General features: G+C 53.2%; 44 protein-coding genes and 2 tRNA genes (1 of these 46 running past the window's edge). 17 read left to right on the plus strand and 29 right to left on the minus strand.

Translation table 11 applies throughout. From position 1 onward, the window contains the following. The 3 genes from flgA to AADB16_RS11980 all read left to right on the plus strand — a co-directional run. Positions 1-647: flagellar basal body P-ring formation chaperone FlgA (gene flgA / locus AADB16_RS11970; RefSeq protein WP_410803658.1), on the plus strand; the 647-nt coding region annotated here is incomplete at its 5' end. A 197-nt stretch (positions 648-844) separates the two neighbouring features. Further along, on the plus strand, positions 845-1,171 hold the full coding sequence (gene flgM / locus AADB16_RS11975; RefSeq protein WP_410803659.1) for a flagellar biosynthesis anti-sigma factor FlgM: 327 nt from the start codon (positions 845-847) through the stop codon (positions 1,169-1,171). A 7-nt stretch (positions 1,172-1,178) separates the two neighbouring features. After that, entirely contained in the window at positions 1,179-1,649 is a 471-nt protein-coding gene (locus AADB16_RS11980) for a flagella synthesis protein FlgN (protein ID WP_410803661.1), read from the plus strand. Here the strand turns inward: AADB16_RS11980 and AADB16_RS11985 are convergent, their stop codons facing one another. Then, positions 1,650-2,393 (minus strand): pilus assembly protein PilB, encoded by a 744-nt coding sequence (locus AADB16_RS11985; RefSeq protein ID WP_309044396.1) that lies wholly within the window; start codon positions 2,391-2,393, stop codon positions 1,650-1,652. 264 nt (positions 2,394-2,657) lie between these two features. Between AADB16_RS11985 and AADB16_RS11990 the strand changes: the two genes are divergently transcribed. The 3 genes from AADB16_RS11990 (at position 2,658) to AADB16_RS12000 (ending at position 5,827) form a co-directional block, all read left to right on the plus strand. Then, positions 2,658-3,221 carry a peptidylprolyl isomerase gene (locus AADB16_RS11990; protein ID WP_309044576.1) on the plus strand — a complete coding sequence of 188 codons (564 nt, stop codon included), beginning with the start codon at positions 2,658-2,660 and terminating at the stop codon, positions 3,219-3,221. 22 nt (positions 3,222-3,243) lie between these two features. Then, positions 3,244-5,118, plus strand: a complete 1,875-nt coding sequence (mnmC, locus tag AADB16_RS11995) for an FAD-dependent 5-carboxymethylaminomethyl-2-thiouridine(34) oxidoreductase MnmC (RefSeq protein ID WP_410803662.1) — start codon at positions 3,244-3,246, stop codon at positions 5,116-5,118. Positions 5,119-5,194: 76 nt separating this feature from the next. Beyond that, the gene (locus AADB16_RS12000; RefSeq protein WP_309044394.1) at positions 5,195-5,827 is read left to right on the plus strand and encodes a CBS domain-containing protein; all 633 of its coding nucleotides are present in this window, start codon (positions 5,195-5,197) and stop codon (positions 5,825-5,827) included. Between the two features lie 27 nt (positions 5,828-5,854). On the opposite strand, the gene AADB16_RS12005 is transcribed toward AADB16_RS12000, so the two are convergent. The 5 genes from AADB16_RS12005 to AADB16_RS12025 all read right to left on the minus strand — a co-directional run bounded on the left by AADB16_RS12005 (position 5,855) and on the right by AADB16_RS12025 (position 16,235). Beyond that, positions 5,855-8,581 (minus strand): hypothetical protein, encoded by a 2,727-nt coding sequence (locus tag AADB16_RS12005; RefSeq protein ID WP_410803663.1) that lies wholly within the window; start codon positions 8,579-8,581, stop codon positions 5,855-5,857. Between the two features lie 191 nt (positions 8,582-8,772). Next, entirely contained in the window at positions 8,773-10,803 is a 2,031-nt protein-coding gene (ligA, locus tag AADB16_RS12010) for an NAD-dependent DNA ligase LigA (protein ID WP_410803665.1), read from the minus strand. Positions 10,804-10,880: 77 nt separating this feature from the next. Then, entirely contained in the window at positions 10,881-11,906 is a 1,026-nt protein-coding gene (gene zipA, locus AADB16_RS12015) for a cell division protein ZipA (protein WP_410803667.1), read from the minus strand. Between the two features lie 146 nt (positions 11,907-12,052). Continuing rightward, positions 12,053-15,547: a chromosome segregation protein SMC gene (gene smc, locus AADB16_RS12020; protein ID WP_410803669.1), complete on the minus strand. Its 3,495-nt coding sequence runs from the start codon at positions 15,545-15,547 to the stop codon at positions 12,053-12,055. Between the two features lies 1 nt (position 15,548). Then, entirely contained in the window at positions 15,549-16,235 is a 687-nt protein-coding gene (locus tag AADB16_RS12025; RefSeq protein ID WP_309044389.1) for a GntR family transcriptional regulator, read from the minus strand. Positions 16,236-16,524: 289 nt separating this feature from the next. Here AADB16_RS12025 and AADB16_RS12030 point away from each other — a divergent pair, with 289 nt between their 5' ends. Next, entirely contained in the window at positions 16,525-17,451 is a 927-nt protein-coding gene (locus tag AADB16_RS12030) for a GGDEF domain-containing protein (protein ID WP_410803671.1), read from the plus strand. A gap of 42 nt (positions 17,452-17,493) precedes the next feature. Here the strand turns inward: AADB16_RS12030 and rluB are convergent, their stop codons facing one another. The 13 genes from rluB to sdhC all read right to left on the minus strand — a co-directional run bounded on the left by rluB (position 17,494) and on the right by sdhC (position 32,684). Next, complete coding sequence (gene rluB / locus AADB16_RS12035) at positions 17,494-18,507, minus strand: 23S rRNA pseudouridine(2605) synthase RluB (RefSeq protein ID WP_410803673.1); 1,014 nt, start codon at positions 18,505-18,507, stop codon at positions 17,494-17,496. 39 nt (positions 18,508-18,546) lie between these two features. Next, complete coding sequence (gene scpB / locus AADB16_RS12040) at positions 18,547-19,188, minus strand: SMC-Scp complex subunit ScpB (RefSeq protein ID WP_410803675.1); 642 nt, start codon at positions 19,186-19,188, stop codon at positions 18,547-18,549. A gap of 47 nt (positions 19,189-19,235) precedes the next feature. Further along, entirely contained in the window at positions 19,236-20,027 is a 792-nt protein-coding gene (locus AADB16_RS12045) for a segregation and condensation protein A (protein WP_309044575.1), read from the minus strand. Next, complete coding sequence (locus tag AADB16_RS12050) at positions 20,020-21,234, minus strand: tryptophan--tRNA ligase (protein WP_309044385.1); 1,215 nt, start codon at positions 21,232-21,234, stop codon at positions 20,020-20,022. The genes AADB16_RS12045 and AADB16_RS12050 overlap by 8 nt, the downstream gene beginning before the upstream one ends. A gap of 119 nt (positions 21,235-21,353) precedes the next feature. After that, positions 21,354-22,226: a succinate--CoA ligase subunit alpha gene (gene sucD, locus AADB16_RS12055; protein ID WP_309044384.1), complete on the minus strand. Its 873-nt coding sequence runs from the start codon at positions 22,224-22,226 to the stop codon at positions 21,354-21,356. Next, entirely contained in the window at positions 22,226-23,392 is a 1,167-nt protein-coding gene (sucC, locus tag AADB16_RS12060; protein ID WP_309044383.1) for an ADP-forming succinate--CoA ligase subunit beta, read from the minus strand. The genes sucD and sucC overlap by 1 nt, the downstream gene beginning before the upstream one ends. A 194-nt stretch (positions 23,393-23,586) precedes the next feature. Next, complete coding sequence (gene lpdA, locus AADB16_RS12065; protein WP_298446960.1) at positions 23,587-25,029, minus strand: dihydrolipoyl dehydrogenase; 1,443 nt, start codon at positions 25,027-25,029, stop codon at positions 23,587-23,589. A gap of 35 nt (positions 25,030-25,064) precedes the next feature. Then, on the minus strand, positions 25,065-26,294 hold the full coding sequence (gene odhB / locus AADB16_RS12070) for a 2-oxoglutarate dehydrogenase complex dihydrolipoyllysine-residue succinyltransferase (RefSeq protein WP_410803677.1): 1,230 nt from the start codon (positions 26,292-26,294) through the stop codon (positions 25,065-25,067). A 25-nt stretch (positions 26,295-26,319) separates the two neighbouring features. Further along, complete coding sequence (locus tag AADB16_RS12075; RefSeq protein WP_309044381.1) at positions 26,320-29,157, minus strand: 2-oxoglutarate dehydrogenase E1 component; 2,838 nt, start codon at positions 29,155-29,157, stop codon at positions 26,320-26,322. Positions 29,158-29,473: 316 nt separating this feature from the next. After that, entirely contained in the window at positions 29,474-30,178 is a 705-nt protein-coding gene (locus AADB16_RS12080; RefSeq protein ID WP_298446957.1) for a succinate dehydrogenase iron-sulfur subunit, read from the minus strand. Between the two features lie 14 nt (positions 30,179-30,192). Beyond that, positions 30,193-31,965 (minus strand): succinate dehydrogenase flavoprotein subunit, encoded by a 1,773-nt coding sequence (sdhA, locus tag AADB16_RS12085; protein ID WP_298446956.1) that lies wholly within the window; start codon positions 31,963-31,965, stop codon positions 30,193-30,195. A 3-nt stretch (positions 31,966-31,968) separates the two neighbouring features. Next, complete coding sequence (gene sdhD, locus AADB16_RS12090) at positions 31,969-32,310, minus strand: succinate dehydrogenase, hydrophobic membrane anchor protein (RefSeq protein WP_410804549.1); 342 nt, start codon at positions 32,308-32,310, stop codon at positions 31,969-31,971. After that, the gene (sdhC, locus tag AADB16_RS12095) at positions 32,307-32,684 is read right to left on the minus strand and encodes a succinate dehydrogenase, cytochrome b556 subunit (RefSeq protein ID WP_200204961.1); all 378 of its coding nucleotides are present in this window, start codon (positions 32,682-32,684) and stop codon (positions 32,307-32,309) included. The genes sdhD and sdhC overlap by 4 nt, the downstream gene beginning before the upstream one ends. Positions 32,685-33,161: 477 nt before the next feature. On the opposite strand from sdhC, the gene gltA reads away from it, so the two are divergent. Next, on the plus strand, positions 33,162-34,436 hold the full coding sequence (gene gltA / locus AADB16_RS12100) for a citrate synthase (RefSeq protein ID WP_309044378.1): 1,275 nt from the start codon (positions 33,162-33,164) through the stop codon (positions 34,434-34,436). A gap of 136 nt (positions 34,437-34,572) precedes the next feature. Then, positions 34,573-35,445, plus strand: a complete 873-nt coding sequence (locus AADB16_RS12105; RefSeq protein WP_410803680.1) for an NAD(P)-dependent oxidoreductase — start codon at positions 34,573-34,575, stop codon at positions 35,443-35,445. Positions 35,446-35,528: 83 nt separating this feature from the next. Here the strand turns inward: AADB16_RS12105 and topA are convergent, their stop codons facing one another. The 3 genes from topA to fadB all read right to left on the minus strand — a co-directional run bounded on the left by topA (position 35,529) and on the right by fadB (position 41,796). Then, a complete protein-coding gene (gene topA / locus AADB16_RS12110; protein ID WP_309044376.1) occupies positions 35,529-38,168 on the minus strand; it encodes a type I DNA topoisomerase in 2,640 nt (879 codons plus the stop codon). Positions 38,169-38,439: 271 nt separating this feature from the next. Beyond that, entirely contained in the window at positions 38,440-39,615 is a 1,176-nt protein-coding gene (gene fadA / locus AADB16_RS12115; RefSeq protein WP_298446951.1) for an acetyl-CoA C-acyltransferase FadA, read from the minus strand. A 33-nt stretch (positions 39,616-39,648) separates the two neighbouring features. Beyond that, on the minus strand, positions 39,649-41,796 hold the full coding sequence (gene fadB, locus AADB16_RS12120) for a fatty acid oxidation complex subunit alpha FadB (protein ID WP_410803683.1): 2,148 nt from the start codon (positions 41,794-41,796) through the stop codon (positions 39,649-39,651). A gap of 427 nt (positions 41,797-42,223) precedes the next feature. Between fadB and AADB16_RS12125 the strand changes: the two genes are divergently transcribed. Both AADB16_RS12125 and AADB16_RS12130 read left to right on the plus strand, forming a co-directional pair. Continuing rightward, positions 42,224-43,042 (plus strand): hypothetical protein, encoded by an 819-nt coding sequence (locus AADB16_RS12125; RefSeq protein WP_410803684.1) that lies wholly within the window; start codon positions 42,224-42,226, stop codon positions 43,040-43,042. A gap of 74 nt (positions 43,043-43,116) precedes the next feature. Next, positions 43,117-43,548 carry a universal stress protein gene (locus AADB16_RS12130; RefSeq protein WP_410803685.1) on the plus strand — a complete coding sequence of 144 codons (432 nt, stop codon included), beginning with the start codon at positions 43,117-43,119 and terminating at the stop codon, positions 43,546-43,548. Between the two features lie 83 nt (positions 43,549-43,631). On the opposite strand, the gene AADB16_RS12135 is transcribed toward AADB16_RS12130, so the two are convergent. From AADB16_RS12135 to AADB16_RS12150, 4 genes are all read right to left on the minus strand, one after another. After that, the gene (locus tag AADB16_RS12135) at positions 43,632-45,602 is read right to left on the minus strand and encodes an ATP-binding cassette domain-containing protein (protein ID WP_410803687.1); all 1,971 of its coding nucleotides are present in this window, start codon (positions 45,600-45,602) and stop codon (positions 43,632-43,634) included. 8 nt (positions 45,603-45,610) lie between these two features. Next, a complete protein-coding gene (locus AADB16_RS12140; RefSeq protein WP_410803688.1) occupies positions 45,611-46,405 on the minus strand; it encodes an MOSC domain-containing protein in 795 nt (264 codons plus the stop codon). A 95-nt stretch (positions 46,406-46,500) separates the two neighbouring features. Next, positions 46,501-46,576 (minus strand) — tRNA-Gly (locus AADB16_RS12145). A gap of 80 nt (positions 46,577-46,656) precedes the next feature. Further along, positions 46,657-47,259 (minus strand): DUF924 family protein, encoded by a 603-nt coding sequence (locus tag AADB16_RS12150; protein ID WP_410803689.1) that lies wholly within the window; start codon positions 47,257-47,259, stop codon positions 46,657-46,659. A 101-nt stretch (positions 47,260-47,360) separates the two neighbouring features. On the opposite strand from AADB16_RS12150, the gene AADB16_RS12155 reads away from it, so the two are divergent. The 3 genes from AADB16_RS12155 to AADB16_RS12165 all read left to right on the plus strand — a co-directional run bounded on the left by AADB16_RS12155 (position 47,361) and on the right by AADB16_RS12165 (position 48,821). Further along, the gene (locus AADB16_RS12155; protein ID WP_410803691.1) at positions 47,361-47,738 is read left to right on the plus strand and encodes a sirohydrochlorin chelatase; all 378 of its coding nucleotides are present in this window, start codon (positions 47,361-47,363) and stop codon (positions 47,736-47,738) included. 11 nt (positions 47,739-47,749) lie between these two features. Beyond that, positions 47,750-48,652, plus strand: coding sequence for a TIGR01777 family oxidoreductase (locus AADB16_RS12160; RefSeq protein ID WP_410803692.1), 903 nt, complete (start codon positions 47,750-47,752; stop codon positions 48,650-48,652). 93 nt (positions 48,653-48,745) lie between these two features. Then, a tRNA-Glu gene (locus tag AADB16_RS12165) sits at positions 48,746-48,821 on the plus strand. 65 nt (positions 48,822-48,886) lie between these two features. On the opposite strand, the gene ccoM is transcribed toward AADB16_RS12165, so the two are convergent. Further along, complete coding sequence (ccoM, locus tag AADB16_RS12170) at positions 48,887-49,042, minus strand: cytochrome c oxidase subunit CcoM (RefSeq protein WP_410803694.1); 156 nt, start codon at positions 49,040-49,042, stop codon at positions 48,887-48,889. 243 nt (positions 49,043-49,285) lie between these two features. Here ccoM and AADB16_RS12175 point away from each other — a divergent pair, with 243 nt between their 5' ends. From AADB16_RS12175 to pta, 3 genes are all read left to right on the plus strand, one after another. Continuing rightward, positions 49,286-51,703: an EAL domain-containing protein gene (locus tag AADB16_RS12175; RefSeq protein ID WP_410803696.1), complete on the plus strand. Its 2,418-nt coding sequence runs from the start codon at positions 49,286-49,288 to the stop codon at positions 51,701-51,703. A gap of 21 nt (positions 51,704-51,724) precedes the next feature. After that, complete coding sequence (locus AADB16_RS12180) at positions 51,725-52,912, plus strand: acetate kinase (protein ID WP_410803697.1); 1,188 nt, start codon at positions 51,725-51,727, stop codon at positions 52,910-52,912. 70 nt (positions 52,913-52,982) lie between these two features. Then, a complete protein-coding gene (gene pta, locus AADB16_RS12185; protein WP_410803698.1) occupies positions 52,983-55,139 on the plus strand; it encodes a phosphate acetyltransferase in 2,157 nt (718 codons plus the stop codon). A 26-nt stretch (positions 55,140-55,165) separates the two neighbouring features. On the opposite strand, the gene der is transcribed toward pta, so the two are convergent. Further along, positions 55,166-56,587 (minus strand): ribosome biogenesis GTPase Der, encoded by a 1,422-nt coding sequence (der, locus tag AADB16_RS12190; RefSeq protein ID WP_309044365.1) that lies wholly within the window; start codon positions 56,585-56,587, stop codon positions 55,166-55,168. Between the two features lie 17 nt (positions 56,588-56,604). Next, a protein-coding gene (bamB, locus tag AADB16_RS12195; protein WP_410803700.1) for an outer membrane protein assembly factor BamB crosses the window boundary here: on the minus strand, positions 56,605-57,671 show its 3' portion. It continues 151 nt past the right edge of the window; only the last 1,067 of its 1,218 coding nucleotides appear in the window; its start codon lies beyond the right edge, outside the window; its stop codon occupies positions 56,605-56,607.

The following is a 57,671-nucleotide window of genomic DNA, read 5'->3' on the forward strand; positions in this document are numbered from 1 at the left end:
CACAGGCGAAAACAACCGCCGACGAGATACGCGAAGCAACAACAGCATTTCTCGAGACCTTTGCCGCAGCGCAAGCCGGGAGGGGCTATAACGTCACCTTCGAAACCGGCAACATTGACAGCAGGCTGGCGCTGGCCCCCTGCTCTGCAGATCTGGCTATAGAATTCACTGGCGACCCATGGAAAAGCGAGCACCCCTCAGTTCAGATAGCCTGCGCCGGCGAACGCCCCTGGCGTATGTTTGTAACGACTACGGTTTCCATCAACGGCCCTGCACTGGTCGCTGCCCGCCCGTTCGGAAGAGGTGAGCGCGTAACCGGTAATATGCTTGAAACCCGATCTGTTGTGGTTAATGCCAGCCGGCGGGGAATAATAACCGATTCACAAATGGTTGAAGGTATGATCGTACGCCGACCCGTGAATGCCGGATCGGTGCTCACCCCGGACCTTCTCGACGCACCGAACGCTGTCAGCCGGGGCGACCATGTTATCATTACCGCCCGCCGCGGGGCCTTTTCAGTGCGCTCCCGCGGTAAGGCTCTGGCCAATGCGTCGGTGGGCGAACAGGTACTTATAGAAAACCTTGGCTCATCTCGCACGGTAAAAGCGAACGTAACAGCCCCCGGCCATGTAGAAGTGCCAATGTAGCGCCCCATGGCAAGCTCTTTCCGCCGGCAGGTTTATGCCGGCGTGGCTTCCTGCCCGGTACGGCATCAGAAGTGTGACAAAATGTTAACAAGATTCGATAAATTGATCCTAAAGTATATCGGCCACTAGCCGTTAAATGGATATAAACCAGAGTCAGCCCACACAAGGTGTGGCTTAACCGTAAAGCAGGTATTGATATGTCAGTTGACTTAAATGGAATTGGCCAAGGCCAGGTCAACACCCAGAGAACCACGGCCGATAAGTCCGCCAACACCCAGAGCGCCAAGCAAGCCGCTCCCGAGCAGGCTAATGCCAAAGCTCAGAGCGCCCGCGGCGAAAACGTGAATCTGAGCAGCCAGGCCAGGAACCTCAAGCAGCTGGAACAGAAGCTGGGGGACTACCCTGAAATGGACGATGAGCGAATTGAGCAGATTCGTTCAGCCTTGGAAAACGGCACTTATAAAATCGATGCAGAAAAGCTGGCCCAGAAAATGCTTGATATGGATGAAAGCATTTTTGGGTGAGTAAATCATGGCTGCAATTGATGATCTGAAGAATCTCCTTTCGCTGGATATCCGTCAGCTTGAAACCCTGGCGGACATCCTGAAGAACGAAAAAACCTGCCTGTCCGACTCCGATACCAAAGCACTCGATACTCTGACTCGAGAAAAAAACGCAGTTTTGGGAGACATTCGCGAGCGTGCAAAGCAAAAAATCCGCACGCTTGTAGCAATGGGGTTTCGGCCAGACTCTGGTGACCCTTCCCGCTTTATTCGCAGTGCCGGGCTTGATGAGCTTTACGCCCTTTGGCAAGAAGCCGATTCAAAGCTTCGGGAGTGCCATATTCTTAATGAGAACAACGGGCGCATTATAAACCATCTTCAAAAACGCCTTACCCGGCTTACAGACATATTCCGGGGCGCTTCTGGCCAGCAAAAACTTTATGGTGCAAAGGGCCAGCAAACAACCGTATCAAGCCGAACGGTACTTGCCAGCGCCTGATTATCGCGTATAGATAGTCATGCTCGAATCAGGGTGAAAACTGATGTCCTGAATACTGACGTTGCCCATGGATGGGCTACCTCCACCGCTGACCCGAATATTGTCCATTCGAATCTCTTCAATGCGCTCCGGAAATGCCATGGTTACCCGGCCATTTTCAGCCACCGTGTAGCGCGGCTCCCCGTCGCGATAATGGACGCCGGTGATCGTAAGGTCTGAGTCCAGAACGTTGAGTACCGGAAAAAACACATTGGCTGTGAGTTTCATACCCTCTATGACATCAGGCTCCACTTGACCAGCGCCCTCGTCAGAACCAGAGCCGCCAGCCATACCACTAACAATCTCAACCCGATCAAATAAAGAGCTGTTGCCCTGCCCGGCAACGGCAGACAGCTCATCCTCTGTCAGCGGAGACATTCCAGCCGCATCAAATAACTCACCGGCTTCTGCTGCCTGAGCTGCGTTCGCGTTGTTGCTCGCTGCAAATGTCACCAATGGCTGAAATGGAAGCGTTGCCATGGTAACCATGGCCGCCGCACTGCGATAACGGGACTGATGCTTCAACACACGGCCGAGCTCTTTCTCGGTTATCCAGCCTGCCGCAATGAACACCTCACCCAGACGCACGCCACTCTCACGCTGTAATCTGAGACCCTCGTCAACCTGACTCTCAGACAAATAACCGCGATTGACCAGCAGTCGCCCGAGTCGTGATTTTTCCTCAAACCCTTTATGGAATCTCACTAAGCCTCTCCCATTTCCCACAGTGATTACCGTACAACGCGACCCGGTGAGTATGTTACTGCTTAACTACCATCAAAATATTAGCTGACAACCGCACATTCTGCGCGGGCGTGTGTCCCGAAAAAACAAACATATCTGTTAAGATCGGGGCATTCATGAAGCCCCCTGATTATTACAGGAAATTCACTCACAACTATACTAAGCGAGAGCCCGGCAATGACAAATTTGGTAAAACCCTTTAGCAACGTGATCCAGGTCGTACTTATGCTTCTTGGCCTGTCGCTCGTTGCACTTAACGCAAGCGCCCAGACCGATACGGATAGTGCAGATCAAGCGCTTCCGAAAGTGCGCATCCTGACTAACCAGGGGGCTATAGAGCTGCAACTTCGCCCAGATGTGGCACCGGAAACCGTAGAAAATTTTCTGCAGTATGCTCGCGAAGGCTTCTTTGATGGCACGATTTTCCACCGGGTTATTCCGGGTTTCATGGTTCAGGGTGGCGGTTTCACAAAGGACATGGCCCGCAAGGAAACCCGCTCGCCGGTCCGAAACGAAGCCTCAGCAACCTTGCCTAATCTGCGTGGCACTGTTGCCATGGCTCGGACGAACGCCCCGGATTCAGCCACGTCCCAGTTTTTCGTTAATGTCGCAAACAACGATTTCCTCAACGCAGGTGTTCGAGGAGCCGGCTACGCCGTTTTCGGAAAGGTAACCGCGGGAATGGGGGTGGTAGACAATATTGCCGGAGTGAAAACTGCACGTGTTCGGGGCATGGCCGATGTGCCGGTGAACCCTGTGATCATCGAGAGCGTTACTCTGGTTGAATAAAACAACACAACAAGGCACCACGATGAACCCCTCGCCAGCTCCGCCCGCCATAACACCGGCGGAGCTGGGTTGGTTCGATGACGTGTCAGAACCCAGCCAGGCATACATCAAGCTCAATGACCTGCCAGCACGTTTTGCCGCGCTGCCCGAGGCAGGTTGTTTTGTGATTGCTGAAAACAACTTCCGATCCGGCCTTAATTTTCTCGCCGCGTGGCAGGCCTGGCGAGCTTTTGGCCCATCACATTCAGCCACTCTGCACTTTATCTCAGCAGCCCGCTTTCCCCTAAGCCGGCAAAATCTTGAAAAAGCTCTCTCCCGACGGCCAGAACTTCGCGAGTTTTCGGATGAATTGATTGCCAATTATCCGGCGTTGATTCGCGGCACCCATCGCCTGGTGCTGGAGGATGGCAGAGTTCGCCTGACCCTTATATTTGGCGCTATGCATGAAGCTTATGACACAGTTTCTTTTCTGGCTGACGCATGGTTTTTTAATGTCGGCTCACCAGCCGAAAGCCGGGGAGCGTGCCCGGAAGAGACCACCAACCATATCCACAAGTTCAGCAGGCCCGGCACTACCCTCGCCGCTCCGCAATCTACCCAGGCCTGCCAGATTGCACTTGAAAAAGCCGGCTTTCTCAAACAGGCCTGCAATAGCCTCGACAGTCAGCCAGATAGTTTCTGTGGCATCTTTCAGCCCGGCAAGGGGCCTTCTCCCGCGCCGAGCAAGCCCGCGGAACCAGTCATGTCTGTTGCTGTAATTGGCGCTGGTATTGCAGGCTGCCTGCTTGCAAACAACCTCGCGCAACGCGGCTACTCCGTCACGCTCGTGGACGCTGCCGACGATGCTGGGTCGGCGGCATCTGGAAACCTTCAGGGTGCAATGTACGTCAAACTGGGTGTGGAATTTAATCATCAAACCGAACTCGCTCTCTCAGCATTAACCTTCAGCCAGCGTTTTTACAGCAACCAGGGAGGGCTGCTTTGGCATCCGACCGGGCTGCTTCAACTTGCCTGGAGTGACGGCGAGCAGGATCGCCAGCGCCGATTTATCGAACGCAACCAGTACCCAAAAGATGTATTGCGACAAGTATCCAGGGAAGAGGCAGAAACACTGACCGGCGCAGCCTTGGAGAGCGGTGGACTATGGTTTCCGGGCAGCGGTTGGCTTGAGCCAGGCAAGCTCTGCAAAGCGCTTGCCATGCACCCTCGCATACACAAAATGTTTGGTTGTTCTATAACGAAAATGGTGGCCACTGGAGACCAATGGCACCTTGCCACAACAAACAATGACAGCCCGAACATTCAGGCAAACCGTGTTGTTATCTGTGCCGGGCACTTGAGCCCGCTGCTGATTCCTGGCTCGGGTGCATTTCGCTTCAAGGCCATTCGAGGCCAGGTCACTCATCTACCTGAAGCCCTTGCCGCCAGCCCCAGTGCTGTTATCTGTGGAGCCCGGTATCTCAATCCGGCCCACGGTCTTGAGGGACAGCGACAGGCAGTTATTGGAGCAACGTTTGATCTTCACGACCGTGAGCCCGAGCCCACAACCGAAAGCCATCGGGAAAATATCAGGGCGCTTTCAGCCATGGTTCCGCAAATGCTGCCACCAGGCATGGCGAGCAGCGATCTGCCAGAGCGGCTTACTGGCCGTGTCGGGTTTCGCTGCACAACCCATGATTACCAGCCCGTAGCAGGGCCATTTTATGATGGCTCCGGAGTAGCAGTATCAGGGCTTTACCTTTTTACAGGGTTAGGCAGCAAGGGCCTTACTTATGCCCCTTTGCTTGCCGAGTTTATGGCAGATCAGATATCCGGACAGCCAACGGCTCTGCCTCGGTCTTTGGCAAAAAGGCTGGCTACTGCTCGCATGCATAGGCCAAACGTGGCGTCTTCGTAATCAATTTTAGCTAATGCTCTGCGCCAAGGCGCCGATACACTTAACAGATAGGTCTGTTCTCCAGAGGGTAAGACAGGTGTCCATTTTTGTTAGCGAACCAGGTCGTCCAGTAGGGACAAGGTTGCCGGAAGTATTTCGGGGGCGACGCGTGGGTGATGTCAGTGAGCTGACAGAGGGTCAACCCATCGATCCTGAACGCGGCGAAGCTACGGATGCCGAATTTCAACTTGCTGCTCGGTCAGGCCGGCATCGCGCACTGGAAGAGTATGGCGCAGCTGTTTCAGGCGAGCGCAAAGACCAACGGCCATATCTGCCAGTTTCGTCCATCTGCTCTCCTGTGCTTTACTCATTGCCCGCCTCTGGGACGGTGGCTGAAGCAATCACCTTGCTGGAAGAGCAAGGCGCCAATCATCTGGTGGTTACTGCCGATACTCACATTGCAGGGCTCGTAGCACAGCAATGGCTCCTGGCATGGCTCCACGAACATCAGGCCGATGCCATGAGCCACAGCCTGACCCAAATAGAGTTGCCGGCATTCCTTACGGCTTCTCCCGAAACAGATGCTCACCAATTAGCCAGGCTCATGCTGGCACATCAACTGAGCGCGGCCCTTGTAATTGATGCCAAAGGCCAGCCCGTGGGCATTGTTACCAGCACAGACTACCTTCGCCTGTATGCCAGCGCCAGCGGACAACAAGGCAATGTCTAGACATTAAAGCGGCAGATATGCTGCAGACTAAGGTGTCAGCAGCGTACCCTCAGGGCTCAGCAGCAGTATTGCCCAATCCGCCCCGATACGTGTCAGCGCCACAACTTCGTCATCCCGGTAATTGGCCAGCTTCATAACGTTCGAGTCTGCGGCATTTATCTGAAAGCGCCACTCATTACGATATGCCGCAGTTTCTGCATCCGGCTCGTCTTCGGGCACCAATGATATTCGCGCAACGATGCCAGTTTCTGAGCCACTGGTTCCTGCGGAACCGGTGAAATCACCATCGGAAACACCTCCGGCAATCAAGTCTCCGAAAAAGCCGGTTAATGTCGAAAACTGCTCGCTGGAAAGATCGTTTTCATCATTCAAGTTAAACGAGCGAACAATCTCTCCTTCAATGGTATAGCCCAATATGAAGCCACTCAGGCTGGAGTCCGGCTGACTTGTCAGGCTCAAACTGTCTTCGTCGCCCTGCTCTACGGTGTATCGGTTGCTGCCATTCCCAAGCAACCACAAAGTGGTTCCCTCTACTATGCCGTCAGCAACCTGCTCATCCGCGTCTGTACCACGCTGGCGCACGTTAAGCTCACCATCTTTTGATGCCGCGCTGTAAAAATAGACATCTTCGCCTCCCAGTGACGACTCACCGTTAACCGAACCCATGGCAGACCCAAACAATATCGGGCTAAGCCCCGTTGCCCTTGCGCCAGCAACACGGTCGTCTGCGGCGGACCCAGCTTGGCGAGTCCAAGCCAATGTCGGAGCAAAGGTGTTCCCGTCAGGTAATGAATCTATCCGCTGCACGAAGCTGTCAAAACCGCCAGCGGAGGTTTGATCCGGCCATTCACCCTCGGTTTCACCAGCAATCACGACAAATCCGCTTGCGGGATTGATACCTGCGGAGCGAACTATGTCGTCGGCAGTGGTACCAGTGCGAGTGGTCCAGGTTTCTACATATTCTCCGGTATTGCTCGCCTCGTCATACCAATACAACGACGAAACAACATCCTTCCCACCGACTCCGGTCGTCCCACTTGTCGGGCCTTCCGCAGTGTATGCCACCACAAGTTCATAGCGGATCGTGCGGATATTGTTTTGCACCACCTCACGTCTCGCCACACCAACGACCGGATCCGGTGCTGCTAATTGGTCTCCGGGCGCGGATACTGAAAGCGACTGCAGTAGATTCCCTTTCTGGTCGTATATTTTCACAAACACCCGGTCACTATCGGCACTATCGTAACCGGCCACGAACATTTTGCCGCCATGCCCCACCACAACATCAGTTGCGACAAAGCCAACTCTAGAGCCAACGGTCAACGGCGATGTCAGCTCATTAATGCTGACGCGAAGTACGTCTTCGTCGTCAACCCGGGCGTAATTTTCTCGGCCAAGCTGATAGAGCGTATCCAGCCCCAGAAGCATAAAACGATCATCCGGCCCCGCATTGAAGTAGGAAGCAGGGTCCTCAACCGTCACTGTGAAGCTAACCTCATCTGTGCCCACGGGGAATACCAACTCGTCGTTGGGTAGATCGGTCCCGAATTCGGTATTCAACCGCGCCGACGAATCTTCCGTATGGCCCAGCTTCGCCCGAATCTCTCCATCTCGCTCACCAGTAAGGCGCGCAATGTACGTGCGGGAGTCGCCCACATTCAACGCATCGCGGGTTCCGCCTTTAACCGTCTCCAGGTGTACTTCTGGCTCGTTGTCATCAATAACCAGATTAGTGCGAGCACCCTCATTGGTTGGCCCAACCGCCGCGAGACCTGAGCGCACTTCTGTCAGGCGCAACTGTGCCACTTCTGTAGGTTCGGGGAAGCTATCATCTACAACTTCCAGACGAATGTAGCACTCGGTTATACCTGGTTCGAAGGTGATTACGCCTCCTGTATAGACACCAGGATAAGCCCCTGCGGGATCCGTTTCATAAGTGAGATAGGGAATGTCTTCGAGCAGTGCCTCACTGCCGCTACCAAGGGCCACAATATCGGTACCGGGAATAGCGTCGCCAGTGTTGGCTCGACCGTGGTCACACCGTTGATGGGGCGCCGTAAAGCCAGGGTCGCAACTTTGTGGGTTGTAATCCGATATCAATTCGAAAGCGACGGCGACACGGGTTACGGATGGACGATCCAGCAGTACTTTTACGAAAACCGGCCTGGTGGGCAACGTAAGATCGAGGGGGCTTGCAGTCACCGCACCATTAGCATCATAGGTATTGACGGTAAAGCTGTGCTCTCCCGGGGTTTCCAGATCGGGCAACTCACAGCGCTCCCGGTTTGTGTCTGGAATGGAGGGAGATTTTCCTTCTGTAAACGTCTCGGCTTCGAGTGAAAGCACGTTGTATTTTACTTCAATATCGAATGGCACTGCGCCCGCCATCTGCCCGTCAGTGCTCACCAGATTAATATTCGTCAGCTTACCAAGGTCGGCATCGCCCCGGGCTCCGCCATTCAGGCCTGGCACACCGCGCATGATAATGCCCTGTCGGGCCTTGTTGCTGGTATCTTCCAAAGCCAGCCAGGAAGGCGCATTGGTCAACGAGTAGTCAAGTATGTCCTCCCCGCCATAGGCACCAAAGTTGTAATAATACTCAACGCCTATGTAGGCAACCCCTGGCGGAATACCCAGAATTGTCGGCTGGTCGGGATCTTTCTCGGTTTTACAGCCTGCAGCAATGAGGGTAAGTGACAGAGCAATACTCACCTGCAAAGCGGTGACAGGGCGGGGAAACAACTCGGCGCGCATGGAAAAATCCGTTTCAGAACGTTGTTGTTATAGCAGTGCGTGAATCCTGGCGGAAACCACCGATTTACACACAGTTACAGAGTGCCTCCATGTTAGCCAGTTTCGGAAACCGGGTATCTGCGCGAGTTCTCAGATTCACCGGCCAGCCGAACTTCGCCGGGACAGTTGCCCGCCAATTGTGAATCCAGTGCCTATAACAAACCATGTTCTTTAAACATATCCAGCAAGGCCACCTCATCCATAACTTTTACGCCAAGTTGCTCAGCTTTTGTGAGCTTGGAACCCGCGGCCTCACCCGCTACCACACAGGATGTTTTTTTCGACACACTGCCCGCAACCTTTGCACCAAGGGCTTCAAGCTTTTCGCGGGCTTCATCACGGGTCATTTCAGATAAGGTTCCAGTGAGCACCCAGGTTTGACTGTGCAAGGGCTTTTCACCGCCGGTAACTTCCTCTTCCTGCCATTCAACACCTGCGGCACGAAGGGCTGTGAGAGTCTCGCGGTTGTGGGTTTGCCCAAAAAAACTGCGAATATGGCCAGCGACAATAGGCCCAACATCTGGCACAGCGATGAGCGCGTCCATGTCTGCCTCTGCTACAGCCTCCAGAGTGCCGAAATGAGATGCCAGGGACTTTGCCGTAGCCTCACCCACCTCCCTGATACCCAATGCATACAGAAAACGCCAGAGAACCGGCTGCCTTGAGCGATCAATGGCTTCAACAAGGTTAGTAGCCGATTTCTCACCCATTCGCTCCAGACGAGTTAAATCCTTGACGGTCAGAAGATAGATGTCTGCAACGGTTTTAACCATGCCTTGGTCAACGAGAATATCGATCCATTTATCACCAAGGCCTTCGATATCCAGGGCTTTTCTGGACGCATAGTGGCGGATCGCTTCTTTTCTTTGGGCAGGGCAAAAAAGACCACCGGAGCAACGTGCGATGGCTTCGCCTTCAATCTGGATAACATCCGAGTCGCAGACAGGACATTGCTTGGGAAGCTCCACCGACTGAGCGTTTGCCGGGCGCTTTTCCAGAACCACCTTCACAACTTTTGGAATGACGTCGCCAGCCCTGCGTATGAACACAGTATCGCCGATATGAACATCCAGCCGGCGTATCTCATCCATGTTGTGAAGGGTGGCATTACTTACCGTTACCCCCCCGACAAACACCGGCTTCAGCCGCGCAACCGGTGTAACAGCGCCGGTGCGCCCAACCTGAAATTCAACATCTTCAACAACGGTCAATTCTTCCTGAGCAGGAAACTTCTGGGCAATGGCCCAGCGTGGCGCACGGGAAACAAATCCCAACGCTTGCTGATAATCCAACCGATTGACCTTGAACACAATGCCGTCTATTTCGTAAGGCAACCCACCGCGCTTTTGCATTAGCTCTTCATAAGCCTTTAGGCACTCCCCGGCGCCAACCGCTTTGCGCATTTCGGGATTAATCCGAAATCCCCAGCGCTGAACCTGCTGCAACCCCTCCCATTGTGTGTCTGGCAACAAGCTCTCATCTGTGACCGCGACGCTGTAGGCGCACATCTCCAGTGGCCGCCGCGCGGTGACCGTTGATTTCTTTTGGCGCAAGCTTCCAGCCGCTGCATTTCGCGGGTTCACAAAGGTTTTTTCGCCCTGGTTTTCCAGCCTTGCATTCAACGCTTCAAAGCCGGCAAGAGGCATATAAACTTCACCTCTTACCTCCACAAGATCGGGTACATCACTGCCTCTAAGGCGCAGTGGAACCGATGGGATAGTGCGGATATTTGCTGTGATATCTTCGCCGGCATAACCATCACCCCGGGTTGCCGCGCGCGTGAGGGAGCCTTGTTCGTAATGCAGGCTAACCGCCAAACCATCCAGCTTGGGCTCACAGACATATTCAACGTCTTCATCCGTGCCCAGCCTTTCCCTGACCCGACGATCAAAGTCTCGGATTTCGTCTTCATTAAAAGCGTTGTCGAGCGACAGCATGGGCAAGCGATGAACAACTTCCTCGAAGCTGGTTTCAGCACTGCTCCCTACGCGGCGAGTGGGCGAGTCCGCAGACTCCAACTCTGGGTGCTCCGCTTCAAGATTCTGAAGCTCCCGGAACAGGCGGTCGTACTCCGCATCCGGGATGCCGGGATCATCCAGCACGTAATACCGGTAATTGTGTTCATCAAGGGCGGAACGCAACTCTTCTACCCGCTTGATCGGTTCCGGTAACGGCTTGGTCATAACTTAGTGCTCTTGGCTGTCAAAAAAATGCCCGGACAAACCCGGGCATTGTTATTTCTCTTATGTCCCAGACCAGCTCAGTGGCGTGGCGTTTGCTGTTTGCGCTCAAACTCACGAATGCGTTGCCGACAATGCTCTACGGTTTGGGCTGTCATCACGCTGCGCCGTTCATCTTTGAGCTCACCTCCCAGATTTCGGACCACACACTGGGCCGTTTCATGCATGAAATCAAAGGCCTGGAGCGCATTTGTTGGCCCTGGCATACTCATAAAAAAGCTGATGCCGGGTGTTGTCATAGCAGCCGCATCATTCGGCTTGAACGTGCCTGGCTCTACGGCATTCGCAACACTGAATTGTACAGGGCTGGTGGTATTCTCTGCCTCATGGCGATGGTAAATCTCCATATCACCGTGAGCCAAGCCACATGCCTCAAACAGTTTCTGCAAAGCGGTTCCGCTGAACTCTTCCCCCTGGCGAGCAAGCACGTTTATAACGATAACCTCACGGGCTTCCGGGCGATTGGCTCCCGCCAAAGGTTGGTCTGTGCCAGACCTGCTCTGCGGCTCTCGACGAGCGGTATCTTCTTCGACATCGATAGCCGGGCTTTCAGCAGGCTCGGAAACAGGCAGGTCTTCCTCTGATGCCCCCCAACCAGTATCAGCGGTCAAATCATCCAGTTCAGCAGACGACAATTCGTCCTCTTCAGGATTTGCATCCGTGTTTTCCAGCTCCCAGTCATCGACATCATCTTCGGGCGGTTCATGCCCCCATGACGTGTCATCGGATGCAGGCGTGTTTTCCCCAAGTGTTTCTTGAACAGGTCGTGTTGGCTTCTGTGGCTTAGCCTGAAAACGCGAGGGCTTTTCACGCCGCACGTAACCACGCTCTTCGAGTGTATCTTTTGAAATCGCCCTCGCCCCACCGTTTGGGAGCTCAGGATTATGGTAGTCATCCAGCGGAGACTCTTTCAAGTCATCAACACCCATACCGGATGAAATCGCAATAGATTCTTTGCGGGCGCGTCGCATGCGCCTCAATCCGTCGATAACAATGGCAAGGATAACCAAGGTGCCGATGGCAATTAACCATTCCCTAAGTGACATAGTGCTGCTGTCCTGTTTGCAGATCAGATCCGGAAGCGAATAAAGGGCTCCGGCTGATACTCTAAAAAAAGCCCGTAATGAATACAACGCAAAGCCGCATCACATGGCCTTTTTGTCATTTTTGCGGTTTTCTGGTCAGCGATATTTCAGGCTTCAGCCAGAGCGGCCGCTTCTTCCACATCCACAGTAACCAAGCGCGAGCAGCCAGGTTCGTGCATGGTAACCCCCATCAGCTGGTCCGCCATTTCCATAGCAATTTTGTTGTGAGTTATGTATATAAACTGTACCTGTCTTGACATTTCCTTGACCAGATTCGCATAACGTCCAACGTTTGCATCGTCCAAGGGGGCGTCAACTTCGTCCAGCATGCAGAAAGGCGCCGGATTGAGCTGAAAAATCGAAAATACCAACGCAATGGCCGTTAAGGCCTTTTCACCGCCTGAAAGCAGGTGGATGGTGCTGTTTTTCTTACCCGGTGGGCGCGCCATGATAGCCACACCCGTTTCCAGAAGGTCCTCACCAGTCAGTTCCAGATATGCGTTGCCGCCACCAAACACCTTCGGGAACAGGGCTTGAAGGCCGGCATTTACCTGGTCGAACGTTTCCTTGAAGCGCTGGCGCGTCTCCCGGTCGATCTTGCGAATGGCAGTGTCGAGAATATCCAACGCTTCGGTCAGATCTTCATGCTGGCTATCCAGATAGGTCTTGCGCTCACTCTGCACCTGGTACTCGTCAATCGCAGCAAGGTTAATAGCACCAAGGCGCTGAATACGATTCCCAATTTTTTCCAGCTCTTCTGCCCACACGTCCTGGGTGGCGCCTTCCGGCAGTTGCGGCAGTATTTCCTGCAACTTCACATTCAGCTCTTCAAGCTGCTCAATGTGATTCCCCGCTCGGATCTCAAGAGCCTGAGATTCCATTTTCAGCTTTTCCAGCTTGGTACGAACATCCTGCACTCGGTGATCGGTGCCACTTCTACCCTGCTCCTTCTCACGCACCTCGCGATCAATTTCTTCCAACGCGTCTCGGGCCACGCCAAGTTTTTCTTCTTCGGCAAGACGTCGATCCAGCAGCCCTTCGAGCTGCATTTGCAGATCTTCCACGGGTTCTTCCGCGCTCTCTCTCGATTCTCTGAGCATTTCAAGCCGTTCTTCCAACCGTTCTTTCTGTAACTGCATACGATCTATAGTCTGACTCAGCCCATCTCGTTGACTACTCAGAGTTTGCAGTTGTAATTGCAGCTGGTGGGCGTGATCCCGATCATGACGTGCTTCCTGGCGCAGGCCATCAAGCTTTTCTCTAAGTACGTCGCGCTGCTCCAGGAGGCGCTCTTTTTCATCGTCACCGTCTTCAGCCTGCACCAACGCCTGCTGCCATTCTTCACGGGCGATGCCCAGGCATTCCTGCTGACCCTCGAGGTTCAGCGCCACATCCGAAGCATCTTCATGAATCCGCGCAAGCCGCGCATCAATCTGCTCTGCCCGCGCACGAAGACCACTGATCCTGGACACGACCTGGCTGAGTTCACGATCAGTTTCACTTAGCTGGGCCTGCGCCTCATCCCGTGCAGCTTCTGCTCTTTCTGTTTGCGCCTGCAGTGCTTCATAACGAGCGACCACCTCTTCCTGAGAATGCTCGGCTTGTGCCAGTTGCTCCGCCAGCTCATCCACTTTCTTCTGCCGCTCGATAACGCCGATCTGGCTGACATCCGAATCAGGCATCAACACCCAATCCTTCGCCACCCAAACACCTTCGGGGGTAAAGATGCTGCGCCCTTCTGCCAGCGCCGACCTCTGCGACAACGCCTCCTCAAGGGTGTCGGCAACTTCGATGCCTGCCAACATGGCTGTTACCGCAGCGACACCGGTCGCTTTTGCTGCAAGGCCTTGAGCAGATGCCTTGTCGCCAGCACCCACCTCCATCACAGCAAGACCTTTTGGCGCGCTCTGTAAAGCCATTGAAATGTGTTCAATTTCTGGCAACAAGAGCCCCTGGCTTAGGCGACCAATCGCCTGCTCTACAGCAAATTCCCAGCCATCTTGTATTTGCAGCTTGGCGGCAACCCGTGGCAGGTCACCAAGCCGGTGTTCTGAGAGCCACGCTTGCAGCGTGTCATTCTGACCACCCATTTGCTCATCCAGAAGCGACTGCTGGGATTCCAGTGCAGCCTGTAAACTCTGCACCCGTTGCCGTACGTCTGTCAGGCTTTGTTCAGTATCCCTTTGATTTTGTCGGGCATGCTGCAACTCATCCTGCTCCGCTTCAATGCGCTCAGCCATTTCCTCGCGCTGCAGCGAAAGCGTTTCCTGCCGTTCCTGGAAATCCTGTAGCTCATCTCGATCAATCTGGTCATCCAGTTGCGCCTGCTCTTCCTGAAGTTTGCGCTGACGGGCAAGAAGCTGATCTATGGCCTCCTCAAGAGACTTGATGCGTGACTGGGCAAGCTCTGCCTCACGACGAGCATCAGCCGACCGTGAACTGAATTCCTCCCAGCGTTGCTGCCACTCACTCATGGCGTCTTCCGCCAGCTGAAGCTTTTCTCCGGATTCTTCAGAACGAATAGCAAGAGCTTCCTGCTCTGGCTCAATCATCTCCAGCTCTTCACGGATAGCAGACAATTTGTCTTCGTCCTGGGCAAGCTCGCGAGTGAGCTCGCGCTGGTTGGCCATGGCTTGATCCAATTCCACCGCGGTTTGCCGACTGCGCTCCCGTTGATGCTCAAGACTCTGCTCAATGCGGGCAATATCTGCGCCGGCCTCGTAATAGCGGGCCTGAGCACGATTAAAGTGCTCTGTTCGCTCGTGGTGGCTGTCGCGAAGGGATTCAAGGGACGTTTCAAGGCTGATGCGTTCAGTAAGCTGCTTTTCAAGCTCCAGCTCTGTGTCGCGGATTTTGCCACGCCAGGATTGAAGATCATTATCGAGGGCTTGCCAGCGCAGAACCGTGAGTTCGGCTTTTTTCTGGCGTTCCTCCTGCTTGTAGGCTTTGTATTTTTCTGCAGCAGCAGCTTGCCGCTCAAGGTGCTGTAACTGGCGCCCCAGCTCTTCACGAAGATCTGTCAGGCGCTCAAGGTTTTCCTGGGTGCGCCGCATCCTGTTTTCGGTTTCGCGGCGCCGCTCCTTGTATTTGGAAATGCCTGCAGCTTCTTCGATATAGACTCGCAGTTCTTCAGGTTTGGCTTCAATCAACCGTGAAATCATGCCTTGCTCAATGATGGCATAGCTTCGAGGGCCGAGGCCGGTACCGAGGAACAGATCAGTAATATCGCGGCGTCGACATTTCGTGCCGTTCAAAAAATACTCCGACTGGCCTTCCCGGGACACCCTGCGCCGAACGGATATCTCGTTAAAACGCACGAACTCACCGGGAGCCGACCCATCACTGTTATCAAACACCAGTTCAATGGACGCCTGACCAACTGGCTTGCGGGAACTGGAACCATTAAAGATAACATCAGTCATGGATTCGCCTCGCAGGTACTTGGCGGAACTTTCCCCCATTACCCAGCGAACGGCGTCAATAATATTGGATTTACCGCAACCATTAGGCCCGACTACCGCGGTCAGGTTGGTAGGAAAAGGCACGGTAGTGGGATCAACGAATGATTTGAACCCGGCAAGCTTGATGGACTTCAGGCGCATGTCACGCGCTCTCCTCCTCCATGAGAATACTCAGGACCTGTTGGCGCTGATGCTCACCAAATGCCTGTATTGCAGATTCTAAACGAGCTGCGTCACCAATCAGCGCAGCTTCTGCAAGCTGCTGAAAAAAGGCGGCGGTTTGGCCTATGCCACCCCGGAAGTTCTCAAGTGCAACAAAATAGGTGCGACTGATGGCAGGCCGGAAGTTTTCGAGCGTTTCCTCCAGAAACGGATTTTCCACCAGTCGATAGGCATAAAGCAGAACCTCAAAGCCCGCCTCGATCACTTTCTCGGCAGCATCCGGCCCGGTCGAGTTCACAGCTTGCGCTATTGCTTCAACCTCACGAACCCGCCCAAGGATTCCGCCCAGCTCTTTATTACCGGCCCAACGCTCAACGAGTTTTCGCCCGAGCATGCAGAGCAGGTCGATGTAAATATCATAAAGATTGTTGACGCTGGCCACCGTCAGGCTGGAAACCACTGCGCCCCGGCGGGGAAATATCTCAACCAGGTGCCTCCGCTCAAGAATCAACAAGGCTTCGCGCACGGACCCCCGGCTGACGCTAAGATCGCTGGCAACCTTGAGTTCCTGGATGCGGCTACCAGGCTTCAGATCCCGTGTAACAATTCGCTGCCCCAAATGCTGGGCGATCTGTTCGGAAAGACTTTCTGGAGCCTGAAACGTCATACGAAATGGTGCTCACTTCTTAAAATGGGGCGAATACAAGACAGTGAGTTTACCACAGGGATTCTACATCCCCACCCCTCCTGAACAGGCATTTCATTTCGGCCTGCACTTGTGAAGGAACAGACTTGTCGTATTTTTGACGCTTAGCTCGACCTTCACTGATTTCGTCACCAAACCGCCTTAAGATCATCGCCTAACTCACTGCTTATAAACAACTTACAGATCATGGCACAATCGGTGCTTGGAGCTCCCTAAAGCATTGATACACTTTGCCAGTGAGTGAGCCCAAGTGAAAAACACACCGTCGGTACAACGAACCACCAAACAGCCAATAAATCTGGCTGCAATCAGGCAGGCGTTTCAGCGATGGTCAAACAGCCCCGACCCACTCACACGGCTGACGCGCCGGCTATCCACTACGCTCTCGCTGGAAACTCAGCTGGGAATTCTGGCGGAAGAAATTGGCAATGCTATCCCCTTCGATGCGCTGAGCTACCGCCATACAATCGCACACCGTGACTTCGTGTTTGCTACCGGCATGGGCGGCCCCCACCAATGCGAATACCGCCTTAACCTGGAAGGGTTCTTTTACGGTACGCTCACGCTGAACCGCCGAAAGAGGTTTACGGATGATGAGCTCCAAGCCATCGAGATGGTCATCAGCGCCGCTATCTTTCCGCTGCGCAATGCCTGCCAATATATTGCAATTGAACAAGCAGCTCTAACGGATGCGCTCACATCAATCCCCAACAAGCGTGCGCTTGATGAACACCTTCAGCGAGCAAGCTCGTTGTCAGACAGGCACGGAGAGGAATACACGCTGATCCTTTGTGATCTGGACCATTTCAAAACTGTAAACGACCAGCACGGCCACGTAGTAGGCGATCACCTGTTGAAACTGACCGCAGAAGCAATTGAAAACGCGATCAGAAACTCAGACAGTGTGTACCGGTTTGGTGGTGAAGAGTTCGCGATTTTGCTACCACACACCGGTGAGCGGGAAGCGCGAGACGTTGCTGACCGCGTAAGAAATGCGGTTGGCGATATCAAGATAGATTGTGGCGGTACAGAGCTATCTGTAACCATCAGCTGCGGCCTAGCAAGGCACCTTTGTGAAGAAAGCCCGAGCCAATGGATAGCCCGCGCCGATGAGGCTCTTTACAGGGCGAAGGCTCAAGGCCGGAACTGCACTAGAGTATTTGCAAGCATTGGATGAATAGCCTGGGCCCTGCGGCACCCAGGCTATGCATTTCAGATATTACTTGTCGGAATGGGATTTCCGGGGTCTGCCCGTTCCTCTTTGTGGTTTTCCGGCACCGCCACGGGCCTTATCAGAACCACCACTACGGGCGGGCTTGGTGTCACTGACATCCCAGCGCCTGGTTCCAGGCTTCTTGCCTCCGCTTCCAGGGCTTTTTCGTCTCTGCCGCTCATGTGCGGCCTGCTCGTCCGGGGTTTTCTGAGGTATATCCACAGAGGCAAGCCCAACTTTTTTGCTCAGGCTATCGACCGCTTTCTGGTCCAACTCCTCCCACTTCCCAAGCGTCAGCCGGCTTGGCAAGAAGACAGGGCCATAGCGCACCCGCTTAAGCCGGCTTACCCGTACACCCTGAGACTCCCATAAACGACGAACCTCACGGTTGCGACCTTCAAGAAGCGTAACGTGGAACCAGCGGTTTATGCCGCTTCCACCGGCCTGAGTGATATCGCTGAACTTTGCCATACCATCTTCGAGCAAAACGCCCGCCATCAAGCGAGCTATCATGGCGTCATCCACCTCACCGAACACCCGGACGGCGTATTCCCGGTCAATCTGGCTGGAGGGGTGCATAAGGCGATTGGCCAACTCACCATCGGTGGTGAACAGTACGAGACCCGTAGTGTTAATATCCAATCGGCCGATGGATATCCAACGGTTATCCTTCAGCCTTGGCAGACGATCGAAGACCGTTGGCCGGCCCTCGGGATCCTTACGGGTAGTGACTTCGCCTTCTGGCTTGTTATAGATAAGAACCCGACGCACCGTAACAGCGGCTGCCGCGACGTCCAGTCGTTTTCCATCCAATTCAAACGTATCGCTTACCGTGGCTTTCTGGCCGGGCACTGCAGGCTCACCATTCACGATAAGACGTCCGGATTCCATCCAGCCTTCTATTTCCCGACGTGAGCCTACTCCAGCACGGGCCAACAATTTTTGAATCCGCTCTGGCTCGTCATTGATAGCCGTATCTGCGGCCGGCTTCGCTTTTCTTCCGGGGCGTTCTGACGCCATGAACTTAATCCTTAATCGCTGACTGACACCCGAATGGTATCAGTGAAATGTCTGATCTGGCGTGTTGTCGCCAGTGGGCTGAGCTGATGCTGAATCAAACTCGATCTCAGCCTGTATATTCTTTTCAATTTCCCTACCGATTTCTTCCAGATCCCGGATTTCAGACAAAGGTGGCAATTCAGTCAGGCCGGAAAGATTGAAATAGTCGAGAAATTGACGGGTTGTCGCATACATAGCCGGTCGGCCAGGAACATCTCGATGCCCTACAATACGGACCCACTCTCGCTCAAGTAAGGTGCGAATGATATTGCTGCTTACCGCAACACCCCGGATATCTTCAATTTCACCGCGAGTGATTGGCTGACGATAGGCAATCAGGGCCAGAGTTTCCAGTAGAGCACGGGAGTAGCGTTGAGGCTTCTCCTCAAAAAGGCGACTGACCCAAGGCGCGAACTCCTCACGAATCTGTAGGCGATAGCCGCTAGCAACCTTGCGCAGCTCGAAACCGCGACCCTCACAGGCATTGCCCACAAGCATCATTACGTGCTCCATAACTTGCCGCGCCGGGCGCTCATCCTCTGGGAACAACTCTCTTAGCTGGTCCAGAGTTAGAGGCTTGCCCGCTGCAAGTAACGCCGCTTCGGCAATCGCCTGAATTTTAGCGAGGTTTTCTTCATTCATGATGGCTATCAGCCTTCTCAGTGCGGCGTTCCAATGCGATATTTATTCTAACGTGCCGCCCGCGCACGCACGTGAATCTGGCCAAGCACTTCTGCCTGTACCACTTCTATCAGCTGCTCTTTCACCAATTCCAGGGTCGCCAGAAATGTCACCACCACCCCTAACCGCCCTTCCTCAATGGTAAACAGGCTTTGGAAGGTGACGAACTGATCATCCCGCAACACTGACAAAATAGCGGACATGCGCTCGCGGGTGGACAGCCTTTCCCGCTCAACGTGATGACTGGTGAAAAGGTCAGCTCTGCTCAGTACGCCCTGCAAGGCAAGAAGCAGATCACGCATTTCAACGTCTGGGTGCGCTTGATTTGACGGAAGCTTCGGCAAGGATGCGGACACAGTAAATGTGTCGCGCTCCATGCGCGGAAGGGTATCAATATCCTCAGCGGCTTTTTTGAAACGCTCATATTGTTGCAGTCGACGAATGAGCTCTGCACGCGGATCCACCTCATCGTCTTCCTCTGCCTCATGCCGTGGCAACAACATACGGGATTTGATCTCCGCAAGTGTTGCCGCCATTACCAGGTACTCAGCTGCGAGTTCGAAGCGCATGACTTCTACGGCGCCAATATATTCCATGTACTGCCGGGTTATCTCACTGACGTCTATATCCAGAATATCCATATTCTGGCGCCGTATGAGATACAGCAAAAGATCTAGCGGGCCTTCAAAAGCCTCAAGAAACACCGCAAGGGCATCCGGCGGGATATACAGGTCATTAGGAAGGTCAACAACCTCCTTACCTGATACCCGCGCTAATGGAGCCTGATCTGGCTTAGCGATAGCTCAATCCCATCGCTGCTCGAACTTCGTCCAGAGTATCTCTTGCAGCGTCCCGCGCGTGCTCACGCCCTTCCTGCAGAATGGAATGTACAAGATCTGGACTGTTTTCATATTCAAGAGCCCGCTCACGAATGGGGCGCTGCTCTTCCACAATTGCGTCAATTAATGGCTTTTTGCAATCCAGGCACCCTATGCCGGCACTGCGACAGCCCGTTTGAACCCACTCTTTGGTGGACTCATCGGAGTACACCTTGTGCAGACCCCAGACAGGGCACTTTTCAGGTTCGCCGGGGTCAGTGCGACGCACTCGCTGTGGATCTGTCTGCATGGTACGAACTTTTTGAGCGACGGTGTCAGGATCTTCCCGCAACCCAATGTAGTTATTATAGGACTTGGACATTTTTTGACCATCCAGCCCCGGCATTTTTGAATCGGGCGTTAAAAGGGGCTGTGGCTCAGGCAATATGATCTTGCCACCACCTTCGATGAAGCCGTAAAGGCGTTCACGATCACCAAGGGAGATATTCTGCTGCTCCATAAGTAACGCTCGGGCAGTTTCAAGCGCTTCCATGTCGCCCTCTTCCTGATAACGCTTTTTGAGTGTGCGATAGAGCTTGGCGTTTTTCTTACCCATCTTCACGATGGCCGCCTCTGCCTGGTCTTCAAAACCGGGTTCACGCCCGTAAAGATGGTTAAAGCGGCGTGCCACTTCGCGGGTGATTTCCACATGGGACACCTGGTCTGCGCCTACAGGCACCTTGCCTGCCCGGTACATAAGAATGTCTGCCGTCTGCAGTAGTGGATACCCAAGAAACCCATAAGTTGCCAGATCCTTTTCCCGCAGTTTTTCCTGCTGATCCTTATAGGTGGGAATGCGTTCCAGCCAGCCCAGCGGTGTAATCATGGACAACAGCAAGTGAAGCTCTGCGTGTTCCGGTACTTGAGACTGGATAAACATGGTGGATGAGCCAGGATTCACCCCCGCCGCCAACCAGTCGACCACCATATCCCATACGCTTTGTTCTATGCCGGACGGGTCGTCGTATTGCGTTGTCAGGGCATGCCAATCGGCTATAAAGAAGAAGCACTCAAATTCGTGCTGGAGTTTCACCCAGTTTTTTAGCACACCATGGTAATGACCTAGATGTAGCTTGCCGGTCGGACGCATACCAGACAAAACCCGTTGCTGGGACTCTACTGAACTCAAAGCACAAACTCCTTCTTTTGAATGGGATTCGCCCATACTAGATCAGACGACCCAGCATTATAAATAAAAAACCCCCGCTCTGCAGAACAGAAACGGGGGTTTTCACGAAAGAAACTAACTTACCAGCCAGTTACTTCCTTCAGAGCCTTACCAATATCGGCCAAACTGCGAACAGTTTTAACGCCGGCATCGTTCAAAGCCGCGAACTTCTCGTCTGCCGTGCCCTTACCACCAGAGATGATGGCTCCGGCGTGGCCCATACGCTTGCCCGGAGGTGCTGTAACACCGGCAATGTAGGCAACCACTGGCTTAGTGACGTTATCCTTGATGAATGCAGCCGCTTCTTCTTCAGCAGTACCGCCAATTTCACCAATCATCACAATCGCTTCTGTCTGCGGATCATTCTGCAGCAGTGCAAGAATATCGATGAAGTTAGAGCCTGGAATCGGGTCGCCACCAATGCCTACGCAGGTAGACTGGCCGTAGCCGAAGTCTGTGGTCTGCTTGACCGCTTCGTAAGTCAGGGTGCCGGAGCGGGATACGATACCCACCTTGCCTGGCTTGTGAATGTGGCCCGGCATAATACCGATCTTGCACTCACCCGGAGTAATCACACCCGGACAGTTAGGACCAATCATGCGAACGCCTTTACGATCAACGTATTCTTTGGCGTAAAGCATGTCGATGGTCGGAATGCCCTCAGTGATGCACACGATCAGCTCAATACCGGCATCTGCCGCTTCAATGATCGCATCCTTACAGAACGGAGCAGGAACATAGATTACGGTAGCCTCGGCTCCGGTCTTTTCTACTGCTTCACGAACGGTATTGAATACCGGCAGGCCCAAATGCTCAGTGCCGCCCTTACCCGGGCTTACGCCACCGACCATTTTGGTTCCGTATTCGATAGCCTGCTCAGAGTGAAAGGTACCCTGTGCGCCAGTAAAGCCCTGGCAAATAACCTTGGTGTCTTTATTGATCAGGATGCTCATTATTTACCCCCTGCGGCTTTAACAACTTGCTCTGCAGCATCCGCCAGACTGGTGGCGGCGATAATGTTCAGGCCACTTTCAGCAAGTACCTTGGTGCCTTTCTCAGCGTTGTTGCCTTCAAGGCGCACAACCACAGGAACCTTGACGCCCACTTCCTTGACTGCACCGATAATACCTTCAGCAATCATGTCGCAACGGACAATACCACCGAAGATGTTAACCAGAACGGCTTGTACTGCGTCGTCAGACAAGATGATCTTGAACGCTTCAGTAACACGCTCTTTGGTTGCACCGCCGCCAACGTCAAGGAAGTTTGCTGGCTCACCGCCAGACAACTTGATGATGTCCATGGTGCCCATGGCCAAGCCCGCACCGTTAACCATGCAGCCGATATTTCCATCCAGCGCTACATAGTTGAGCTCCCACTTGGCAGCTTCGGCTTCACGAGGATCTTCCTGGGAAGGATCGTGCATTTCCTGAATCTTTTTCTGGCGATACAGTGCGTTACCGTCAACACCAATCTTGGCATCCAGGCAGTGCAAGTCACCGGCTGGGGTAATAACCAGCGGGTTGATTTCCAACAGAGCCAGGTCACGCTCTTCAAACAGCTTCGCCAGACCCATGAAAATCTTGGTGAACTGACCGATTTGCTTGCCTTCCAGCCCAAGCTTGAATGCCAACTCGCGGCCCTGGAATGGCTGTGCACCAACCAGCGGATCGATCTCAGCTCTCAGGATCTTTTCCGGTGTTTCTTCAGCAACCGTCTCGATCTCGACACCACCTTCGGTGGACGCCATGAACACGACCCGACGGGAGGCACGGTCGACAACCGCCCCCAGATACAGTTCCTGATCAATATCGGTCAGGGACTCAACCAGAATCTTGGTGACCGGCTGGCCGTTTTCGTCTGTTTGGTAAGTCACCAGGTTTTTGCCCAGCCACTTTTCAGCAAACTCGCGAATCTCGTCTTTGGTCTTGACCAGCTTTACGCCGCCAGCCTTACCACGGCCACCCGCGTGAACCTGGGCTTTAACCACCCACGCATTGCCGCCAATTTCATCAGCGGCTGCAACCGCGTCTTTCGGAGTATCACAGGCAATGCCTTGAGATACGGGCAGGCCATATTCAGCGAAAAGCTGTTTGCCCTGATATTCATGCAAATTCATAGTTAGTGTCCCGCTTTTTGATGGAGGATAACCACGTACGGCAGTGAACTCGCCACTCCCCGGATGAGGAGCCTTAAACGCGAATTCTGTTCGATGAGCAGGGGATCACCTCAGCTCACCACGATCGCAAACGGAAATCTGTCTTTTTATAATAAAGGGGCGCCATTACGGACGCCCCTACTTCCTGTTTTGCGTTACTTCTTTTTGCGACGGTTCGCGATGTGAATCGCACCACCGTTGACTGCCAGGGCCGCCTCATGCACAGACTCCGAAAGAGTCGGATGTGCAAAACAGGTCAGCGCCAGATCTTCTGCACTGGAACCGAACTCCATGGCAATAACGCCCTGGGCAACGATTTCTGATGCCTGAGGCCCAACAACGTGGAAACCCAGAATTCGATCAGTTTTCTCGTCGGCAATAATTTTCACCATACCTGAGGCGGCATTTGCAGCCATTGCACGGCCGTTCGCCGCAAATGGGAAAGTACCAACCTTGTAGGCTTCGCCTTCAGTCTTGAGCTGCTCTTCCGTCTTGCCTACCCAAGCCACTTCCGGCGAGGTGTAAATAACGTTGGGAATGCAGTCGTAATTTACCTGGGGCTTTTGGCCAGCGATGCGCTCAGCGACCATTACACCCTCTTCCGAAGCTTTGTGCGCCAGCATTGGGCCGCGCACTACATCACCTACAGCCCAAACACCCGGCGCTTCGGTCTTGCACTTCTCATCAACAAAGATGAAACCGCGCTCGTCCATACTTACGCCGGAATCGGCTGCCAAAAGGTTATCGGTATAAGGTCTGCGACCGACGGCAACAATCAGCTTGTCGACCTTCAGTTCCTGCTTACCCTTGCTGTCTTCGTAACTCACATTAACCAGCTTGCGCTTGACCTCGGCACCGGTTACGCGGCCACCCATGACAATATCCAGGCCCTGCTTACGGAACTGCTTCAGTGCATCTTTTGCAATCTGCTGGTCAACCGCCGGCAGGAAGGTATCTTGCGCCTCCAGTACAGTCACTTCAGCGCCCAAGCGGGCCCAAACACTACCCAGCTCAAGGCCGATAACCCCAGCGCCAATGATGCCAAGACGCTTTGGCACCTTATCAAATTCCAACGCACCTTCAGAATCGACAATATAGCCTTCCGTCATAGGCGCAGGCGGGATATCGATAGGCTTGGAACCCGTTGCAATAATAACGTTATCCGCTTCGTAGGTGCTGGTTTTCCCGTCTTTGTCAGTCACTTCCACCTGACGATTAGCCAACAGCTTGCCGTGGCCATAAATAGAGGTGACACCATTAGCTTTAAACAACCCGGCGATACCGCCAGTCAGCTGTTTTACTATACCGTCCTTGCGCTCCATCATTTTGGCGATGTCGATTTTGACATCCTTGGCAATGATGCCCTGCATTTCATAGTCGTGGCTTGCTTCCTCAAACTTATGGGAAATCTCAAGCAAAGCTTTAGACGGGATACAACCCACGTTCAGGCAGGTACCGCCCAGAACCTGTGACTTGCCATCTTTAGAGCTCCAAGACTCGACACACGCAGTTTTGAGACCAAGCTGAGCCGCTTTGATGGCCGCAACATAGCCACCAGGGCCTGCGCCAATAACAATTACGTCGTACTTATCAGACATAGTAAATCCTGTTTTCCGATTCGTTAGGTGTCAGCTCACACGTCCAGCAGAATGCGCGCCGGGTCCTCAAGCATGTCTTTTATGGCCACAAGGAATTGTACCGCCTCCTTGCCATCCACCATGCGGTGATCATAGGACAGTGCAAGGTACATCATCGGACGGATTTCCACCTTGCCATTGACCGCCATGGGGCGTTCCTGGATTTTGTGCATACCCAGAATCGCTGTTTGCGGCGGATTCAGGATCGGCGTAGAAATCAGGGATCCGAAAATACCGCCATTAGTAATGGTAAAGGTACCACCGGTCATATCTTCAATCGCAAGCTTGCCACCTTTCGCCTTGGTGCCGTACTCAACAATCTTCTTCTCGATATCTGCCAAGCCCATTGCGTCCGTATCACGGAGTACCGGAACAACCAGGCCGCGATCAGTGGATACGGCAACACCGATGTCCTGGTAGCCGTGGTAAACCATATCGTTACCATCGATAGACGCGTTCACCGCCGGGAAACGCTTCAACGCTTCCGTGGCAGCCTTGGCGAAGAAAGACATAAAGCCCAGCTTGATATCATGACGCTTCACGAAGCTGTCCTGATATGCCTTGCGCAGCTCCATGATAGGCCCCATATCAACCTCGTTAAAGGTCGTCAGCATGGCAGCTGTTTGTTGCGCATTAACCAGTCGCTTGGCGATGCTGGCCCGCAAACGGGTCATTGGCACACGCTTTTCAGGACGCTCACCAGCGGCCACGTTCACTTCGGGCATAACAGACGGTGCAGCTGCTTTTGCGGAACCACCTGAAGACTTGGAAGTATCCACATGATTTTGAACGTCTTCTTTCGTAACGCGCCCGTCTTTTCCAGTGCCCTTTACAGCAGCCGGATCAACGTTGTTTTCGTCAGCTAACTTACGCGCAGCCGGGCTCAGAATCGCGTCGCCGGACTCCTGGCTTTGCTCAGACTTGGCTTCACCTTTATCCGCACTGGCACTGCTGGCTTTGCTCTCCGAAGAACCGGAGTCGCCCGCAGCGCCCGCTTTAAATTTACCAATGACTTCACCGCTCTCTACGGTATCGCCTTCACCTTTAAGAATTTCCTCGATTACACCGTCTGCAGGTGCGACAACTTCGAGAACCACTTTGTCGGTTTCGATATCGACAATCAGGTCGTCACGTGAACAGGCTTCGCCAGGCTGTTTGTGCCAGGTCGCGACGGTACCCTCTGCGACCGACTCCGGGAATACGGGGGCTTTAATCTCAGTAGACATTACAGTTCCTTAGTTCGGTAGCTCGTCAGATTTCAAACGCGTCGTTAACAAGGTTTTTCTGCTCTTCAATATGCACGGACATGTGCCCTGCCGCCGGAGCAGCGGAAGCCTGACGGCCAGCATACTGAAGGTACAGCTTTGGATTCAGACGTTGCAGCGCATTCCGCATATGGTGCTGACTGCAATACCAGGCACCCTGGTTCATTGGCTCTTCCTGGCACCAAACAACATGTTTGAGCTTCGGATACTGCGCCAAGGTTTCGTCCAGATCCTCGCCGGGGAACGGATAGAGCTGCTCAATACGCACTAGGGCAACGTCGTCCCGCTCGTCGGTTTTCTTCTTTTCCAGAAGGTCATAATAGACCTTGCCACTACAAAGAATAACCCGGGTAACCTTTTTCGCTTCAGGCAGATCTTTCTCAGGAAGTACTGTCTGGAAGGTGCCTGAGGTCAGATCGTCCAGATCCGAGGTCGCTTCTTTGTGGCGCAACAGACTCTTGGGCGTGATTGCCACCAGAGGCTTACGCAATGGACGCTTAACCTGGCGGCGAAGCATATGGAAAACCTGGGAAGGCGTGGTTGGCACACATACCTGAATATTGTGCTCTGCAGATAGCTGGAGGAAACGCTCAAGCCGTGCAGAACTGTGCTCAGGCCCCTGCCCTTCATAGCCGTGCGGCAGCAACAGAGTCAGCCCGCACAGGCGGCCCCACTTATGTTCGCCGCTGGTCAGGAACTGATCGATAACCACCTGGGCGCCGTTTGCAAAGTCACCAAACTGAGCCTCCCAGACAACCAGTGCATCCGGCGTAGTTGTTGCGTAGCCGTACTCGAACGCCATCACTGCCATTTCCGACAGTAGCGAGTCGTATATTTCGAACTTTGGCTGTTTATCAGAGAGCTGTGCGAGCGCTATGTGTCTGGAGCCGTCTTTCTGATTATGCAAAACCGCGTGACGGTGAGAGAAGGTTCCACGCCCCACATCCTGTCCGGTCAAGCGGATTGGATGCCCTTCATTGAGCAGCGTTGCGTACGCCATGATCTCGCCGTAACCCCAGTTAATGGGCAGCGCACCTGCCGTCATTTTGTCTCGGTCAGTGACGATCTTGGATACCTGGCGCTGAATGCTGAACCCTTCGGGCACCTGGGTCAGCTTCTTGCCCAGCTTCTGGATGGTTTTCAAGGGCACGCTGGACTTACACTTGGCAGTCCATGCGTGACCAAGATAAGGAGCCCAGTCCACGTAGAGATCTTTGTTCGGCTCTTTGACAAGAGATTTGACCACGTGCTCGCCGTTGTCCAGCGCATCACGGTAGTCATTTTCCATCTGCTTGGCTTCGTCTTCAGTTACCACACCTGCAGCAATCAGCTTGTCTGCATAGATATTGCGCGTGGTTGGCAGCTTACGAATTTTTTGGTACATCATCGGCTGTGTTGCAGCAGGCTCATCCGCCTCGTTGTGTCCACGACGGCGATAACAAACCAGATCGATAACCACGTCACCTTTGAATTCGTTGCGATAGTCCATCGCCATTTGAGTTACAAACACAACCGCATCTGGATCATCAGCGTTCACATGCAGTATCGGCGCCTGGACCATCTTCGCGATGTCGGTGCAGTACTCCGTAGAGCGCGCGTCTTCCTGCTTGCTGGTGGTGAAGCCAACCTGGTTATTGATAACAATATGGATGGTGCCACCCACCCCGAAACCACGGGTCTGGGACATCTGGAAAGTTTCCATCACCACACCCTGACCAGCAAATGCCGCATCACCGTGCATGATAACCGGAACAACCTGATTGCCTTCCGTATCAGAACGCCGAGTCTGGCGGGCACGAACCGACCCCTCTACCACTGGAGATACTATTTCCAGGTGGGATGGGTTAAACGCCATGGCCAAGTGCACTTCACCGCCGTCAGTCATAACGTTGGACGAGAAGCCCTGGTGGTATTTAACGTCGCCGGAACCTGAATCGGCGAGCCTTTTGCCCTCAAACTCATCAAACAGTTCTTTGGGGTTTTTGCCCAAAGTATTGACCAGAATATTCAGTCGGCCACGGTGGGCCATACCCAGAACAATTTCCTTGGCACCGTAATGACCGGCACGCTGGATAAGCTCATCCATGCAAGGAATAAGACTTTCACCACCCTCAAGACCAAAACGCTTGACGCCTGGGTAGCGGGAGCCAAGGTATTTCTCCAAGCCTTCGGCAGCTGTCAGGCGTTCAAGAATATGGGTTCGGGTAGCGGATTCGAAACCGGGCTCTGAGCGAACCGGCTCCATACGTTGCTGAAACCAGCGCTTGATGCGGGTATCAACCACGTGCATATATTCGGCACCGATGCTTCCGCAGTATGTCTTGCGGAGACCATCGTAGATATCGCCAAGCTTCATGGTGTCAGAACCAAAGCTCAGAGAGCCTGTCTGGAATTCCAGATCGAGATCGGACTCGGACAGATCGTGAAACGACAGTTCAAGATCTTCTACCTTGGGACGATTCCAGACGCCGAGTGGATCAAGCTTTGCTTCCTGGTGACCACGAAAACGATAAGCATTGATTAACTGAAGAACACGAATCTGCTTTTTATCAGCATCCGACGTAGCGCCAGCTGGCACGCCATTAGTCGTAAGGAAACGCTGATTGCGGGAGATGTGCTCAAACTGTTCCCGAATCGAAGAGTGAATAACGTCGCGGCCATGATTGCCATCAACGCTTGGAAGCTTGTCGAAATAGCTGCGCCACTCTTCAGGAACGGCATTAGGGTCTGTCAGGTAGGTTTCAAAAAGCTGTTCAACATAGGCCAGATTTCCACCTTGCAAGTGGGACGTCTGCCATAACTGCTCCATCATGCTTTCTTGCATTTTGAATAGCTCACCTTGGGCTGGTGCGGGGGAGCCAAGTATGGTCGGCCAGGGGTAACTATCAGTCAATACGGGTTTTTACGGGATCGACTATGGCCACCACACCCAACATGGATGTTTTCCGTTCCCCAATGATTTTTTATACTCTGCAACGCCGCAAGAAAACCTGCTGAGTTCCCGGCACGGCTTGCGTAGTGTGCACCCGGGTAAGACCTTTGACTATAAGCCTTTGGTTGAAGGCCCCGCATAAAATGCGAGGCCTTCCGGGAGTCCAACCTATCCAGACCAGTATAGCGCCTGTCTGAAATCTTGCCGCTTATGTAGCTCTATGCAGCAAAAGATTCCGGATATGGCCAATTGCCCTTGTGGGGTTGAGGCCTTTCGGACATACGCTGACACAGTTCATGATGCCCCTGCAACGGAACACACTGAACGGGTCATCCAGATTGGCAAGGCGCTCAGCTTGCGCTGTATCGCGGCTATCCGCCAGGAAGCGATATGCCTGCAACAGACCTGCCGGACCAATAAACTTGTCCGGGTTCCACCAGAACGAAGGACAGGATGTGGAGCAGCATGCACAGAGAATACACTCGTACAAACCATCCAGCTTTTCCCGATCTTCTGGTGTCTGGAGACGCTCAATAGCAGGCACTGGCGTATCGTTCACAAGGTACGGCATTACTTTTTCGTACTGCTTATAGAACAGACTCATATCTACGACCAGATCGCGGATAACCGGCAAGCCTGGCAAAGGGCGCAATACCAATTTGCCATTCTTGACGACCTGCGACATCGGCGTAATACATGCCAAGCCATTTTTGCCGTTCATGTTCATGCCATCCGAACCACACACACCTTCACGGCACGAGCGGCGGTAGGCCATTGACGAATCCTTTTCCTTGATGAGGTTAAGCACATCAAGAACCATCAGATCCTTTCCTGCCGGAAGCTCAACCTCTACGTCCTGCATGTAAGGGGCGTTGTCAGTTTCCGGGTTATAACGGTAAAGACTTACCAACATAGTGTACGTTCCCCTTAGTATGTCCGGACTTTCGGCTGGAAGGTTTCGACAGTTTTCGGCGCGAAGTTAACATCACGCTTGCCAATACGCTTATCCAGCGGGAAGTAGAGAGAATGCTTCAGCCAATTTTCGTCATCACGCTCGGTGAAATCGTTACGGGCATGAGCACCACGGCTCTCTTTACGCTCGTTTGCCGCAATGGCCGTTGCCTGAGCCACCTCAAAAAGGTTGTCCAGCTCAAGCGCTTCAATGCGGGCAGTATTGAATGCATTGCTTGTGTCGGTCAGCTTGGTGTTGCGAACGCGCTCACCGATCGCCGCGAGCTTCTTCAAGCCCTCTTCCATGCTCTTGCCGTCACGGAACACACCAAAGTAGAGCTGCATGCAATTCTGAAGATCCTTACGAACCTCAGCAACGCTCTCACCTTCAGAAGCACTGTTCAGGCGATCCAGACGAGCCATCGCGCGCTTGATGTCTGCGTCGGTTGCGTCGTCAGTTTCAAAACCGCCGCGCAACTGCTCTTCGATGTGCAGGCCTGCCGCACGACCAAAAACAACCAGATCGAGTAGCGAGTTACCACCCAGACGGTTTGCACCGTGGACGGAAACACAGGCTGCCTCACCACAGGCAAACAGGCCCGGGATCGGCTGATCGTTACCGCTTTCGTCTTGCGTCAGCGCCTGGCCACCTACGTTTGTAGGAACACCACCCATCATGTAGTGACAGGTAGGAACAACCGGGACCGGCTCTTTTACGGGATCTACGTGAGCAAATGTACGGGACAGCTCACAGATACCCGGCAGTCGCAGATTCAGGGTTTCTTCGCCCAGGTGATCCAGCTTCAACAACACGTGATCCTTATCGGGACCGCAACCGCGACCCTCAAGGATCTCAATAACCATGGAGCGCGCCACAACATCACGGCCCGCAAGGTCTTTCGCGTTCGGAGCGTAGCGCTCCATAAACCGCTCGCCTTCAGAGTTGATCAGGTAGCCACCCTCACCCCGACAACCTTCCGTTACCAGCGTACCGGCACCGTAAATTCCGGTTGGGTGAAACTGCCACATTTCCATGTCCTGCATCGGGAATCCCGCGCGCAGTGCCATGCCAACGCCATCGCCAGTATTAATCAGCGCGTTGGTAGTAGACGCATAGATACGACCGGCGCCACCGGTTGCCAGAACCGTCGCCTTGGACTTGATGTAAGCCACTTCGCCGGTTTCAATTTCAATGGCAACAACACCAACAACTTCGTTCTTGCTGTTTTTCACGAGATCAACGGCATACCATTCGTTCAGGAAGGTAGTACCGCCCTTCAGGTTCGCCTGATACAGCGTGTGCAACAGCGCGTGGCCGGTACGGTCAGCGGCTGCGCAAGTGCGTGCGGCCTGAGTCGGGTTATCCGGCCCTTTGGACTGACCACCAAATGGACGCTGATAGATGCGGCCCTGCTCAGTTCGGGAGAAAGGCAACCCCATGTGCTCAAGTTCGAAAACAGCCTGCGGCCCGACGGAACACATGTACTCAACTGCATCCTGGTCAGCAATGTAATCAGACCCTTTAACGGTGTCATACATGTGCCAGCGCCAGTCATCATTGGGGTCTGCACTTGCAATCGCGCAGGTAATGCCACCCTGGGCAGATACCGTGTGCGAACGGGTTGGAAACACTTTAGTGATACACGCAGTTTTGACGCCTGACTCGGTCAACTGCAGGGCCGCTCGCATGCCGGCACCGCCGCCGCCGATTACAATTGCGTCGTAAGAGATAGTCTTAATGTTAGACATCGATCAAAGCCCCCAAATAATCTGGATTCCCCAGACCACATACACAAAACCAACCAGGATGAATGCGGCTTGAAACAGAAAGCGCGGCATTGCTGATTTGATATAGTCGGTAGATACCGTCCAAAGCCCAACCCACGCGTGAGCGCCGATTGAAAGCAGAGCCAGCAATGAAAAGATCTTGAACCAGGTTTGATCAAACAGAGCCGACCAGGACTGGTAATCCACATCGGTTGCCACAAAGAAACCAATCAAAAACAGTGTATAAAAGGCAAGGACGTACGCAGAAACCCGCTGGATAATCCAATCCTGGATACCGTTACGGCCAATGTTGGTCACACTATTCATGCCCATACGAAAACTCCTGCCAGAACGATAAGGATAACGGATACTGCAATCGTAATTTTTGCAGCTGCTCGCCCGCTTTCCAGCTCTTCACCAATGCCCATATCCATCAGCAGGTGCTTGATACCCGCAACAAGGTGATAAAGCAGAGCAGATAGAATGCCCCAGGTGATCAGCTTGGCAAGGAAGCTGTTCAGCAGTTCACTGACCTGACTGAAGCCTTCTTCCCCTGAAAGGGAAAGCTGAAGCCCGTAGAGCATGAACGCAACACCAACAAAAATGATGATGCCGCTGATGCGGTGCAATATGGACGTAATGGCTGGCAGCGGAAAATGAAACGTGCCGAGATCGAGATTTACTGGTCGTTTGCTATTCACAGCGCTCTCACACTCTCTTTTGGTGCCGCGGAACCGGCAAGCCGGCGGCGGTTAGTTGGTATGTAACGATCGAATGTTGAATACGATATCGACAGACGATTGGTTCAGGAGGGTGAACACCAACAAGGTAGCTTGCTACGCACAAACGCCCATGAAGATGGATCCCCAATTCCGGGCTAGGGATTATAAGGAGGCGCCCGTATAATTACAAACGCGCAACACGCGCCGAAGCCGCGCGAGGACTGTAACAGAGCAAGCTATTAAGCGTATTGACAAATGCTTTTTTCCATCCGGGGCCGCATTATTCGTGATATCCCTGATTTACAATGAAGGGCTTATCGCGATGTTTCCGTACTCTTTCATTGACAAAAAAAGCCTACGCCCTATATTTTGCCGCCAGTTTTGCGATAATACGCGCCTTCTCGCGCAACTATAAAGACAGCTAGCACTGTCAAAGCTGATAAACAGGAGAGCACTATGACCGACAGGAAAGCCACGCTCTCGGTGGGGAATGAGTCCATTGAGCTACCGATTTATTCCGGCACCGTTGGACCTGACGTTATCGACGTTAGAGGTTTAGTCCAGAATGGCGTTTTCACTTACGACCCGGGCTTTGTCTCTACGGCCGCCTGTGAGTCGGCTATCACCTACATTGATGGTGACGAAGGCGTTCTACTGCACCGAGGTTATCCAATCGAGCAGCTCGCAGAGCATTCAGACTACCTTGAAGTCTGTTACCTGCTACTGAAAGGCGAACTGCCAACAGCTGAACAGAACAAGCTGTTCCACGACACCATCAAAAACCACACCATGCTGCACGACCAGATGCGCAATTTCTTCCACGGCTTCCGCCGGGACGCGCACCCTATGGCAATCATGTGTGGAGTTGTCGGGGCACTTTCCGCGTTTTATCACGATCAGATGGACGTTACCAACGAACATCAGCGCGACATTACGGCCCATCGCCTCATCGCCAAAATGCCAACAATTGCGGCCTGGTGCTACAAATACAGCATCGGCCAACCTTTCGTTTATCCACGAAACGATTTGTCATACTCAGAGAACTTCCTGCAGATGATGTTTGGCGTGCCCTGCGAGACTTATAAGGCAAACCCGATTCTCGCAAAAGCCATGGACAAGATTTTTATTCTCCATGCGGACCACGAACAGAACGCCTCCACATCTACTGTGCGACTGGCAGGCTCCTCTGGCGCCAACCCGTACGCCTGCATCGCTTCTGGCATTGCGGCACTCTGGGGCCCTGCACACGGCGGCGCTAACGAGGCTGTCCTGGACATGCTTGCGGAAATTGGCGACGTATCCAACATCGATGCGTTCATTGCCAGAGCTAAAGACAAAGATGATCCTTTCCGCCTGATGGGCTTTGGTCACCGGGTTTACAAAAACTTTGACCCGCGCGCCAAGGTTATGGCCGAAACTGCCCATGAAGTCTTGAGCGAACTTGGACTGGAAAATGACCCTCTCCTGAAAATCGCTCAGCGTCTTGAGCAGATCGCCCTTGAAGACGAATACTTCGTCAAGCGTAAGCTTTACCCGAACGTAGACTTCTACTCAGGTATCATTCTCAAAGCTATCGGGATCCCGACATCCATGTTTACGGTAATCTTTGCCATGGCACGGACGATCGGCTGGTTCTCCCACTGGAACGAAATGGTCAGCGGTGATTACCGCATTGGCCGTCCGCGCCAGCTGTACACTGGTTCTCCAGCAAGGGATTACCCTAAAAAGTAACCCTGAACTGCACTGGATAAAAAAAGGTCGCTGAATCAGCGGCCTTTTTTTATGGGTTTGATCGCCACCCTTTATCGCGGTTAACTTGTGCTTGTCTGTGCTAATTTAACCGCCATAACTCTACAAGGAGAAAGCAATGACAACCGCAACCTTTATAGGTCTTGGCGTTATGGGCTACCCCATGGCCGGCCACTTGGCAAAAGCCGGCATTACGGTTCGGGTATGGAATCGCTCCACGGAAAAATCGATACAGTGGGCCAAAGACTATCCCGGAACCGCCTGCGAGACCATCAAAGAAGCCGTCCTAGACGCTGATTTTGTAATGACCTGCGTAGGTGCCGACAGGGACCTGATTGCGGTTTACGAGGGTGAAGATGGCATTCTGGCACATGCAAAACATGGTGCGGTGCTGGTGGATCACACCACCGCTTCTGCCGGCGTAGCTGAGAACCTCTCCAAGGCTGCCCGCAAGGTCGGTATGGGTTTTATCGACGCACCGGTCTCCGGAGGCCAACAAGGCGCCCAGAACGGACAGCTTACGATCATGTGCGGCGGATCAGAGGAAGACTACTCGAAAGCCCAACCGCTATTGCAGATCTATGCCAGAGCATTGAATCTCATGGGCCCCGCTGGAAGTGGCCAGAAGACAAAAATGGTCAATCAGATTGCCATCGCAGGCTTGGTGCAAGGCCTCTCAGAAGCTCTGCATTTTGCCGAACAGGCAAATCTCGATGTGAAAAAAGTTGTAGACGTCATTTCCAAGGGCGCAGCTCAGTCCTGGCAGATGGAAAACCGATCAGGAACCATGATTGATGGTAAATTTGATCATGGATTTGCCGTTGACTGGATGCGCAAAGACTTGGGCATATGCCTCGATGAAGCACGCAAGGTAAATGCCTCGCTACCAGTTACAGCACTGGTAGACCAGTTTTATGGCGACGTTCAGGATATGGGCGGCAAACGCTGGGATACGTCTTCGCTGATTCAGAGACTACGGAAGTTCAGATAAGCCAGGAAAAAAACCCAGCTAAGCGAAAAAGAGGCCAGAGCTTGCGCTCTGACCTCTTTTCTTATTCGCCTGACCAGCCATTACTACTTCTCGCGCGGCTGCCATTTTCCATTAACATACCATGCGGACCAACCGGTCGCCTTACCGTCTTTTTCCGTCATCACATACTGCTCTTTGGTTTTTCGGCTATACCGGATGACCGTCGGGTTACCCTCAGGGTCACGCTCCGGAGCCTCCATCAAGTAATCGTGCTTCGGATCGATTTCCTTCCGGTGCGGCTTAATCTCCATGACCAGTGGTGGCCGAGTCTCGCGGTTTTTCGGGAACTTGCTGGCCGCCAAAAACATTCCTGATGCACCATCACGCAACACATAGGTGTCGTCGACTTTCTGGCATTGCAATTCAGGCATCGGCACTGGATCCATTTTGGGTGGCGCCGGCTCCCCGCTTTTCAGCAGCTTGCGGGTATTCTTACAGGTATCACTCATGCAACCGAAGTACTTGCCAAATCGGCCTGTTTTCAGCTGCATTTCGGAGCCACACTTATCGCATTCCAGCGTGGGGCCATCGTAGCCTTTAATCCGGAATGTACCCTCTTCCACTTCGTACCCGGCACAGTCCGGATTATTACCGCACACATGGAGTTTTCGGGTTTCATCTACCAAATAGCTGTCCATGGCCGTTGCGCAGATCGGGCAGCGACGCTTTTTACGCAACAGCCGGGTTTCACCCTCACCCTCAACATCGTCATCCGCGCTAACCACTTCATCACCAGACACCAGGTTGATGGTGGTTTTGCAGCGTTCTTTAGGTGGCAGTGAATAACCAGAGCACCCCAGGAACACACCCGTACTGGCAACACGAATCTGCATGTTACGAGCACAGGTTGGGCAGGGAATATTGGTTTCGGTTGGATCGTTCGGGCGCATACCGCCCTCACCATCAGCTGTCTCCGCAGATTCCAGCTGCTGACGGAAATTGGCATAGAAGTCGTTAAGAACCTTCTTCCATTCCACATCACCCAAGGCAATGCGGTCCAGATCACCTTCCATCTTGGCTGTAAAATCGAAGTCCATCAGATTGGAAAACGATTCGCACAGGCGATCTGTGACAATCTCACCCATCTTCTCCGCGTAGAAGCGACGGTTCTGCAAGCGCACGTAACCGCGATCCTGAATGGTCGATATAATCGACGCATAGGTGGATGGCCGTCCAATCCCCTGCTTTTCGAGCTCTTTAACCAAGCTGGCTTCCGTATACCTAGGCGCTGGCTTGGTAAAGTGCTGGCTTGGCTCAAGCTTTTCGAGACTCAAAGCCTCACCTACCTTGATGTCGGGCAGGGCAACGTCTTCTTCTTTCTTGGCCGACTGCGGGGCAACCTTCAGAAAGCCCTCAAATTTGATGATGCGGCCACGGGTGCGCAGCTCGTAACTGCCATTGGCAACAACAATAGACGTGCTAAGAAATTCTGCTTCAGCCATCTGGCAGGCAACGAACTGTCGCCAGATAAGCTCATAGAGCTTCTCCGCGTCTTTTTCCAAACCACTGATAGCGGCTGCCTTACGAGAGACCTCTGTAGGACGAATAGCCTCGTGTGCTTCCTGGGCCCCTTCTTTACTGCCATATACCTTAGGCTTCTCTGGCAGATAACGATCACCGAACTGCTCCTTGATAAAATCACGGCAGCTGTCGATTGCATCCTGGCTAAGGTTGGTGGAATCGGTACGCATGTATGTGATGTAACCGGCCTCATAGAGGCGCTGCGCCAGCATCATGGTTTTCTTGACACTGAACCCAAGGCGATTACTTGCAGCCTGCTGTAGCGTTGAGGTAATGAAAGGCGCTCCGGGCCGAGACCTGGTTGGTTTGTCTTCCCGCTTGGCCACCTCAAAGGCGCCAGCTTTCAGGCGCTCTACATGTTCATTACTCTGCTGTTCGTTAACCGGGCGGTACGGCTTGTCATTGTAGCGAGTGACTTCAAACCGCACAGGTTGTTCACTGGCCTTTGCACCCAGTCCGGCAAACATCTGCCAGTATTCCTCAGGCACGAACACACGAATGTCTCGCTCACGCTCTGCAATCAAACGCACCGCAACCGATTGAACACGGCCAGCCGACAAGCCACGGGCAAGCTTGGCCCAAAGCAGCGGCGACACCATGTAGCCCACGACCCGATCAAGAAAGCGTCGAGCTTGCTGCGCATTAACCTGATTGGTATCCAGGCTGCCCGGATTCTCGAACGCTCCCTGAATCGCGCGCTTGGTAATTTCGTTAAACACAACGCGGCGATACTTTTCAGGCTCACCACCAATGGTCTGCTTAAGGTGCCACGCAATGGCCTCCCCTTCGCGGTCAAGATCCGTTGCGAGATAGATGTGGTCGGCATTTTTGGCAAGGCGCTTCAGCTCACTGACAACTTTTTCCTTGCCAGGAAGCACTTCATAGCGAGCGCTCCAGTCATTGTCCGGATCAACACCCATCCGGGCAACCAACTGCTCCCGCGCTTTGCGCTTTTTGTGTGCAACCTTGTCTTCCGGGCTGAGCTTGCGAGTGATCGCCGCCTGCCTGGCGCGCTCTTTCGGATCAGACTGGGATCCGCTGCCACTAACAGGGAGATCACGAATGTGCCCAACGCTGGACTTTACGATGAAGTCAGAGCCCAGGTACTTGTTGATGGTCTTCGCTTTCGCTGGTGACTCGACAATTACGAGACTTTTACCCATATCGGAGTTCTGTATCCTTTGCGATAAATCGGCCGGTAAACAAGCAGACCGTAAACTCGCTGTAAAATCAATCGGCTGGAAAAGCTATAGGAGCCGCCATTGTGTATAGGCTCACTGTTTTACAGGGTCAGGAATAGCAAGACAACCCATTCTTTGTTTCAGTCATGCATTTTTCAAGTTTCCGTGGCGCACTCTACAGCTCCCCAGAAACAAGAAAAGCCCGGCGCGAGCCGGGCCTTCCATGAAAGCGTTACTGCATCCGTCTAGCGGATTACAGGCGCTCCCAGACCGTCGCAATACCCTGACCCAAGCCGATGCACATGGTGGACACACCAAGTTTACCGCCTTTGGCCTGCATTACGTTCAGCAGAGTCGTAGAGATACGGGCACCTGAGCAGCCCAGCGGATGCCCAAGAGCAATCGCGCCACCATTCAAGTTTACCTTCTCCTCCATAACACCCAGCAGTTTCAGGTCTTTCAGTACTGGCAAAGACTGACCAGCAAAGGCTTCGTTCAGTTCCCAGAAGTCGATATCTTCAACTTTCAGGCCTGCACGCTTAAGCGCCTTCTTGGTTGCTGGTACCGGGCCGTAACCCATGATTGCGGGATCACAGCCGGCAACGGCCATGCTGCGGATCTTCGCCATCGGCTTAAGGCCCAGCGCTTCTGCACGCTCTGCAGACATCAGTACCATTGCAGAGGCACCATCAGTCAGCTGAGAGGAAGTACCAGCCGTTACAGTACCGCTCTTCGGATCAAAAGCCGGCTTGAGCTGGCCCAGTGATTCAACGGTGGTCTGTGGACGGATGGTTTCATCATGCTCAATCAGCACCTTGAAGCCATTCTCATCGTGACCTTCAATAGGCACGATTTCGTTCTTGAAACGACCTTCAACGGTCGCTTCCTGGGCCAGACGATGTGAACGCGCGCCGAACTCATCCTGCTGCTGACGGGTAATACCGTGCATTTTCGCCAGCATTTCTGCAGTCAGACCCATCATGTTCGAGGCCTTGGCAGTGTACTTGGAGGCAGCCGGGTTATGGTCGAAACCTTCCGTCATGGGTACGTGCCCCATGTGCTCTACACCACCTACCACAAACACATCGCCGTTGCCGGTCATGATGGCCTGAGCTGCCGTATGGATTGCACTCATTGCAGATCCACACAGGCGGTTCACAGTCTGGGCTGCAGACTCGTGAGGGATACGGGTCAGCACAGAAATCTGCCGCGCCACGTTAAAGCCCTGCTCCTTGGTCTGGTTTACACAGCCCCAGATAACATCTTCAACTTCTTTTGGGTCGAGCTTCGGGTTGCGTTCGAAAAGCGCATCGATCAGCGTAGCCGAAAGGGTCTCCGCACGCACATGGCGGAAACAACCATTTTTGGCACGACCCATCGGAGTCCGCACGCAATCGACGACGACAACGTCTCTCGGATTAAGGCTCATAGATCTTTCTCCGTTCGGAAATCTCGTTCAGGGTTAACCAAAGAACTTTTCACCAGTTTTGGCCATTTCACGCAGCTTCTCGGTCGGATGATACAAAGCACCAAGATCTGCAAACTTGTCTGCCAGCTCAACGAACTTGTCTACACCCATATCATCGATGTAGCGCAGGGCACCACCACGGAACGGCGGGAAGCCGATACCGAAGATCAGACCCATATCCGCGTCAGCTGCATCTGCCACGATGCCATCTTCCAGGCAACGCACAGTTTCCAGACATAGCGGAATCATCATACGAGCAATGATATCTTCGTCGCTGAACTCGCCCTCACCCTGAACAACCGGCTTGAGCAGTTCGTAGGTCTCTTCATCGACAACCTTCTTCTGCTTACCTTTACGGTCCAGTTCGTATTTGTAGAAGCCCAGTTCGTTCTTCTGACCATAACGGTTGTTTTCAAACATCACGTCAATGGCCGTTTTTTCTGCATGCTTCATACGATCCGGGAAGCCGTCGGCCATCACTTCGCCAGCGTGTTTGCCGGTATCCATGCCAACAACGTCCAGCAGGTATGCCGGGCCCATAGGCCAGCCGAACTTTTCCATTACCTTGTCTACGCGCTGGAAATCCGCACCGTCACGTACCAAGCCGACAAAACCGCCGAAGTAAGGGAACAGGACACGGTTCACCAGGAAACCTGGGCAATCGTTAACAACAATCGGGGTCTTACCCATCGCCTTGGCGTAGGCAACCGTTGTTGCAATAGCGCGATCGCTGGTCTTCTTGCCACGGATAACTTCAACAAGCGGCATCATGGGCACTGGGTTAAAGAAGTGCATGCCACAGAAATTTTCCGGACGCTTTAGGTTCTTAGCCAGAAGGTCGATAGAAATAGTCGACGTGTTAGACGTCAGAATAGCGTCATCACGAACCGCATCTTCAACTTCACGCAGAACCGCATCTTTTACCTTGGGATTTTCAACAACAGCTTCAACAACCAAGTCTACGTTCTTGAAATCACCGTAGTTAAGCGTTGGAGTAATGCTGTTGAGAACATCAGCCATCTTGCCTGCGTCCATGCGGCCTTTATCGACGCGCTTGGTTAGCTGCTTTTTGGCTTCTTTGAGGCCCAGTGCAATACCGTCCTGATTAATATCTTTCATGATGATAGGCGTGCCTTTCAGTGCCGACTGATAAGCAATACCACCACCCATGATTCCGGCGCCCAGAACGGCAGCCAGTTTCACTTCAGACGCTTCTTTTTCCCAAGCTTTGGCTTTCTTTTTAAGTTCCTGATCATTCAGGAACAAGCCAACAAGGCAGGCCGCCACATTCGTCTTCGCCATTTTGGCAAAGCCTTTGGCTTCCACTTCAATGGCCTTGTCGCGGGTCATGCCAGCGTGCTTCTGCATCACCTTGATCGCTTCGACCGGTGCCGGGTAGTTTTTGCCCGCTTTGGCACCCACAAAGGCTTTGGAAATCTCGAACGCCATCATGCTTTCCATGGCGTTGAGCTTGATCTTGCCTTTCTTCTCTTCGCGACGCGCTTCGTGGTCAAGCTTGCCTTCGTTGCACTGATTAATGATTGCAACAGCCGCTTCAACCAGCTTCGCCGGCTCAACGATTGCGTCAACAGCACCTGTTTTCAGAGCTACGTCGGCACGGTTTTCTGCACCGCCACAAATCCACTCAACGGCGTTGTCCACACCTACCAGGCGGGATAAACGAACAGTGCCGCCGAAGCCCGGGAAGATACCCAGTTTTACTTCAGGCAGGCCTACTTTAGCCTTCGGAGCCATAACCCGATAATCGGTCGCCAGGCACATTTCAAAACCGCCGCCCAGAGCGATACCGTTAATTGCAGTTACAGTGGGGAAAGGAAGATCCTCTACCGCGCTGAAAATTGCATTGGCCTTCAGGTTGTTGGCAACCAGATCTTCCTCGGAACCGGCAAACAGTTCAGTAAACTCTGTAATGTCGGCACCAACAATGAAACTGTCTTTGGAACTGGTTACTACCAGGCCCTTGAGTTTCTTCTGTGCTTTAAGTGCATCAGTCGCGGCGTGGAGCTCTTCAATGGTAAGACGGTTGAACTTGTTTACCGACTCGCCTTGCAAGTCGAAGTCCAACTGAGCGATCCCGCCTTCGATCTCTTTAACCGTGATGGCTTTACCTTCGTAAATCATCAACTGATCTCCAGTCTGTGTTTGGAACTGCTTCCAACTCTGGACAGCCTCTTTATCGAGATTGCCAAAGCTGTTTGATGCAGCGAGATTTCTGTCACTGCCCGATCAGACGACTAAAAATTCATACAGTCGTTTGAATCGTGAGGGCACACGATGTGAAAAAACAGCACGTTTGTCAATTTGTTTCTTTATGATCGAACGCAACATGCAGCAATTACACCTGCGCCACGACGTCAGATCCTTATGTATCAATAGATTACAACCTAATGCATAGAAGGAGCTTGAACTTCATGACGCAAATTTCAAAGATATTTACAATTCCCCATTCCCGCGCCAGCAAAACTGCTTGATTGGCCGAGAAACTTACTTTACCTTCGTTCTACGACTTTGGTACACAATAATAAACGCTTTACGGAGAATCCGTCCGATGAAAACCACCCACCTGGGCGCTCGCGCCTCTCTGGTTGCTTCACTGTTTTTGTTCTTGCTCACATCTATGAACGTAAAGGCACAGGAGTCTGACGACTTCCTCGCCCAACTGCATAACTTCCGCGTGAGCAACTACGTGGCGCTTGATGCGTATTACCGGTTTATCGGATCTGGCAGCACCAACACTCTGAACGAGATCGTGGCCGGTATCAACTCAGCCAACGACGCCATGAACCTCGTTACAAACAATACAGGTGGCGGACTATCCAAAGAACAACTTGAAGAGCTCAACGGCCAATTCGATAAATTCAAAAGTCTGATGCGCGACAACATCAACGATGTGCGGACAACGGGTTATCCAGATTTACGTTTGGTGTCAGACATGGCTAACCAGGCACTGGAAATGAACAGCAAGGCAACCGAGCTTTACCAGATCGCCCAGGAAGGCTCCGCGAAACAAACAAGCCAGCGGGTTGAAGCAGCCAGAATGGGTGCGGTTGTCATTGCCCAAATGATGGCAAAGTACTCAGTTCGCACCAACTCGTCGGTTGCGCAAATCTTTCAAGGCTCCTCCCTGGAAACATCACTTGATGAGCAGGCCAAAGACTTTGACAAGCTGCTTGAAACAATGAGCACGGGTGAAAGTAACGCAGAGCTGAGCGGACTATTAAGCGACGTAAATGCAAAATGGCAGTTTATCCGCGGCTCTTACATCAACTACAACGAAAACAACGTAGGCTTTGTAATTGACCGGTACTCCAAGCGCATCCTCGAAAGCCTGACTTCGGTTATTTCGCTACTCCAGCAGAGCGCGTGAATACCACGAGAGCCCTTCCCCCAGTCGGGCTCGCGTACTATGCTGTAGCAAAGCCGATATAGAAGGAGTTAGGGATGTCTGCATACAATAAAATGCTCGTTGCTATCGATCTTACCGAAGAAGCACCCCAGGTTCTGGAAAAAGCTAAAGCCATGAGCGTAGCTCACGGTGCCAACCTGGTTCTCGTACACGTTGTCGAGCCAGTGGGGTACGCGTATGGCGGTGATATTCCGATGGACCTTACCGAACTTCAGACTCAGCTCGATAAAGCGGCTCGGGAACAGCTGGCTGCGTACGGTGAACAGTATGGCGTCGAAAAGACCAACCAGATTGTGACTGTGGGCCGACCGGAATCTGAGATACACCGGTTGGTTAAAGAGCAGGCTGCGGATCTTGTGATTGTGGGAAGCCACGGCAGGAAGGGCTTCCAGTTGCTACTCGGCTCAACTGCAAATGGCGTGTTGCATGGTACAGAGTGCGATGTTTTAGCGATCAGAATTCGCTAACTCATCTCGCAACACCCAGCCCTGGAAAAAAGCCTGAGGCAATGCACTGCCCCAGGCTTTTTTATTAATCCCAAGCACTTGCCTTAACCAAGCGCCTGCTCTTCCAGTTCCATCCATCTCTCGATGACCTTCTCCAGCTTGAGCTCTTTCTGTTCCAGCTCTTCCAGAACCTCAGCAACGTCTTCAGCTGTACCTGAATAAAAATCGGCTGAAGCGATACGCGCCTGAATGCTCGCTACATCCTGCTCCAAAGCTTCTATTTGCCCTGGCAACTGTTCAAGTTCGAGCTTCAACTTATAACTCAGTTTAACCGGCTTAGGCTTGCTGGCACCGGCATCATTCGAGCTTTCTGCAGCCTGCTCACCCTTGGCTGGCGTATCACCATTTTTTTTGCCACCCGTTTGCTTACCTGACTTTGCCGCCTTGTCGTGCCGATCGGGGCGTGCGCCCGTTTCCTCAGCCGGGAAACATCCTCCCTGCCGACGCCAGTCGCTATAACCACCTACGTATTCTCGCACCCGCCCAGAACCGTCCAGGAAAACCGTTTCCGTTACAACGTTATCGAGAAACTCCCGGTCGTGGCTGATAACAATCACGGTGCCGGCAAATTCGGAAAGCTGCTCTTCCAGCAACTCCAGGGTTTCCACATCCAGATCGTTGGTTGGCTCATCCAGTACCAGAATGTTTGCTGGCTTGCTGAACAGTTTTGCTAACAACAACCTTGCACGTTCACCCCCGGAGAATACCCGAACAGGCGATCTGGCCCGCTCCGGCGTAAACAGGAACTCCTGCAAATACCCAAGCACATGCTTGCTCTGGCCGTTGATATCAATAAATTCCCGGCCTTCCGACAAGTTGTCGAGTGCGTTCAAGTTAAGGTCGAGCTCACCACGAAGCTGATCAAAATAGGCCACCTGGAGGTTAGTACCCAAGCGGATCGTGCCTTCAGTCGGCTTCAGGTCGCCCAACAACAAACGCACCAGCGTTGTTTTACCCGTTCCGTTCTCACCCACAAGGCCAATTTTATCGCCCCGGAGCACCGTAAGACTCATATCTCGAATAATGGCTGTCCCGTCAGGGTATGCAAAGCTGGCATCAACTGTCTCTACTACCAGCTTGCCCGAGCGCGCAGCATCTTCCACAGCGAAGCTCGCTGTACCCCCACGAACTCTGCGCTGCCGGTGCTCTTCGCGCATCGCTTTCAGGGCCCTTACTCTACCCATGTTGCGGGTGCGGCGAGCTTTAATGCCTTGGCGAATCCAGGTCTCTTCCTGTTTCAGCCGCTTGTCGAACAGCGCATTTTCCCGTTCCTCCTCCTCAAGCGCTTTCTCTTTCAGGTCAAGATATCGGTCATAAGAGGCAGCAAAGCTGATCAACTTCCCGCGATCCAACTCTACGACTCGGGTAGCCATGCGCCTGATAAAAGCCCGGTCGTGGCTCACAAACAGCATGGCGCCACGAAATGCACCAAGCGCTTCCTCAAGCCAAGCGATGGCTGGCACATCAAGATGGTTGGTGGGCTCATCTAACAAAAGAATATCCGGCTCTCCAACGAGCGCTTTAGCTAACAACACACGACGCTGCCACCCTCCGGAGAGGGTATTCAACCGCTGGTCCGGATCTATGCCATATTGCGCCAAAATGGCCGTAACCTTTTGATCGAGCCGCCACCCGTCAAGAGCTTCAATGCGCTCCTGAACCTTCATCATGCGATCGAGACTGGATTCGTCTGCGCTTTGGGTAAGCGTGTGAAACTCCGCCAGGAGTTGGCCTGCTTCCGGGAAGGCGCCAGACACTACTTCGTACGCCGTTCTGGTATCGTCTGAGGGAAGGTTCTGGGGCAGGACCGCCAACACGGCGCCATCGTCAAGGCGCACCTTGCCGCCATCCGGAATAACATCACCGCAGACGATCTTCAGCAGAGTGGACTTACCCTCGCCATTCCTTCCCAACAAACATACCCGTTCGCCAGCTTCAATAATCAGCGAAGCCTGATCAAGCAGCGGGTGCATTCCGAAGGCCAGGGAAATCGAGTCCAGTGTTAACAGTGGCACGTTGTTTTCTACTCCGATTCAATAACAGTGACGGAATCATCCACATGGATTATTCCGGGGGATTCGTGAATGGCATTTTGGCCGAAAATAACACCATCTGGCGTCCTGCGGTATCCAGAGAGCGCTCTCAAAGGCTGCAGGCCGGGATCTTTCAACCCGGTATCCGGATCAACGGTGGTCAGCACACAACGGGAACTTGGCTTCACAACATTGAAGCTTTGTTCTCCTACCAAAAGCTTGCGCCAGTGGTCTTCCTGCCAGGGTGCCATGCCCTCTATAACGATGTTGGGCCGGAACCTGCGCATATCCACAGGCGCCTCGAGTCGCCCGTTAAGCTCACTTAAAGAGGCCAGATTGGTGATCAAAAAAGGAAAGCCATCCGCAAAGCCTACTCGACGATATTCACTTACATGCCCGGCATCAACCCGCCGAAACGAAGAGTCCGGCATATAGACAAAGCGCAAGCTCCTACCGCAATAGCGACTTAGCGCCTCACTGGCGGCTGACCCACCCTCCAGAGCTTTAACCCAGTCGCGCCAGACCAGCACTCGTAACTCCCGGTCAGTCTGCTGCAACAAGAAATCGCCCTGACCTGGCACGTGAATACTGACGGAGCCCCCATGTAGAGAGGTTGACACCTTGGCCAACTCAGGAAGCTCTCTCTGGGTAACAAACCGGCGCTCCTCATCAACAATCATCCATCGCCGGTCACCTTTAGGGCCGAAGTCGTCCATTTCAAAACAGGAAACCTCGATGCCAGTGAGCGACTTCACCGGGTAAACATGGAGTGAATGAACTTTCAAGGCGCGTCTCCAGAGCAGGAATCAAATGTGGGGAGGCGGGCAGTATAACCAAAAACAAAAAACCCGACCTCTTTCGAGGTCGGGTTTCTGGAATTTGGAGCGGGAAACGAGATTCGAACTCGCGACCCCGACCTTGGCAAGGTCGTGCTCTACCAACTGAGCTATTCCCGCAATGTTGACCAGCTTGCGCTAACAACGGATGTGTATTCTACGCATCCCGCCCCTTTCGTCAACCTCCTTTGCAAACTTTTTTATTGCCCAAATCGATTGGCGGTGCCCAGATAGTCCTTCTCCGCGTCAGTCGAGGGTCGTCCAAGAGCCTTATTACGATGGGGAAACCGCCCAAAACACTCAATGATGTTGCGGTGATCCTGAGCTGACCGCAGAAAGCTTCTTAAAAAATCCTGCAACATCCCTGAGGTAGACGCGACCAACTGCTCATAACACTCAACCGACAACGCTTGATCGTCAAGCCGCTCAGAGTGTTGTAGTGGCATATACATAAATGCACGCTGAATCGGTGGAAGCGCGACGTCACCTCCCCTGCGCATGGCCTCTTTGCAAAGCGCCCTTGCCTGCTTATCCTGCTCGAACGCAAGTGCCCCGCCCCGAAAAATATTTCTGGAAAACTGGTCAAGCAGAATAATTTCAGCTAACTGCCCACCAGGAATCTTACGCCAGTGATCCAGACCTTGCTCAGACGCGAACAGAACCATGGAAAGAAACCGACGGCGAATTTCCTGGTCGAACTTACGGCTTGAAAGAAACCAACGATTACGATGTTCGCTGTCGGGGAGTCCATTTTCATCTAATTCACCGAACCAGAAATCCAGAATCTCTTTCCAATCGAACATTAAAGAACACCCTGTTATCTTGACTGACGGGATCGACAGAGAATACCGGCCCGCAACCAAATTTACGACAGGCACCTGTCACAGATCATCGAGGAGCACGAATGAGCAGTCGCCGCATTATTCTGTTAGCCCATGGTAGCAGCGATAAACGCTGGTGCGACACATTCGAGGCGCTTGCAGAGCCGACGCTAAAGGCTGTACCAAACTCGAGGATTGCCTATATGGAACTGGCGCAACCCTCCCTGGAGGCCGTCGTTCGCGACGGTGTGGCAGCCGGAAGCCGAGAATTCACAGTTGTCCCCCTTTTTCTAGCCGCCGGGCGCCACCTGCGTAAAGATGTGCCGGCCATGATTACAGCCCTTGAGACATCCACTGGGGCAAATATTACGCTTTCCCCCCCCATTGGAGAGAACCCGCTTCTGGGTCAGGCAATCAAAGGCGTGGTAACCCTGCAACTGGCTCACAGCGCCAAAGATTAAGGAGCGTCAACATGAAAAAGCGCGTACTGATTACCGGCGGCACTGGCTTTATTGGCGGCGCGCTTTGCGGCACATTGCTTGATCGTGGCTACGGGCTGACCATTTTAAGCCGACAGTCTGCCGATGCAGTGCGGGCCCTGTGCGGGCAGGTTGAGGTGATCAATAACCTTGAAAACCTCCGCGGCCATGCGGGTTACGATGCCGTGATCAATCTCGCAGGTGAAGGCATCGCCGACAAGCGCTGGACTGCCGGGCGGCAGCAAGCATTGCTAAACAGCCGCATTGCTTTGACCCACACTCTGGTAGAGGTCCTCAAGAGCTGGAAGCAAAAGCCTGACGTGATGGTTTCGGGCTCGGCTGTCGGCTTTTACGGTGATCAGGGTGACCTGCGGGTAACCGAAAACACCGCACCCAACGATGAGTTTACTCACCAGATGTGCAGGGACTGGGAAAAGGCAGCGCTCGAACTGGAATCGCTTGGAGTGCGCGTATGCATCTCCAGAACGGGCATAGTGGCAGGTCCTGGGGGCGGCTTTTTGAAGCGTATGGTTTTACCATTTAAGCTTGGACTGGGTGGCCGCCTTGGTGGCGGGCATCAGTACATGCCCTGGATTCATCGCGAGGATGTGGTCGCGGCTCTTATCTGGATGCTGGAAACGCCACAGGCCTCCGGTGCATACAATGTAGTCAGTCCTAACCCGGTCACTAATCGTGAGTTCACCCTTTGCCTTGCTCGCACACTCAATCGGCCCGCTATGTTCCCTGTTCCGGCACCAGTGCTCAAACTTGCACTCGGGAAGATGTCACGACTACTGTTGACTGGCCAGCGGGCAATACCAGAAAGGCTGATCGACGCCGGATTCGAATTTCGCTATCCGACACTTGCAGAAGCGCTCGAAGCCACCACTAAATAACTTATTAGCTTTTTTCATCAAAAGCGTTGACAGCTGCACGAGGCTTACTTAATATACGCGCCACCTCGACGAGGCAAAGTTTTAAAGCGTTGCGTCCCCTTCGTCTAGTGGCCTAGGACTCCGCCCTTTCACGGCGGCAACAGGGGTTCGAACCCCCTAGGGGACGCCATTTTTTCCCTCATAGAACTCTTGAGTGAAAAAAACGCTTGTTTGCCCAAATCAAGGCGCACCTGTTCAGGCGGCCTTTCTATCCAGTTTAATATCTTTCTTTGCGGCGCTAGTTCCATGAGCTTTCTGATCTCGCATCACGAAAATGCCTACGCCAACAAAAAACGCCACCATCAACAACACAGTCGCAATTCCAGCGAAAACCACCACATCCATATACATATTTTTTCTCCTACCCATATTCAAACTTGGTTAAGCTCAGATTACGTCACTACTGAATACGGATATTGATCTAGGTCAATGGCAGCATCACTGCTATAACTCAAAAGCCCTCAAATACAAAAGTGAACATAATTCTCCCGTGTTTTCGCGGATTTGCAGGGAATTTGAATAAAAGGACTGCTATAGTCAGCGAATAATGGACTATCTGCTTATATCAACCGGTCTGGGTGGCTGAAGTACAAGATGCCGAAACTGCCGACACGCTTACAACGTTTTCGCTCAGGCTCCCCCCTGTCCTTCAGGCTGCTCGCCTGGATACTTCTGTTCAGCTCGGCCTTCACGCTGATAGCATCGGCTATCCAAATTTATTCTGATTACCGCAAAGACCTATCACAGATTGATAGCCGCATAGCTGTGGTTGAATCCGGGTATGCCTCCAGCCTTGCCAGAAGCCTCTGGGCGCTTGACCAGAAACTTCTGCAAACCCAGATGGAAGGGATTCTCAGCCTGCCAGACATCGTTCATCTGAGACTGGGCATTGAACCAGACTCTGAACTGGTTATGGGAGACATTCCCCGAGGCTCTGATACCAAATCCCACAAATTTGATTTGCTTCATGAGGGAGAAGGGGCATTCAAACTGGGCGAACTCACGGTAACAGCCAATCTTGATCGTGTTTATGAAGATCTGAAGGTTAAAGTCGGTATTATTCTCGCCACCCAATTCCTGAAAACCTTTTTCGTATCGATATTGATCATCTGGGTTTTCCAGCACTTTGTTACCCGCCATTTAACCGCTATGGCGAACTACGCAAAGGACATCTCCCTGAAGAACCTCGGCACCCCGCTCACTCTTGACCGTCCGGATACGCCGTCGCACCACAGGGACGAAATCGGCCGAGTAACCGATGCTATCAATCAGATGCGCGAGCGTTTGAATGACGACATGGTGCGGCAGGAAAGGGATGCCGCCGAGATTCACAAGTTCTCCATGGCTATCGAGCAAAGCCCCTCCTCTGTCGTTATATGCGACCGGCAGTGGCGGGTCGAGTTTGCGAACCACAAGTTCACGCAGCTTACGGGTTACAACGCAAAAGCGATTGTTGGCCAACACCCTGGTGCATTAAGCGATAACACCATGGAAATCCGTGAAAATCGCCAACTGTGGCAATCCATCCGCCTGCAAGTTCAGCGCGTGGGTGTATGGCAGGGTGAAGTGAACAGCGCACGACGCAATGGCGAGCGCTTCTGGGAACAGCTTATTGTTACACCTATTAAGGATAGTGCTGGCGAAGCGACGGGTTACCTTATTCTCGGTGAAGACATCAGCATTCGTAAGCGTTACGAACAACAATTATTGCGTCAAGCGAACTACGACATACTGACCGGTTTACCCAACCGCATGCTGGCATTGGACAGGCTCAAATTGGCCCTGGCTCAGGCGCGCCGCGAAGGCACCATGGTTGGCGTCATGTTTTTGGATCTTGATAACTTCAAGCACATTAACGACACACTAGGGCACGACGCCGGCGACAATCTGCTGATTGAAGCGGCGAGGCGAATATCCAGTTGCTTGCGCGGAACAAGCACAGTCGCCAGACTCGGAGGCGATGAATTTCTTGTGATTTTGCCAGGGCTTAACGGCTCTGAATCCGCCGCACAGGTGGCAGAACGTATTCTTTCGAACTTTACCCCGGCCTATACCCTGAATGGCCAGGAAGTCTTCGTTACGACCAGTATTGGTATTGCAATTTTCCCGACCGATTCAGACAACAGTGGCACCCTTCTCCAGCACGCGGATGCCGCCATGTATCAGGCAAAGCGCCAAGGCAAAAGCTCCTTTGCGCACTTCACTCCCGAAATGTCTGAGGTCTCCCATGAGCGTCTGCAAATGGAATCCCGCATGCGGAGGGCATTGGAGCAAAATGAATTCGAACTGTATTTTCAACCTATTGTTGAGACCACCACTGGCGAAGTGCGCGCTGTAGAAGCACTTCTGCGCTGGAACAACCCCGTTATGGGAATGGTAATGCCGGACCGCTTTATTCCGCTGGCTGAAGAGACAGGGCTTATCATCGCTATTGGTGAATGGGTGCTTGAACAAGCCTGCCTCGCAGCTATCGAGTGGAAAGCGATTGCCGGCCGGGATATTGGAATTTCTGTCAACGTGTCACCAAGACAGTTCCGGGACCCCGGATTTATCAATGCTGTGATGCGTGCGTTAACCAACAACGATCTCGCTCCCCAGTTGCTGGAATTGGAAATTACCGAGCGCTTGCTGCTCGACAATTCCATCGAAACAGCAGAAATTCTCAGAGAACTGGACCGGGCGGGCATCCGCCTGTCAGTCGATGATTTCGGTACTGGTTACTCTGCTCTAAGCTACCTCAAGAGCTACCCGTTCGATACCCTCAAAATTGACCGCACCTTCATCAACGATGTAACAAAGTCGCAAGGGGGAGCCTCCCTGGTGTGCGCAATAATTAATATGGCGCACAGCCTGGGGCTAACCATCATAGCGGAAGGCGTTGAAGAGGAATCACAGACCCATTTCCTGAAGCAGGAAGGGTGTGATTTGTCCCAGGGCTATTTCTACAGTCGCCCACTCCCTGCAGGGGAGTTTATTGAGTGGCTGAAAGCCAATCACCGTACACCAACCTGACTCTCACGGAATACCGGGAACATGAAACAATCCATTCTTGTCGTTAACTGCGGCAGTTCGTCGCTGAAACTTGCCTTGTTCGACGAAAATGAAGAAAAGCTCGTATCTGCAATAGCAGAACGGCTCAATGAGCCGCAAGCCTTCGCACGAATCAATGGTGATGACCGCATCGTCGAATTGCCAGCCAAAGCCAATCACAAGCAAGCCCTTAGTGCATTGGTATCGGCGTTCCGTGAGCGTGATTTTATGCCCGCAGCGCCCACCTCTATCGGGCATCGCGTGGTGCATGGTGGCGAAACCTTCCGCGAAGCCGTTCTAATAGACAACGGTGTTGTGGATGCGATTAACGACTGCGCAGGGCTGGCTCCTCTCCATAACCCGGTCAATCTTGCTGGCATTGAAGCCACCCGGGAACAGTTTCCTGAAATACCACAAGTCGCCGTGTTTGATACCGCGTACCACCAAACCCTTGCACCCCATGCATATCTTTATGCACTGCCAGAGTCCTACTATCGAGACTGGAGTGTAAGACGCTACGGGTTCCACGGAACCAGCCATTTTTTTATGGCCAATGAGGCGGCGCGTCTTCTTGGTAAACCCCTTGCCACTACCTCGATTATTTCAGCGCATCTGGGGAACGGGTGCAGCATTACGGCAATCAAGGACGGTGCCAGCGTGGACACCAGCATGGGTCTGACCCCGCTGGAAGGATTGGTGATGGGTACCCGTAGTGGTGATATCGATCCGGGGCTTTTCGATTACCTGAACTCCCGAGGTATGCAATTAGCCGATGTACACAAGGAACTGAACCAAAACAGTGGGCTTCTGGGAATCTCCGGCAAAACTAACGATATGCGCACCTTGTGTGAACTGGCCGACCAAGGGCACGAGCCTTCAGCGCTAGCAATCGAGATATTCTCCTTCCGCCTGGCAAAGTATGTTGGTGCCATGATGGCCTCGTTGGATAATCTTGATGCGCTTGTGTTCACCGGTGGTATCGGAGAAAACAGCAGTCGGGTAAGACAGAAGACATTGGGTCATCTCAAGCTGCTCGGATTTGATCTGGATACGGACCGGAATCAGCGTAACGGGCGTCGCAGCGATGGCAGGATAGAAAGCGCCAACTCACGATTCCCGATTCTGGTCATTCCCACTAACGAAGAGCTTGTAATCGCACGCGAGGCTGCTCGCCTGGCTGAAATTTTTTAAATAGATTTACCGGGCTGCCTGCTTCGCCCATTACCAGAACCTGTTACCAGAACTACCGGAACCTCTATATATGGCTAAAAGTCTGTTTATTGCACCTACATCCATGGATTCAGGGCTTACATCCGTTTGTCTGGGCTTGCTGCGCGCAATGGAGCGCGTGGGTATAAGCGTTGGGTTCTACAAGCCGTTCTACCAGTCGGTGAACCAAGCCGAGTCTTTGCATAACGATGGCAAAGATTCATCCGTTACCTTTGTGCGCTCGCGAAGCCACCTGCAGCCCCCCGAACCGATTCCCCTGAAGAAGGCTCAGCACCTGTTGAACCGCGGCAAATCGGACCTGCTGATGGAAACCGTGGTGGGCGAATACCAGAAAGTCGCCAAAGATGTCGATGTTGTTATTATTGAAGGTCTTGTTCCCGACCGTCGCGAGGCCTACATCGCTCGTTTAAACGTGGAAGTGGCGCGCAATCTGGGCTCAGACGTGGTGCTGGTCAGCACACCGGGCAAGAGCAGCCCTGCCGAACTTGACGAGGAACTGGATTTCTCTGCACGGCTGTTTTCAGATGTTTCAGCTCAGGATGTGATTGCTGTTATTCTCAACAAACTCGGCGAGCCCGAACGTTCTGGAATGGAACCCTACAGCAATATCAGCCAGATCGAAGGGGAAACTCCGGACTACCGTAATAGCTGCAAGGTGTTCCGCGATGGGCGCTTCCGCTTGCTTGGCCAAATTCCGTGGCAGTCCGACCTACTGGCGCCGCGCGTGTCTGATATTGCCCGAGAGCTTAACGTCCCGGTGCTGTATGAAGGCCAGATGCACACTCGCCGGGTACAGAGAGTATCTGTCTGCGCCCGCTCCATCCGCAACATGACGGAGACCCTTGGCCCAGGCACCTTGATGGTGACTCCTGGCGACCGCGAAGACATCATCGTGACAACCGCCGTTGCGGCACTTAATGGTGTTCCTTTAGCGGGCCTCATGCTGACCGGCGGGCTTATGCCTGATCAGCGAGTCATCGATCTGTGCTCCCGTGCGCTGCATACGGGCTTGCCGGTGCTGAGCTCCCCCACCAATACGTACGAAACCGCACACATGTTGGCGAATCTCTCCAGCGCGATTCCCACCGACGACCCTGACCGGGTCGAAAAAGCGATGGAAGCCGTAGCGACAAAGATCGATACCGACTGGCTGCAGGAGCACCTGCGCGTTGCAGTTCAGAGCCGACTGTCCCCACCGGCATTTCGCTATCAGTTATCTGAACGCGCCCGGGCGGCAAACAAGCGCATTGTACTGCCAGAAGGCAGTGAGCCACGCACCGTTCAGGCTGCGATCATTTGTCACCAACGCAAGCTTGCACGTTGCGCCCTGATTGGCAACGCAGCAGACATTCGGGATGTTGCGGCTTCGCAGGGCTTCGAGTTGCCTGACGATATTGAGATCATTGACCCGGTTGAGGTGCGCAAAAACTATATTGCCCCCATGGTTGAGCTGCGCAAACACAAAGGGCTGGCCCCGGATATGGCCGAAGCACTGCTTGAGGACAATGTGGTTCTGGGCACCATGATGGTGGCTCTGGATGAAGCCGACGGTCTTGTTTCAGGCGCTATCCACACCACCGCAAACACCGTGCGCCCTGCCCTTCAGCTGATCAAGACCCATGACGACGCCAAAGTAGTGTCGTCAGTGTTTTTCATGCTGCTTCCGCAGCAGGTGCTGGTTTATGGTGACTGTGCAATCAATCCAGACCCCAATGCAGAGGAGCTGGCCGATATCGCGATCCAGAGCGCCGAATCTGCAGAAGCTTTTGGTGTGGAGCCTGTGGTTGCCATGATCAGCTACAGCACTGGCGAGTCTGGCAGTGGTCACGATGTGGAGAAGGTGCGAGAGGCCACCAGAATAGCGCGTGAACGCAGGCCGGACCTGCTCATTGATGGTCCGCTTCAGTACGACGCAGCAGCCATCGAAAGCGTGGCACGCAGTAAAGCACCCAATAGCAAGGTCGCGGGCAAGGCGACAGTGTTCATATTCCCGGATCTCAACACCGGAAACACGACCTATAAAGCGGTTCAGCGTAGCGCTAATGTAGTGAGCATTGGCCCAATGCTACAGGGCCTGAGGAAACCAGTTAACGATCTGTCGAGGGGCGCATTAGTAGAGGATATTGTGTTTACCATCGCACTGACAGCGGTGCAGGCAAAGCAGGTTGAGGATGCGGGGCTGGCCTGAGCCACCCCGATCAACAAACAGTCCCGCTAGCGTTTAGTGCTCTTCTGGCGGGTCTTTTTCACTTGACGACCTGCCTTCTGGTCGTTGTCCTGCTTTACCTTCTGGCGAGGTGTTTTCCGATCAACCTTGTTGGCGAACGGGTTCTCGGCGGAGCGGAACTCAAAGCGGATCGGTGAACCGGTGACATTCAGCACTTTGCGAAACGTATTTTCAAGATAGCGCTTGTAAGATCCAGGTAAGGCATCTGTCTGGTTACCGTGGACAACAATAACCGGCGGGTTAGAGCCACCTTGGTGTGCATAGCGCAATTTTATCCTGCGTCCACGAACCATTGGGGGCTGATGTTGCGCAATTGCATCTTCCAGAATCGCCGTAAGCCGGTTGGTCTGCCACTTCGCCATGGCTGACTCATAACAAGCCTCCACTGACTCGTACAGAACCCCTACCCCCGAGCCGTGCAGCGCAGAGATATAGTGCTTGTCAGCATAATCCAGAAAGTCCAAACGACGCTTCACCTGCTCCTTCACTTTGGCGCGGGCTTCAGGATCCATTCCGTCCCACTTGTTGACTGCAATCACCAGTGAGCGGCCGGCATCGAGAACAAAGCCGATAAGATGCAAATCCTGATCAACCAATCCTTCACGCGCATCAATAACCAGTATCACAACATGGGCATCGTCGATGGCCTTCAATGTTTTGATAATGGAAAACTTCTCCACCGCTTCATTCACATTTTTGCGGCGCCGAATACCTGCGGTGTCGATAAGAGTGTATTGCTTTTCGTGGCGCTCATAAGGGATATAAACACTGTCCCGAGTAGTGCCAGGCATGTCATAAACAATCACCCGATCCTCGCCCAGCATACGGTTGACCAGCGTTGATTTACCTACGTTGGGACGACCAACAATGCCTATGCGAATACCAGGGTAACGATCCGCCCGATCAGCTGCTTCACGCTCTTCTTCAGAAGGTAGCAGCAACTCAAGCATCGATCGTATGCCGCGGTTATGGGATGCGGCAACCATAAACGTTGAAGAAAATCCAAGGCTATAAAAGTCAGCCGCAGCGACATCGGGATCCTGCCCGTCGGTCTTGTTAACCACCAAATGGGCTGGTTTGCCTGACCGGCGCAGGTGATCCGCGATTATCTCATCGCCGGCAGTCAAACCCGCGCGACCGTCAACCAGGAACAGAACTATGTCTGCTTCGTCTACGGCCTGCATGGACTGCCGGGCCATTTCGAGATCCAGCCCTTCTTCTGTACCCGTCAGACCGCCGGTATCAATAACGATAAAGCGCTGGTCTTCGTAGGTGCCCTCACCGTACTTTCGATCCCGGGTCAGGCCGGGAAAGTCTGCCACCAAAGCATCGCGGGAGCGCGTCATCTGGTTGAATAACGTCGACTTGCCAACATTCGGCCGGCCAACAAGGGCAATTACTGGGGTCATAATGGTTCGCTATGAAGTTATTTTAGGCTCTGTCTTTTGGCAGAGCCTTGAGTACGAACGGAACCGTTCCGTTCTCTCAGTGTGAATACAGACAGTTTACCGCCGTTTCCGAAAACCATCAGGTTACCGTTCGCCAACCGCTGCAATGGAACCCGGAGGCCATCGCTATCATAGTGCGTCTGGCCAACAAGGCGCCCATCATCTGCAGACAATACATGCAGATAGCCTTCGTAGTCGCCAACAACCAGATAGTTTTCGTAAACAGCTGGCTGGGTCAACTGGCGCCAGGATAATTTATCCTGAAGCCATACTTCTCTTCGGTCCGAGCCACGATAAGCCACAACATCGCCGTTAGCAGATGACATATATATATTGCCACCCCCGATCATCGGGGCTTGCAAGCTGGATGCCTTGCGGCTCCATATCTCCTGCCCAGTGCGGATATCAACCAGCGCAAGCTTTCCCTGATATCCCGCAACCATTATTGCACTCTCGAGCACCAAAGGCTGACCCGCAATATCCACAAGCCGCTCAAGTTCCGTCCGCCCCTGAGGCTGCCCAACTTCGTACTGCCACAATGGCTGCCCTGAGTCGGCCGCCAACGCCATTAGCTTTCCGTTGGAGAACGCCGCAATCACCACATCGCCGCCCACCAGTGGAGCAGCAGCGGCCCGCAGAGACAACGCAGGTACAACGCCGTCATACTGCCAGAGTATTTCGCCATCAGCTGTATCAAACGCGAGGACTCGCCCATCCGTTGTTTGAGCCACTACCAGCGATCCGTTCGATTGCGGCGCTGCCAAGGCCTCTGTGGGCAAGGCGCTACGCCATAGCTCCCGCCCGTCTTCACGGGAAAGCGCGATCAGATCTGCTTCACGGGTGACCAGGTAGAGTTGTTCCAGATCCCCACCAACACCGGCGAATATGCGGTCTTGAAGCTCGCGCTCCCATATCAACTTGCCAGTTTCCGAATTCACGGCAACCAGCTCGCCATCTGCAGAAGCCGCGTACACAACGTCTCCCGCATTCAATGGTGCCAAGTATAGAAAATCGCCATCATGTCCGTCGCCCACGGACGTCTTCC

Origin of the sequence: Marinobacter sp. KMM 10035 (genome assembly GCF_046537445.1) — a bacterium.
Classification (GTDB): Bacteria; Pseudomonadota; Gammaproteobacteria; order Pseudomonadales; family Oleiphilaceae; genus Marinobacter; species Marinobacter sediminicola.

Bases quoted from the DNA above. Each gene is read 5' to 3' on its own strand.
- odhB (WP_410803677.1), bottom strand. From the start codon at position 26,294: ATGTCTACTGAGATTAAAGCCCCCGTATTCCCGGAGTCGGTCGCAGAG.
- smc (WP_410803669.1), bottom strand. From the start codon at position 15,547: ATGCGCCTGAAGTCCATCAAGCTTGCCGGGTTCAAATCATTCGTTGAT.
- sdhD (WP_410804549.1), bottom strand. From the start codon at position 32,310: ATGAATAGTGTGACCAACATTGGCCGTAACGGTATCCAGGATTGGATT.
- AADB16_RS12130 (WP_410803685.1), top strand. From the start codon at position 43,117: ATGTCTGCATACAATAAAATGCTCGTTGCTATCGATCTTACCGAAGAA.
- gltA (WP_309044378.1), top strand. From the start codon at position 33,162: ATGACCGACAGGAAAGCCACGCTCTCGGTGGGGAATGAGTCCATTGAG.
- AADB16_RS12155 (WP_410803691.1), top strand. From the start codon at position 47,361: ATGAGCAGTCGCCGCATTATTCTGTTAGCCCATGGTAGCAGCGATAAA.
- topA (WP_309044376.1), bottom strand. From the start codon at position 38,168: ATGGGTAAAAGTCTCGTAATTGTCGAGTCACCAGCGAAAGCGAAGACC.
- AADB16_RS11980 (WP_410803661.1), top strand. From the start codon at position 1,179: ATGGCTGCAATTGATGATCTGAAGAATCTCCTTTCGCTGGATATCCGT.
- ccoM (WP_410803694.1), bottom strand. From the start codon at position 49,042: ATGTATATGGATGTGGTGGTTTTCGCTGGAATTGCGACTGTGTTGTTG.
- ligA (WP_410803665.1), bottom strand. From the start codon at position 10,803: ATGACCAAGCCGTTACCGGAACCGATCAAGCGGGTAGAAGAGTTGCGT.
- AADB16_RS12180 (WP_410803697.1), top strand. From the start codon at position 51,725: ATGAAACAATCCATTCTTGTCGTTAACTGCGGCAGTTCGTCGCTGAAA.
- AADB16_RS12125 (WP_410803684.1), top strand. From the start codon at position 42,224: ATGAAAACCACCCACCTGGGCGCTCGCGCCTCTCTGGTTGCTTCACTG.
- scpB (WP_410803675.1), bottom strand. From the start codon at position 19,188: ATGAATGAAGAAAACCTCGCTAAAATTCAGGCGATTGCCGAAGCGGCG.
- AADB16_RS12080 (WP_298446957.1), bottom strand. From the start codon at position 30,178: ATGTTGGTAAGTCTTTACCGTTATAACCCGGAAACTGACAACGCCCCT.
- AADB16_RS12075 (WP_309044381.1), bottom strand. From the start codon at position 29,157: ATGCAAGAAAGCATGATGGAGCAGTTATGGCAGACGTCCCACTTGCAA.
- fadA (WP_298446951.1), bottom strand. From the start codon at position 39,615: ATGAGCCTTAATCCGAGAGACGTTGTCGTCGTCGATTGCGTGCGGACT.
- fadB (WP_410803683.1), bottom strand. From the start codon at position 41,796: ATGATTTACGAAGGTAAAGCCATCACGGTTAAAGAGATCGAAGGCGGG.
- AADB16_RS11990 (WP_309044576.1), top strand. From the start codon at position 2,658: ATGCTTCTTGGCCTGTCGCTCGTTGCACTTAACGCAAGCGCCCAGACC.
- lpdA (WP_298446960.1), bottom strand. From the start codon at position 25,029: ATGTCTGATAAGTACGACGTAATTGTTATTGGCGCAGGCCCTGGTGGC.
- sucD (WP_309044384.1), bottom strand. From the start codon at position 22,226: ATGAGCATCCTGATCAATAAAGACACCAAGGTTATTTGCCAGGGCTTT.
- mnmC (WP_410803662.1), top strand. From the start codon at position 3,244: ATGAACCCCTCGCCAGCTCCGCCCGCCATAACACCGGCGGAGCTGGGT.
- AADB16_RS12150 (WP_410803689.1), bottom strand. From the start codon at position 47,259: ATGTTCGATTGGAAAGAGATTCTGGATTTCTGGTTCGGTGAATTAGAT.
- zipA (WP_410803667.1), bottom strand. From the start codon at position 11,906: ATGTCACTTAGGGAATGGTTAATTGCCATCGGCACCTTGGTTATCCTT.
- AADB16_RS12005 (WP_410803663.1), bottom strand. From the start codon at position 8,581: ATGCGCGCCGAGTTGTTTCCCCGCCCTGTCACCGCTTTGCAGGTGAGT.
- sdhA (WP_298446956.1), bottom strand. From the start codon at position 31,965: ATGTCTAACATTAAGACTATCTCTTACGACGCAATTGTAATCGGCGGC.
- AADB16_RS12025 (WP_309044389.1), bottom strand. From the start codon at position 16,235: ATGACGTTTCAGGCTCCAGAAAGTCTTTCCGAACAGATCGCCCAGCAT.
- AADB16_RS12105 (WP_410803680.1), top strand. From the start codon at position 34,573: ATGACAACCGCAACCTTTATAGGTCTTGGCGTTATGGGCTACCCCATG.
- pta (WP_410803698.1), top strand. From the start codon at position 52,983: ATGGCTAAAAGTCTGTTTATTGCACCTACATCCATGGATTCAGGGCTT.
- flgM (WP_410803659.1), top strand. From the start codon at position 845: ATGTCAGTTGACTTAAATGGAATTGGCCAAGGCCAGGTCAACACCCAG.
- AADB16_RS12160 (WP_410803692.1), top strand. From the start codon at position 47,750: ATGAAAAAGCGCGTACTGATTACCGGCGGCACTGGCTTTATTGGCGGC.
- sucC (WP_309044383.1), bottom strand. From the start codon at position 23,392: ATGAATTTGCATGAATATCAGGGCAAACAGCTTTTCGCTGAATATGGC.
- rluB (WP_410803673.1), bottom strand. From the start codon at position 18,507: ATGGCGTCAGAACGCCCCGGAAGAAAAGCGAAGCCGGCCGCAGATACG.
- der (WP_309044365.1), bottom strand. From the start codon at position 56,587: ATGACCCCAGTAATTGCCCTTGTTGGCCGGCCGAATGTTGGCAAGTCG.
- AADB16_RS12175 (WP_410803696.1), top strand. From the start codon at position 49,286: ATGCCGAAACTGCCGACACGCTTACAACGTTTTCGCTCAGGCTCCCCC.